Raw genomic sequence first — 57,671 nt, 5'->3', positions numbered from 1 at the left:
TGGTGCTCGAGGTATTCGTCCCTTCATATGGCCAGGATCGACCATTGGTAAAAAAGCTGGTGCATGGATTTTGGCGGGCGAACTTCAAGAGACCAATCGTATGTATGCCCGTACGATTGCCAAAATTGAGCCGCAATGGGTTGAGAAAGTTGCTGCACATCGCCTAATAAAGTCACTGAGTGACCCATTCTGGGATGCTCGGCAAGGTGAAGTGATGGCTTTTGAGCGCGGCACTCTATATGGGCTACCAATCTATCACGGACGACGAGTACGTTATGAGCCCCACAACCCCGCAGAAGCACGGGAATTATTTATTCGACAAGCACTCGTTCAAGAAGAGTTGTTTGGTCGCATGGATACGCCAGCATTGCAGAGAGAAACTGAGGCGGATGCGAAGAGAAAATACCCAGGGCTAGCTAAATTCTTTTGGAATAATCACCGCCTTATAAAAGAGATAGAGGCCTTAGAGCACCGTTCACGACGGCCAGATGTATTGGTAGATGATGAATTGTTATTTGCTTTTTATGATTCACGCATTCCTGATAATGTTTGCAATCGAGAAGACCTGCTGTCTTTGCTAAAAAAGAATCCTGAACTAGATTCACAGCTCGGTTTGCAAAAGTCAGACCTCATGCGTCACGAGGCGGCAGGCATTACTGTGGATCGATATCCAAAGACCATTAAGGTCGGCGGAGCTGAGCTGAACCTGACTTACCATTTTGAGCCTGGCAGTCCAAAGGATGGCGTGACCTTGGTAGTGCCGCTTGCTCAGTTAAATCAAGTGGATGGGCGTCGCTGTGAATGGTTAGTACCGGGGATGTGTGAAGAAAAGATTTTGCTCTTACTAAAAACATTGCCACAGAAGTTAAGACGCCATTGCGTTCCACTGCCTGACTATGCCAAGTCTTACTTGGAGCGAAAGATCAATGCCAATCAATTTGGCGTAGGTGACTTTCTGGACAGTTTGATTGAAGACATCCGCAAGGAGCGCGGCCTTGAAATTAAGCGTACGGATTTTCGGTTTGAAGCACTACCACCGCATTCTTCAATGAATTTTCGTTTGATTGATGAGCATGGTCGTCAACTAGAACTCGAGCGTAATTTATCGCGCTTGCGTGCTGAGTACGGCCAAACAGCGCGAGATGCTTTCCAGGCGGTAGCCCAAGAGGTGGCGCAAACAGAGTTGGGGGTCGAAGTAGGTCGCACAGTAAAAGGAAATCAAACCGAAGTAGCAAATGCTGCTCGCAAGGTAGAACAGGGCGGCTATCGTACGTGGGAGTTTGGTGAACTTCCTGAGACATTAGAAATTCAGAAGGGTGGCAAAACCTTGTTTGGTTACCCAGCATTAATTGATCGTGGCGATTACTGTGATTTAGAGGTATTTGATGATGTATTGGAGGCTCGCCAACAGCATTTAATGGGGCTGCGTCGCTTATTTGCACTGAGCAATAAAGATACGCTAAAGGCATTGCAGAAACAATTGCCAGGTATTCGTGAGTTAGGCTTGCTGTTTATCAATATTGGCTCAGTTGAAGGATTAATCGAGCAAATTCTCAATGTAGCCATCGAGCGTGCATTCATGGCAGAGCCATTGCCGAACAATGCTCCACAGTTTGCCGAACGCTTGCAAGCGGGTAAGCCTCGATTGGCATTAATTGCACAAGAAGTGGCACGCCACGCTTTAACTGCTTTGCAAATGTATGCTGATCTACAGAAGAAGATGGCCCAAGCAAAAGCAGCCTCTCCATCGGCCTATGCTGATATTCAAACACAGGTGCAAGGCTTAATTTCCCCAAAATTTGTTGCGCAGATTCCGTATGAGCAATTGGTGCATATCCCCAGGTACCTGAAAGCGATTGCTCTGCGAATTGACAAGATGCGCTCTAATCCTACGCGCGATATGCAGTGCCAAAAAGATTGGGAATCCGTTGCAAGGCCATGGCAAAAGCTATTTCAAGGCTCAAGAAGCGCCGAGTATGCAGCGAACCAAGACCAGGCTTTAGTCGATTTTCGCTGGCAATTGGAGGAATTAAGGGTGGCTTTATATGCTCAAGAGCTTAAAACCCCAACGCCAATGTCGCTCAAGCGCCTGGAAAAAGTTTTGGCTACTTTGCGCTAAGTCAAATCCACCGTCATTAAGTGGGTATAGGTTCTGTTGTATTGCTTACAATTGATCTATGCATATTTCTATCAAAATTAAAACTATTCCCAATCTTGTCAGTTTTGTTGCTTTTGCTTTGATCGGTACACAAGCAATCGCACAAGCACCTGCTACAGGAGTTGTCACACCAACTGCTGCTCAGCCCAAATTAGCGGTAGTGCTCAATTCTGGAGAGGCATCAGTGAGTTTGATTGACATGCCAACCAGAAAGGTGATCAAAACAGTTCCTGTTGGAAAAGAGCCGCATCACTTAATGATGACGCCGGATCAAAAGACTTTATTAATTGCCAATGCAGCGGGTAATGATGTTGTGTTGATGAATCCTACTACTGGTGAATTGACCGGTAAGATCCCCAATATTATTGATCCTTATCAAATTGGTTACTCTCCAAATTACAAATGGTTTGTTGCCAACGGCAATCGTTTGGATCGAGTGGATATCTATGCGGCTAATGGTGCAGATCTCAAGTTGGCTAAAACAATTAAATTAGCGAAAACGCCAAGCCATATTGCCTTTACCTCTGATAGCAAAATTGCTTTTATTACCTTACAAGACTCCAATCAGCTTGCCGCGATTGATCTAGATACCCAAAATGTGCTTTGGGTAATGCCAACAGGAAATGTTCCCGCTGGTTTATGGATGACTCCTGGAGACCAGTACCTATTGGTCGGTCTTACTGGAGAGGATAACGTACAGGTCATTGATTGGAAAAATCGCAAAGAAGTAAAACGGATATATACCGGTAAGGGTGCGCATAATTTCCGTCCCCTTGGCGACAAGAAACATGTCTTTGTCAGCAATCGAATCGCCTCGACTATTAGTCTGTTAAATATGCAGACCTTGGAAAAGGTGGGCGATATTACTGGTCTCCCATCGGGTCCAGATGATATGGAAATTACACCTGATGGCAAAACGATGTGGGTCACATTTCGATTTGCAAAAAAAGCGGGTGTTATTGACATCCCAACAATGAAACTGGCAACAGTCATTCCTGTAGGCAAATCTCCGCATGGCGTTTTCTTTTATCCGCGGGCCTCTTGGGAGTAAAAAGGATTCTGTGATGAAGCATCAACGCCTCATTTCAATTGCAGCCGCGCTCTTGCTCGGCTGTTTTTCATTGGGAACGACTGTCAATGCGTATGCGCAGGCGCCAAACTGTAATAAAACGGTATATCTCACTTTTGATACTGGCAACATGTCAGTTGCGCAAACTGTTGCTGACATACTCAAGCGTCAAAATGTCAAAGCCACATTCTTTTTAGCTAACGAGAAAACCTTCCGGGGCGATTTTTCATTGGAAGATTCTTGGAAGCCGTATTGGCAAGAGCTGGTGAAAGACGGGCACCACTTTGGTAGTCACACTTATGACCATACTTATTTTGTCAAAGACGGACCTAAGGGCGAGGTTTTTGAAAAGCCCCAATTTGGTCCCAAGGCTGGTATGACGATTCTGTACAACGAAGCGTTAATGTGTAAAGAAATTCGGAGAGTCGATGTACGCTTTCAGGAGTTAACAGGACAATCATTGCAACGTATTTGGCGAGCCCCTGGCGGGAAGACTTCACCGACACTCATTCGGATGGGTGATATGTGTGGATATCAGCATATTGGCTGGGCGCCTGCGGGTTTTTTGGGAGACGAGCTTAGCTCTGATAAGTATCCCAATCAAATTCTATTGGAAAAGGCCAGCCGTCAAATCCAGAATGGTGACATTACGATGGCGCATCTGGGAATCTGGTCCAGAAAGGATCCCTGGGCACCCGCTGTATTAGAGCCTTTGATTGTGAATTTAAAGCAGCGGGGTTTCTGTTTTGGTTTATTACCCACTGCACACAAAAATTTGGCAGATCAGTCAAAATAAAGCATGGATTTAAGTTCAATCATCACTGCGCTATCGGGTGCTTATGGCAGCCTCCAGGAATGGATTTTTTCAACCATTGGGGCGCCATTACTGTATCAATTTGATTTGATGTCTTGGGCTGAAGATGCGTTTGATGGGGTAGATTGGTTTTTGTTTGGTTGCATTCAAATTTTGCTCATCTTGACTGTGCTGCGCACCTGGGAGCGGTTTAACCCAGCAGAAAAGCAAGAGCGCTTTGCGCCATCAACCAAAGCAGATGTGTTCTATACCCTTTTTCATCGTCTTGGCATATTTCATGGCCTGATATTTATTGCGCTGTCGGGCTTCTTTTTTGAAATAGATTCGATCTTGCACGATTTTCGTTTTGATCGCTTCAATGTTGAGTCTTGGTGGCCTGGTGTTACCTCGATACCAGCCGTCAGCTTTTTGGTGTATTTGGTCCTTTTGGATTTTGTAGACTATCTATATCACCGCGCCTCCCATGCATTTAATTGGTGGTGGCAGTTACATGCATTGCATCATAGTCAAACCGTCATGACTGCATGGTCTGACAATCGCAATCATATGTTAGATGACATTATGCGTGCAGTAGTGATGTCATTTTTTGCGCTTCTATTCGGAGTCTCTCCTGGTCAATTTATTGCGCTTGTAGCGCTAAGCCAATTTATTCAAAGCTGGCAACATGCCAACATTAAGGTGGATTTAGGGCCAGCACGATTTCTTTTAATCTCACCCATGTATCACCGTATGCATCATGCAGTGGGCTATGGGCACGAGGCTATCGGCAAGCCAGGCGTGCTTGGAGGGTGCAACTTTGGGGTTTTATTTCCGTGGTGGGATATGATTTTTAAAACAGCAATATTTCCCAAGGCGGTATATCCCACTGGCGTGCGAAACTTCACTGTTTCACAAAATATCATTACGCAGCAATGGCAAGGTTTAGTGCACGCATGCAAAGAGTTGATGCCAAAGTAAACCTAACCAAGTCGTAACACAGGAGCTTATATGGTTGGCTTGCAACAGGTAGTGAAGTCGTTCGGAATGGCGCTTGTGGGCACGATGCATCCCCGTATGCTATGGCTCAGCTTGCGTCCCTTTTTGATTGTTTCTGTTTTGTGGGGCTTACTGATTTGGCTCACTTGGACTCCCGCTCTTGAGGCGTTGAGTATTTTTTTAACGACATCTGCATTTACTAGTTGGATTCAGGATGGGCTGGTTTGGGCGGGATTTGAAAATGCAAGGGCATGGATTGCGCCGCTCTTTTTTGTGATGCTCATTATTCCCTTAATCACGATTAGTTTATTGGTGTTTATCGCATTTTCAACTGTGCCTGCGATTGTGAATACAGTAACGCGTCAACCGGCATATCAGGGATTAGAGTGCAGGCGGGGAGGCGGTGTATTTGGTAGTTTGATTTACACCCTGTGGTCAGCATTTTTATGTTTGGTGTTGGTAATGTTGACTTTGCCAGTGTGGTGGGTGCCACCACTGGTTGCCATTTTGCCGCCATTGCTGTGGGGGTGGCTAACGATGCGATTGATGTCTTACGATGTTTTAGCAAAACATGCGAGCACACAAGAGCGTGATGCGCTTTTGGAAAAGTACCGTTGGCCATTACTGCTGATGGGAATTGTTTCTGGTATGTTGGGCGCTGTCCCCACATTTTTCTGGGCAACATCGGCCTTAGCCTTGGTGCTATTTCCGATAGTGAGTTTTGTGGCCTTGTGGGTGTATTCCATTATTTTTGTATTCGCTGCTCTTTGGTTCTCTTATTTCTTAATAGATGCATTGCAAAAAATGCGGCAAGAAGAATTAGATAAAGCGCTCACAGTGCCTGCGCGTGTGATTGACTTGGAGTTGCCGAACCATGGTTGACGCAATGAAAAAAGTAGAGGTTGATGCTCCGGCGTCTAGGCGTTTTGGCTTGATCGTGATTGGTGATGAAATTTTGTCGGGCCGTCGTCAAGACAAGCATCTAAGTAAATTGATTGAGCTTCTCAATGAACGTGGTTTAGGTCTATCTTGGGCAAGATATGTCGCAGACGATCCCGAGCAAATCACTGCAACTCTTAAACAGAGTTTTGCTAGTGGTGACGTTGTTTTTAGTACTGGTGGTATTGGCGCAACTCCAGACGATCACACACGACAATGTGCTGCTTTATCCTTGGGTACAAAATTAGAATTGCATCCAACAGCTCGCGAGTTAATTGCAGGGCGTATTCAGTCAATGGCTGAAGGTGATCCCATTAAGTCAGACCTTAACTCTCCAGAGAACCAGCAACGTTTCAAGATGGGTGAGTTTCCGATTGGCAGTGAAATCATTCCTAACCCATACAACCAGATTCCAGGTTTTCGTATTCAAGAACATCATTTTTTGCCTGGCTTCCCAGTAATGGCAGCGCCGATGATGGCGTGGTGCTTAGATACTCATTACAAAGATCTCTTTCATCAAGAGAATTGGGCGGAGCAAAGCTTTATTGTGCCCAAGGGGATTGAATCGACCTTAACCCCGCTCATGGAGCGAATTGAGGCTAATTTTCCCGGCGTAAAGGTCTTTAGCTTGCCGTCCGTAGGTGATGCCAGCAAGGGTGGGGTGTATGCCCAGCGTCACATTGAGCTAGGCATCAAAGGCAATGCGAATTTGCTCGAAAGTGCTTGGATTGCCCTCAGAACTGGTACCCAAGAGCTGGGGTATGAGATTGTCGACATTAGCTAGTTCTAAATGCACTAAATAGGTGCATATTAAGGAATTTGAGCCAAAATGCCCTCATATTGGGCACTTAATTAGTGCAATAATGAGTGTTCCCCGTTGTTTGCTTCAGTAAATTACATACATCCGTTAGGCATGTTGAATGCCTGGAATAAACAAGGGTGTATGCCTTACGTTTGAATTCCGAGTTTTAGTTTATAGAGGAGAGATGCATGACGAAGACCGTCGCTGATGTGATGAAGTTAGTTAAAGAGAAAGAATGTACTTTCGTTGATTTCCGATTTGTTGATACAAAGGGTAAAGAGCAACACACGACAGTTCCAATCTCTGCTTTTGACGAAGACAAATTTGAGAGCGGTCATGCATTTGACGGTTCTTCTATTGCTGGTTGGAAGGGCATTGAAGCTTCTGACATGTTGTTGATGCCAGATCCAACCGCTGCATACATTGACCCATTTTATGAAGAGCCAACATTGGTTCTGACCTGTGATGTGATCGAGCCATCTGATGGCAAAGGCTATGACCGCGATCCACGCTCTATTGCAAAACGTGCTGAAGCGTATTTGAAGAGCTCAGGTCTTGGCGACACAGCTTACTTTGGCCCAGAACCAGAATTCTTTATTTTTGACGGCGTTCGTTGGGGTGCCGATATGCAGGGCTGCTTCGTGAAGATTGATTCCGAAGAGGCTCCATGGTCATCAGGTGCAGAAATTGAAGGCGGTAACACTGGTCACCGTCCAGGTAAAAAGGGTGGTTATTTCCCAGTTGCTCCAGTAGATACCTTCCAAGATATGCGTTCAGAAATGTGCTTGATTCTCGAGTCATTGGGCATTCCTGTTGAAGTGCATCACCATGAAGTTGCTGGCCAAGGTCAAAACGAATTGGGTACTAAGTTCAGCACATTAGTACAGCGTGCTGACTGGACTATCTGGCAAAAGTATGTGATTCAAAACGTTGCTCATGCCTATGGCAAAACAGCAACCTTTATGCCTAAGCCAGTAGTTGGTGATAACGGTTCTGGTATGCACGTTCACCAATCTGTTTGGAAGAATGGTGAGAACCTATTTGCAGGCAATGGTTACGCTGGTTTGTCAGAGTTCGCGCTCTACTACATCGGCGGCATCATCAAGCATGCACGTGCATTGAATGCAATTACTAATCCAGGTACAAACTCATACAAGCGTTTGGTTCCAGGCTTTGAGGCGCCAGTGAAGTTGGCATACTCTGCACGTAACCGTTCTGCTTCTATTCGTATTCCACACGTTTCTAATCCAAAGGGTCGTCGTATCGAAACTCGCTTCCCAGATCCATTGGCTAACCCATACTTGGCATTCTCTGCCTTGTTAATGGCAGGTTTGGATGGTGTGCAGAACAAGATTCATCCAGGTGAAGCAGCGGATAAGAACTTGTATGACTTGCCACCAGAAGAGGATGCAAAGATCCCAACCGTTTGCCATAGCTTGGATCAAGCTTTGGAAGCCTTGGACAAAGATCGTGAGTTCTTGACTCGTGGCGGTGTATTTACAAATTCAATGCTCGATGCGTATATCGCACTGAAGAATGAGGATGTCACACGTTTCCGCATGACAACTCATCCAGTTGAATTTGATATGTACTACTCCCTGTAAGCGAAGGAGAGAACTTGAGCGCAGATTTGTTGCGCAATTCGTTCAAGGGAGCAGCTTCGGCTGCTCCTTTTTTTCCGACATTGCTCGATCAGATGCCGAATGCCATCGTGGTATTTGAGGCTGAGAACCAACATTTGGTTTATGTGAACCCGGCTGCCGAGTCAGCTTTAGATCTTTCACGTAAAGCACTTGAGGGTCAATCTGTGCAGGATTTATTTGGTGATAACGCTGCGTTAAGTGCCATGATTGCCGAGGTAAAAGGCGGCCATGTCTTGGCTCAGCGTCAAGAGATGGTATTGGATTCATTACCTGGGAGCATTCATCATGAATCCATTCCGGCTCATGTGGTCGTAGCGAGCCTTGAAGACCCGACACTCATCATGATGGAGTGGTTTCCCATTGATCAGCAATTGCGCAGTGAACGTGACGAACGTGTTACTCAGCAAGTCGAAGCAAATAAGCAACTGATGCGTAACTTGGCCCATGAAATCAAAAATCCCTTAGGCGGTATTCGTGGAGCAGCGCAGTTGTTGGAGTTTGAGTTATCTGAAAAAGGCTTGCGTGAATATACGCAAGTCATCATCAAAGAGTCTGATCGATTGCAGACCCTCGTGGATCGACTGTTAGCGCCACATCGCAAGGCGCATGTCATAGAATCCTTTAATGTACATGAAGCGCTCGAGCGCGTGCGCAGTTTAGTGTTGGCCGAGTTCCCCAAAGGATTACGCATTATCCGCAATTACGACACGAGCTTACCCGAGATCATGGGTGATCGCGAGCAATTGATTCAGGCAGTGCTCAATATTGTCCATAACGCTGCCCAAGCGCTATCTGAAGAAATTAGTCAGGGTAGCGCTCAAATTGAATTAAAAACCCGCGTTGCGAGATCAGTCACGATAGCCAAGAAGCGTTATAAGTTGGCAATGGATTTGCATGTCATTGACAATGGCCCTGGCATTCCAGAGGAGATGATAGACCGCATCTTTTTCCCTTTGGTCTCAGGGCGCGAGGGAGGTAGTGGTTTGGGTCTGACTTTGGCTCAAACTTTTGTTCAGCAGCATCGCGGCTTTATTGCTTGTGATAGTCGTCCTGGACGCACAGATTTTCATATACAAATACCATATCGTAGTCAGGAGAAAGCATCATGAAACCAATCTGGATCGTTGACGATGATCAATCTATACGTTGGGTTTTAGAGAAAGCCTTAGCGCGAGAGAACATCCCGCACAAGAGCTTTTCTAATCCAAATGATGTGTTGAATGCACTGGAAAAAGAGACTCCGCAAGTATTGATTTCAGATATTCGCATGCCCCGTGGCAACGGCTTAGATTTATTGCAGCATGTCAAAGTAAGTCATCCGCATCTACCCGTCATCATCATGACTGCTTTTTCAGATCTAGATTCAGCGGTCTCCTCATTTCAGGGGGGTGCATTTGAGTATCTAACCAAACCTTTTGATGTTGAAAAAGCAGTTGAACTGATTCATCGTGCAGTAGAGCAGGGTATTCGTAGTGAGTCTGGCAATAAGGAAGCGGCGGCTTGGAGACAAGAATCGACTGAGATTATTGGGCAGGCGCCTGCCATGCAAGAAATTTTTCGAGCCATTGGACGCCTTGCGCAATCCCATGCCACCGTTCTCATTACTGGAGAATCTGGTGCAGGAAAAGAGTTGGTGGCGCATGCCTTACACAAACATAGCCCCAGGGCAAAAGGTCCTTTTGTATCACTCAGTACTTCGGCTGTGCCAAAAGATTTGTTGGAATCCGAGTTATTTGGGCATGAACGCGGGGCTTTCCCTGGTGCGCAAACATTGCGACGGGGGCGTTTTGAGCAAGCTGATGGCGGTACCTTATTTTTGGGTGAGATAGGCGATTTGCCTTTTGATTTACAAACCCGCTTACTGCGCGTCTTAACCGATGGACATTTTTATCGAATGGGTGGTCAAGATCCCATTAAGGCAAACGTGCGCATCATCGCCTCAACCCATCAAAATCTTGAACAACGGGTTGCAGCGGGTACGTTTAGAGAAGATTTAATGCATCGACTTAATGTCATTCGTTTACGCATGCCATCATTGCGCGAAAGAAGTGAAGATATTCCAATCCTGGCAAGACATTTCATGCTCTCTTGCGCTAAATCTCTTGGTGTTGAGCCTAAAAAACTCTCAGATGAGGTGCTCAAAGAAATCAGTGCTATGCCATTTCCTGGAAACGTTCGTCAGTTAGAAAATCTATGTCATTGGTTAACTGTTATGACGCCTGCAAGCGTGATTGGTGTCGGTGATCTGCCCGCAGATATTGTCGCGCAAGCTAGTGAGCAACCTGTGGTGCTGCATGGCGAATCTTCTCCAACAAACCCTGTTCTAGCAAAGTCCACTGCAAGTGATTGGGAAAGTGGGTTAGGGCGCTTGGCAGTCAAGATGCTGCAAGACGGTGACAAAGAAGTCTACGATGCACTATGTTCTCGTTTTGAGAAAGCCGTATTGCAAGCAGCTCTAGAGGTCACTCGTGGTCGCCGTGTTGAGGCAGCTCAGCGTTTGGGTATAGGGCGCAACACGATTACTAGAAAACTGCAGGAATTGGGCATAGATGACTGATTCCATTCGCATTGCGGCATGGAATGTGAACTCTTTAAAGGTTCGTCTTCCACATGTTCTGCGCTGGTTAAAAGATCAGGAAAGTAAAGGTCAAGCAATTGACGGCCTTTGCTTGCAAGAACTGAAGCTGACCGATGATAAATATCCGCATGCTGAACTGGAGGCGGCTGGCTATTTAAGTCTTGCTGCAGGCCAAAAAACCTACAATGGAGTAGCTATCATTGCACGTAAGGCTGCTTTAGCGGCAATTGCAAGTGATGCAGCAACAACATTTCTCAAGCCTACTCGCAATATGCCTCATTTTGAAGATGAGCAGCAGCGCATTCTGGCCGCCACAATTCCCTTTGCTGGTATGCAACCGATTCGCTTGATCTCAGCTTATTTTCCCAATGGTCAATCGCCCGATAGTGAGAAATTTGCTTACAAACTCAACTGGCTCAAATCTTTGCAGTCTTGGTTAATAGAAGAACTTGAGCAGAATCCACGCTTAGCATTATTGGGGGATTTCAATATTGCGCCGGCAGATGATGATGTTCATGATCCCAAGGCCTGGGAAGGTCAAAATCTCGTTTCTCCTCAAGAGAGGGCGGCATTTCAAGCGTTGACCGATCTGGGTCTACGTGATTCATTTCGTATGTTTGAGCAAGCCCCCAAACTCTATAGTTGGTGGGACTATCGTATGATGGGTTTTCGCAGAAATGCGGGGTTACGAATTGATCACATCTTGCTGAGCAATGCCCTGCAAGAAAAATGTGAAGCGAGTGTAATAGACAAAGAACCAAGAACCTGGGAGCAGCCGTCCGATCATGCTCCTGTGATTGCTACGATTGCAAAATCGTAGACATACAGCGGTTGGTAGCGCAATCTATGATGCCCATTTTGTATTCGTATCGTAGATGTCCTTATGCCATGAGAGCACGCATGGCTCTGCATTACGCAGGCATTGTTGTGGAGCACCGTGAGATTTCTCTTCGCGAAAAACCGCAGTCCATGTTAAAGGTTTCTCCCAAAGGAACTGTACCCGTTCTTTGCTTGCATGATCGCATCATTGATCAAAGTATCGATATTATTCACTGGGCATTACAGCAGAATGATCCATATGATTGGATGCAGGCCGATCCCATGTTTGCTCGGGGATGGATGGAAAAAAATGATGGTCCATTCAAAAAAATACTGGACCAATATAAATATCCCAATCGCTTTCCTGAGCTCGATCAGCGGGAAGTGCTTCATCAGGCTCGCGTGGTCATGTTAGATCCCCTTGAGGCAGTATTACAAAATCATTCTTACATCATGGGCAGCAAAACCACATGGGTGGATATTGCTATATTTCCATTTATTAGGCAATTTTCCATGGTCAATATCGAGCAATTTTCTGCATTACCACTGCCCGCTACTCAGGCTTGGTTAACGGAGCAACTAGAATCCAAATTATTTCAGGCGGTTATGGTGAAGTATCCAACTTGGACGGATAGCATTAAATAAAAGCGGTTGCCTTTTTAGTATAGTAATAGCTATACGCATCCTCATCATTCACTGGAATTTATGAAAAGAAATTTTGTATACCTTGCTTGCACACTTGTTTTGGGATTATTTGCTAGTGCTGTACAAGCAGATCCCCCGGTGGCACCGTTTTATGAAGACGTGATCAAAATGAGTCCAAGCGGTAAGCTTGGGCAGGTAATGAAAAAGGAAAAGATTGGCACCTCCATCAAAGGTGCGCAGGCTTGGAAGATTGCATATGTTTCCTCTGACGTTGCGGGGCGAAAACATCTGGTAACGGGTTTGGTGGTTGCGCCATTAGGTGTCGCTCCAAAAGAGGGTAGGCCAATTATGGCTTGGGGGCATGGCACAACAGGTGCCGCGCAAAATTGTGGACCTTCTCAAGTTTTAAACCCCGCAGTGCCATTAAATGAATATTTTCTGATTGGCGGTAACTCATGGACGGATTACGGAATTCCCAGTATTGAGGAATTTATTAAAGAGGGTTACGTTGTCGTTGCTACAGACTATCAAGGCTTAGGCGGAGGGGGCGATCATCAGTATGCCCTTGCAGCAAGCAATGCGATGGATATGATTGATTCTGCAAGAGCTGCTAGCTCAATGAAAGAGACGGGCGCAGGAAATAAAACAATTGTCTATGGCTGGTCCCAGGGTGGTGGTGCCGTTCTAGCGGCAGCGAGCATGCCTGAGTATCTCAATAAAAAAGGCACTGTTGCCGATCATCTTGAGCTAGTTGGTGTGGTAGCTCTGGCCCCGCATGATATTGCCATCATGTTGCCTAATGCTACTACTAATGAAGACAATGCCAAAAAATCGTTAGATGGTCTTATCAAAATGTTCACTGGAAATGTGTTTGATTTTTCTCATATGGCAATGAGTATGTGGGGTGTTAGGGCCAGTGATCCTCGTCTGAATTTGACGGATATTTTCACGAACGATGGGGCAAAAGTACTTGATGAAGTGATTCGCAACAAGTGCATGCATGCTGTAGCTGATACGTTAAATTTTAATTTCAGCAATCAGTACAAAGCGCTTTTAAAAGATCAAATTACCAACCCTTTAAATTGGACTAAGGCAATGGTTAAGGGTAGTGTGAACCCAGTCAAGCCCGTTGCTCCCGTAGTGATTTATTGGGGCAATAAAGACACTACGAATCCTCCTATTATGGGTAAGCTTTATCAGGATCAAATGTGTCAAATGGGTGGCAATGTGAATCGTGTGCAATTGCCAGGAGATCAATCGCACTTCACCACGCCAGGATCTTCTGCGCCACTCTATCGCACTTGGATTAAAGAGCGTCTAGAAGGCAAGCCTGCATTGAATAATTGTCAGCAGGGATCAACACTACCCAGCTAATGAATAGTATTGATGCCCTAAGCCAGGCCACCATGTCTGAGTAGGGCGTCGATACTGGGCTCTCGGCCTCTAAACGCTTTAAAAGACTCAGCTGCAGGGCGACTGCCGCCAACTTCTAAGATTTCCTTACGATAGCGGGCACCCGTTTTTGGATCAAGGACGGAACCAGTGAGCTTTGCAGCTTCTTCAAAAGCTGAGTACACATCAGCTGACAGAACCTCTGCCCACTTATAGCTGTAGTAACCGGCGGCATAACCGCCCGCAAAGATATGGCTAAAAGTATTGATCCAGCGCGAGATCTCGGGCTGGGGAATGACGTTAAATTCAGCAGCAATCTTTCTAGAGAGCTCTAAAACTGCTTGACCTTGCGCGCTCGATGCACCAAAGCGAGAGTGCAATCTCCAGTCAGTTAAAGACATGACGATTTGACGTAAAGTCATTAAGCCATTCTGAAAATTTTTAGCCGCCAAGATTTTTTCAAATAACTCTCGTGGTAACGGTTTGCCAGTTTCTACATGAGCAGTCATTTTTTCTAGAACTTCCCATTCCCAACAAAAATTTTCCATAAATTGACTTGGTAGCTCTACAGCATCCCACTCGACACCATTTATGCCAGAAACTCCTAGTGCGCTCACTTGGGTGAGTAAATGATGAAGGCCGTGACCGCTCTCATGGAATAAGGTGATGACATCATCATGGGTAATTGTTGGCTGACGCAATACGCCATCTACCTTTACTGGTGGTGCGAAATTGCACACTAAATACGCGACTGGAGCTTGAATTTCTCCATTCGGAAGCTCTCTGCGCCCGCGTGCATCATCCATCCAGGCCCCACCACGCTTACCCGGACGCGCATAAGGGTCAAGGTAAAAGTAGGCGCGGGTCTCACCGGTTAAATCCTTTACTGCAAAGGACTGCACATCAGGATGCCATGTTGGTAAGTTTGCTGATTCAATGGTGACGCCAAATAGCGATTGAATAACGCCAAACAAGCCATCTAAAACTTTCGGTAGTGGAAAGTATTGCTTTAATTCATTTTCTGAAAAAGCATAACGTTGTTGCTTGAGACGTTCGGCAACAAAAGCACTATCCCATGGTAAAACTCCATCGGTAATGCCCAACTCCTCTCGCGCAAATTGAGTAAGTTCATCCCAGTCTCTTTGTGCGTAAGGCTTGGCTTTATGTGCAAAGTTGGTTAAAAAAAGATCCACTTCGTCTACGGTATTAGCCATTTTTGGGGCCAGGCTCAAGGCGGCAAAATTAGCAAAGCCAAGCATTCTTGCTTCTTCGTCTCTCAGTTTTAGCTGATCAAGCATGTTTTGGGAGTTATCCCAGGAAGCGTTACCTTGTGCGTACTTTGGCCCCAGTTCGGAGGCTCTTGTGACATAGGCTTCATACATCAAGCGCCGGAATGTACGATTCTCTGCGTATTGCATGACTGGGTAGTAGGATGGAAAGTGCAGTGTGAATGCCCAGCCTTGTAGATTTTTTTGACGAGCAGTGTCAGCTGCCGCAGCCCGAACATCTTCTGGTAGGCCTGCTAAATCTGCCTCATCTGTAATGAGATGAACAAATGCATCGGTAGCATCCAAGACATGGTCTGAAAATGCTTTGCCTAAAATCGCTTGTTCATCTTGAATTTGGGTAAAGCGAGGTTTATCAGCATCACTGAGCTCTGCGCCACCCAAACGAAAATCTCGCATAGAGTTTTCTATCACTTTTTTCTGGGCAGGATGAAGATTTGCAAAGTCCGGGCTCTTGCTAAGCTCCTTAAATCTTTGATAGAGGGCTAAGTTTTGACCAAGACTTGAAAAAAATGCAGTGACCTGCGGCAGCATTTCACCATAAGCCGCTCTTAGCTGGGGGGTGTCAGCTACGCTATTTAAATGAGAAATGACGCTCCATGATCTACCTAGCGCCTCAGTAGCATCTTCCAGGGGCTCCACCAAATCGTCCCAAGTGGGCGGTGTTTGTGGATTGGTTGCAGTATCTACCGCTAATTGAGCCTTTTTGAGTAAAAATTCAATGGCAGGATGTATATGCTCAGGTTTGACATCCGAATACGTGGCAATACCTCTGCCAAAAGTGAGCAAAGGATTGTTTTGTAATTCTGAGGGGAGGGCGTCTAAATGGGATGTATTCATCCCTCTAGCTTAATGGATCTAGAGTTTGGCTGCTTTTTCTGCGGCTTCTAAAGTATTCATTAATAGCATAGTGATGGTCATTGGACCAACGCCACCTGGTACTGGTGTAATCCAGCCGGCCACATATTTTGCTGTATCAAAATCGACGTCGCCACAGAGTTTTCCATCGGGCAGTCGGTTGATGCCTACATCAATGACAACCGCACCATTTTTCACCATGTCTCCTGCGATCATTTTTGGTTTACCGGTGGCAACCACCAAAATATCGGCATCTTTTGTATGGTGAGCTAAATCTCGAGTTTTGCTATTGCATATAGTCACGGTGGCGCCCGCTTGAAGTAACAGCATTGCCATGGGCTTACCTACAATGTTAGAGGCGCCAACAACGACAGCGCGAGCGCCGCGAATGGGGTAGTCAATACTCTCTAGTATCTTCATGCAGCCATAGGGTGTGCAGGGTTTAAATTCAGGTTGACCAACCATCAGAGCGCCAGCATTAGCAACATGAAAGCCATCCACATCTTTTTCTGGAGCAATAGCTTCTAACACTCTTTCAGACGCAATATGCTCGGGAAGAGGAAGTTGGACAAGGATGCCATGAATAGCCGGATCAGCATTGAGAGTGGCTATACGGGCGAGTAGCTCTTCTTCACCAAGCTCTGCCGAATAACGCTCTAGTACTGAATGAAAGCCAACATCCTCGCAAGCCTTTACCTTATTGCGAACATAGACCTGACTAGCAGGGTTGTCGCCTACGACGATGACGGCCAGTCCGGGGCGGACTCCTTTAGCGGTAACAATTGCTCCTCGAGCAGCAATTTCTGTGCGAAGCTTTTTAGAGAGGGCGTTTCCGTCAAGAAGTTGAGCAGGCATCAGTAACTAATAATCCTATTAGTTTGGTTGAGGGTCGGATAGGGCGAGGCGCAGAAGGTCTGCGACGGTATTGACGTTCAACTTTTCCATAATATTGGCGCGGTGCGCTTCAACAGTCTTAATGGAAATGCCTAGATCATCCGCAATTTGCTTGTTAAGGCGACCTGCAACAATTCGCTCCAGTACTTGACGCTCTCGGCCAGTAAGTTTGCTTAAGAGGCTTTGGGTAATCTTACGTTGACTTGCTTGTGAGTAATCTACACGTGCTTTAGCAAGCATGCGATCTACCAAACCACACAAGTCATTTTCTTTAAATGGTTTTTCGATGAAGTCTACTGCGCCACGCTTCATAGTAGAAACTGCCATTGAGACGTCACCGTGACCTGTAATAAAGGCAACAGGCATCGGTAAATTTTCACTAATTAAACGCTCTTGCAATTCTAGGCCAGACATTCCTGGCATGCGGACATCCAAGATGGCGCACGAGATAGTGGATTTATCGGTGCTTTGTAGTGATTGTAAAAATCGTTCTGCGCTCGCATGACAGCGAACAACATATCCATTGCTCTCGAGCAACCACGTTAGGGAATCGCGAACCGCTTCATCGTCATCTACTACATAAACCACTTCAGCCTGGTTCGGTTTGGTATTCACGCTTAAATTCATTTAGATCTCGCAAGATATTTCAAATAATGAAGCAATTAAATATTTTCCTTCGCCCCCATGGCTTCTGTGGCTTCAGGGGAAACTAGGGGTAGGAGTATTGTAAAGGTGCAGCCAGACAGCTTCGTCTGTTCTTGATCCATGCGATTGACTGCCCAAAGCCTGCCGTGGTGGGATTCGATAATAGACCGGCAAATATTGAGCCCCATACCCATACCATCGGATTTAGTGCTAAAAAAGGGCTCAAACATGCGTTCTGAGACGGATTCGGGGATGCCAGCACCCCCATCACTGACCTGAATTCTTAACATTGCAGGAAAAATACTGGTGTCCAGATCGGCGCTAATGGCTACTGGAGGGGCGGACCAGCGAGAGGAAAGAGGGTAAGCTTCCCGCGTGCTATCGAGCCCATTTTTTAAAAGATTGACCAATACTTGCAGAATGAGGACGGGATCAATATCTACAGTGGGTAGGTTATCGGCAATATTGCTTGTGATGGCGAGGCGATGCCGGTGCGCTTCGATTTCCACGAGCCCAACCGCATCATTAATGATTTCCGCAATCGTCGTGGATTTGCGTTGCGGTTCGCTACGTTTGACAAAGCCCCGAATGCGTTGAATGATGGTGCCAGCACGATGCGCCTGTTCAGAAGCTTTCTCAAGCGCTGGCAAGATCTCTTTTGTAACGGCGGGATCTGAATTTCCCTCTAAACGTTTTGCAACACCCATGCAGTAGTTGGAAATGGCTGATAGAGGTTGATTTAATTCGTGGGCAAGTGATGAAGCCATTTCACCCATGGTCGTTAAACGACTGGTAAATTGCATGCGCTCTTCTTGCTGACGAGACAACTCTTCAGCCTCCTTGCGAACGCTAATATCTGTTGCAATCAATAGCTGGGCAAGGCGTCCATCAACCCAAGGGATAAAACGATGGCGCACTTCATACCATTTATTGCTGCCATCGCTCAATTGAATTTCTTCAGATTCTGACTCTTGATATAAAAAGGAAGTTGGAATGCCAGGTGGAGAATCTTGCAGGTCCTCTGCCACATCATGTAGCGTTTGCAGATCATCGGCATTGCCTGCCAGCATAAAGTGACCTTTTGAGTCGTCGCCAAAATTTTCTCGATAAAAGCGATTGGCAAATAAAAGTTTGTCATTTTCAAGATCCACTACTGAAACAGCTGCATCAAGACCTTCAAGAACGGTAATAAAGCGTTCTTGTGAGGCTGCTAACTCTTCTCGAATCTTTTTAGGCTCAGAAATATCAATCAAAGAGGTAACCCAACCTGTTTGCTTGCCTTTTTCATTAATCAAAGGGGCGATAAACGTTCGCGTCTGAATCATGGTGCCATCGCGTCGCATGATAGAGCCCTCAATACCGTTTTTTAAATCAATTTCAGACCTTAGGACACGATTCATCTTTTCCACCAGCTCGTCACGCTTAGAATCTGGCCAAAAGGGGAAGGGTGGGGTTAAGCCAATCAGCTCTTTAGCGGTCCAGCCAGTCATTTCGCAGAAGGCGCGATTGACATAGGTAATGCGTTTTTGCATATCATGGGCGCGGATGCCCACGGGAGTAGAGTTTTCCATGGCGTTACGAAAGCTGGTTTCAGTACGCAAATTAGCTTCAGCCTCTTGACGAACTTGCATCTGTTTTAAAACAGACCAAAGGCTCCAGATCACAAAAACAGAGAGACCCAATACAACACCAATCAGCATTCTAAAAGTTAAATCCGTCGGTGGTGGATAAGTATCAATTCGTAAAACAATATTTGGGCTTAGTACTCCAATGTCTAAACTGGTCTGATTGCTAAAGGCCCGTTTGGGCGTGTTGCGATCCGAGGAGATGGCTAGAACTCTGTCGTTATCCGAGAGAAGGGTGAATCGATAGTGCGCTTTGAGTTCCGCTGGAATGACATCTAAGATGCCTTGGGTGGTATACAAAGCAGCCAGAAAGCCGATGGCCTGACCCCCGACAATATTTGGCGCTACTTGCCAAAAGACGGTTCTACGATCTTTTGCAACAGGCTGTGATCCTGCAAAATCGAGCGAAATGAATTGACTAAATGAAGTTCTGTTAGTGACGCGACTAAGTTCAATTGCACTAGAAAGTGCTTCGTTGATGGCTTGATCATTTTGATGTTTCCCAATCCAGTCTGACTTTGGATTGCTTATAGGTACGGACCAGACTCGTGAACTATCCGCATCAAGCCAGATAATTTTGACTATTTCCTGGTTGTTTTGTACTAAATCATTGGACTGCTCTCGCACTAGTTGCTTAAGCTTCATATCATCGCTACTAGCAGCGATTTCGCGATTAATCGTGTTGAGTGATTCGGTATTGTTTGAAAAGCGCAGTTGAATTCTCTGCTTAGCAAAGGAAAGCTCTCTAAATAGCGCAGCCTCTTGTTGTCCTTTGTCCTGTAGTTGCAATGTCCCCAAAATAATGCCCATCACCAAAGTGAATAGAACGATGGCAAGTAATGGGGTGTATACGAGCTTTAGCCCCCGAATTTTTCGGAGCCAGTTAAAGGGCTTTAAAACTAGATTGGTTAAAACAGAAGATTTCATACGATTAAGATGATTTTGCCTTATGGATAACCATCTAATCCCTTTTTAACTTCTTGATCCTTTGATTTGCAGTGCAATATAATTTCATATAGTGAGAAATATTCCCATTATGTGGAAAATTTCTTGTATACACCGATTTACCTTCCTAGAATGTTGTCTATAGAGTGAATGTCGTACGGGCATAAGGCCAACAATTGAAATAACTATTGGAGACAAGTTATGGCAGCGGTTCCAGAACAATTTCTAGGTAAACAGAATCAACAGGATGCCGATCCTGTTGAAACACAAGAGTGGTTGCAAGCCTTAGATGGCGTCATTCATAACGAAGGACCTCAGCGCGCTGCCTACTTAATTGATCAGCAGATTTCTCATGCGCGAGTCAATGGCGTAGTGCAACCATTTCATGCGGAGACGCCGTACATCAATACGATACCTGTAGAAAATCAGGCTCGTTTACCTGGCGATCAAAATATTGAACATCGCATTCGTTCGTACACTCGTTGGAATGCAATGGCAATGGTATTGCGAGCCAATAAAGATACCAATGTGGGCGGCCATATTTCTTCATTTCAATCTGCTGCCACTTTGTACGATGTAGGTTACAACCATTTTTGGCATGCTCCTTCGGCAGAGCATGGTGGTGATCTTATCTTTGTTCAGGGACATTCTGCGCCTGGTGTTTATGCACGCGCATATATGTTGGGTCGCTTGACTGATGATCAGCTTAATAATTTCCGCCAAGAGGTTGGTGGCAAGGGCATTTCAAGCTATCCACACCCATGGCTAATGCCAGATTTCTGGCAGTTCCCAACAGTATCGATGGGTCTTGGTCCAATCATGGCCATTTATCAAGCGCGCTTTATGAAGTACTTAAGAGATCGTGGCTTCATTCAGGAACAAGGCCGTAAGGTTTGGGCGTTTTTGGGTGATGGAGAAACCGATGAGCCAGAATCTCTTGGTGCAATTGGAATGGCTGGTCGCGAAAAATTAGACAACCTGATTTTTGTTATTAATTGCAATTTGCAACGCCTTGACGGACCAGTAAGGGGTAACGGCAAAATTATTCAAGAGCTAGAAAGTGAGTTCCGTGGTTCTGGCTGGAATGTCATCAAGGTGGTTTGGGGTGGCCATTGGGACGCTTTATTTGCTCGTGATAAAAAGGGCATCTTGATGCAACGCCTTGGTGAGATTGTGGATGGTCAATACCAAACCATGAAGGCCAAGAATGGCGCTTATGTGCGTGAAACCGTCTTCAATACTCCTGAGCTCAAAGCGTTGGTGGCGGATTGGAGCGATGATGAGATTTGGCAATTAAATCGTGGCGGTCATGATCCTCACAAGGTGTATGCAGCATTTCATGCGGCTGTAAACCATAAAGATCAGCCGACAGTGATATTGGCTCACACTATTAAGGGCTACGGTATGGGTGGCTCTGGTGAAGCAATGAATATTGCGCACCAAGCCAAGAAAATGAACGACGATGATGTTCGTCGCTTTAGAGATCGCTTTGAGATTCCAGTAAAAGACGAGCAGTTAGCAGAGATGCCATTGGTGAAATTTGCGGAGGGCAGTCCAGAGCTTGAGTATATGAAAGCGCGACGTCAAGAATTGGGTGGTTACTTACCGCAACGTCGCACTAAAGCAGAGAGCTTGCCTGTGCCCTCCTTGGATGCATTTGCACCATTGCTTGAGGCAACAACCGAAGGGCGTGAGATCTCCACAACGATGGCATTTGTTCGCATGCTGAACACCATTGTGCGCGATAAAACCATCGGCAAGCGGGTCGTTCCGATCGTGCCCGATGAGTCTCGCACCTTTGGTATGGAAGGCATGTTCCGACAATTAGGTATTTGGAATCAATTAGGCCAACTGTATACGCCTGAAGATCATGATCAGTTGATGTTCTACAAAGAAGATAAAACTGGCCAAATTCTGCAAGAGGGTATTAATGAGGCAGGCGGGATGTGCGATTGGATAGCGGCTGCTACTTCGTACTCCACCCATGGTGTGCCGATGTTACCGTTCTATATTTTCTATTCCATGTTTGGTTTCCAACGCATTGGGGATCTTGCATGGGCAGCAGGCGATATGCGAAGCCGCGGCTTCCTGCTTGGCGGAACTGCAGGAAGAACAACACTCAATGGAGAAGGGTTGCAGCATGAGGACGGTCATAGTCACTTGTGGAGTGCTGCCGTACCCAATTGCATTAGTTATGACCCCACTTTTGCCTTCGAATTAGCAGTAGTCATTCAGGATGGCATGCGTCGCATGTTAGAGGTACAAGAAGACGTGTATTACTACGTCACATTAATGAATGAAAACTACGCGCATCCAGCAATGCCAAAAGGTGCAGAACAAGACATCATTAAGGGGATGTATAAATTAAAGTCTGTGGGCGATAACAATGCTAAGTTGCGCGTACAACTTTTAGGTTCAGGCACCATCTTCCGAGAGGTGATTGAAGCAGCAGAGATGCTGCATAAAGACTGGGGTGTTGCCTCTGATTTGTGGGGATGCCCAAGTTTTACTGAGCTTGGTCGTGATTGGAATGCAGTTCACCGGGCAAATTTATTAAACCCAACAGCTGCACCAAAACTTTCACATGTAGAGCAGTGCTTAAAAGATACTGCCGGTCCTATAGTTGCAGCTACGGATTATGTGCGTTTATTTGCAGAGCAAATTCGTCCTGCACTTCAGCATATGGGTCGTCGTTACGAGGTATTAGGAACGGATGGCTTTGGAAGATCGGATACCCGGGAAAAATTGCGAGACTTCTTTGAAGTGGATCGTCGTTGGGTTGTGGTGACCGCTTTGCGTTCATTAGTTGATGCGGGTCAGTTAGATCGCCAAAAACTCGCCGATGCTATTCAGAAATACGGCATCGATATTTCTAAACCTAATCCAATGACCGTTTAACGCGAGATCAATTCATGAGCCAAATTATTGAAATTAAAGTCCCGGATATTGGCGACTATAAGGATGTTCCCGTTATAGAGGTATTGCTAAAGGCGGGCGACAACATCGAAATCGAGCAATCTATTGTTGTTCTGGAGTCTGACAAAGCAACCATGGATGTTCCTTCATCTCATGCGGGCGTAGTAAAAGATGTCAAAGTAAAAGTGGGTGACACCCTATCTGAGGGCTCGGTAGTGATTACGCTTGAAGAGGGTGCCGCGGCCCCAGCATCTCCAACCCAAGCTGCTGTGCCTCCAGCCTCGCCAACGAATTCAGGCGGCGCTCTGATAGAAGTTAAGGTCCCAGACATTGGTGACTATAAAGATGTACCAGTAATTGAAGTGCTTGTGAAAGCTGGTGACAAGGTTGAGAAAGAGCAGTCTATTGTGGTGCTCGAGTCAGACAAAGCCACAATGGATGTTCCCTCTACTCATGCCGGGATTGTTAAAGAGGTCAAGGTAAAGGTTGGCGACAATCTTTCTGAAGGATCGGTAGTTATTATTTTAGAAAGTGGTGCAGGCTCTGCTACAACTCCTGTTGCTATTCCAGCTTCATCGCCAGCACCAGCTGCAAAAGTTGTGGAACCGCCAATACCTAGGGCACCAGCACCGCCACCATTGAGCAATCCAGCACCGCAGGTTGATGTTGCATATAGTCATGCAAGTCCTTCTGTGCGCAAGTTTGCAAGAGAGCTTGGTGTGACGATTGCTCAAGTCAAAGGGTCTGGTCCAAAAGGGCGCATTACACAAGAAGACGTTCAAGCATTTGTGAAGGCGGCGATGAGCGGTGGTGCAGGCAGTCCTGCAGCTGCTTCTGCTGGAGGTAGTTTAGGCGGCCTCAATTTAATTCCTTGGCCAAAAGTTGACTTTACTAAGTTTGGTGAAATCGATCGTCAACCGCTCAATCGCATTAAAAAATTGACAGCAGCCAACCTAGGCCGTAATTGGGTAATGATTCCGGCGGTAACGTATCACGAGGATGCTGATATCACTGATCTTGAAGCTTTCCGTGTGCTGACGAACAAAGAAAATGAGAAGAAGGGCGTCAAAATTACGATGCTTGCCTTCTTGATGAAGGCAGCTGTAGCTGCGTTGAAAAAATATCCTGAGTTCAATAGCTCATTAGATGGCGATGATTTGATTTTGAAGAAGTACTTCAACATCGGTTTTGCCGCTGACACTCCAACCGGTTTAGTGGTACCAGTCATTAAAAATGCCGATAAGAAAGGGATTTTTGAGATTGCGCAAGAAACATCGGAACTTGCAGGGCTTGCACGTGAAGGTAAATTAAAGCCCGATCAAATGCAGGGAGCCAGCTTTACCATCTCTTCACTGGGCGGCATCGGTGGAACCTATTTCTCACCAATTGTGAATGCTCCAGAAGTGGCTATTTTGGGTGTGAGCAAGGCGGCCATGAAGCCTGTATGGGATGGTAAGCAATTTGTCCCACGCTTAATCTGTCCTTTATCGCTGTCTGCAGACCATCGTGTCATTGATGGTGCATTAGCGACTCGCTTTAATCTTTACATCGCTCAACTCTTAGCCGACTTCCGTCGCGCCACTCTGTAAGGAAGATTCATGGCTAGGCAAACTATCCTCGTACCAGATATTGGTGATTATGCAGATGTGCCTGTGATTGAGGTACTCGTTAAAGTAGGTGATGTAGTTGAAAAAGAGCAGCCACTATTAGTGCTTGAATCGGACAAGGCAACTATGGAAGTTCCGGCTGACGTTGCTGGGACGATTACCAGCATCTCTGTTAAATTAGGCGATAAAATGAGCAAGGGTTCTGCCATTGCAGAAATTGATACTAGCGAAGCAACCCCTGCAGCAAAGCCAGTGGTGGCCCCAGCCCCAGCCCCTGCGCCTGCTGCTAACCCTCCGACTCAGGCCATCGCTCCAAAAGCAGGTCAATACAACGGTAAGGTTGATCACGAATGCGAAATATTGGTCCTCGGTGCTGGACCTGGTGGCTATAGCGCTGCTTTTCGTAGTGCCGACTTAGGAATGAACACGATCTTGGTTGAGCGATACGCTACTTTGGGTGGCGTGTGCTTGAATGTTGGCTGTATTCCATCAAAAGCGTTGTTGCACACCACTGCAGTCATGGATGAGGTGAAAACGATGGCCAAACATGGCATCACCTTTGGCGCGCCGAAGATCGAAATTGATCAGTTGCGTGGCTATAAGGAATCTGTCATTGCAAAATTGACAGGTGGCTTAGCTGGAATGGCTAAGGCACGCAAAGTAAAAGTGGTCCGCGGTATCGGGCGCTTTCTGGATGCCAATCATGTTGAAGTCAATCTTACGAGTGGCACGGGTCAAGATGTTACTGACCAGAAAGAAGTCATTCGTTTTCAGAAGGCGATTATTGCTGCCGGAAGTCAACCGGTGAAATTGCCATTCCTGCCGGAAGATCCGCGTATTGTTGATAGTACAGGCGCTTTACTACTCAAGAGTATCCCAAAGCGCATGCTAGTAATTGGCGGTGGCATCATTGGATTGGAAATGGCTACCGTCTATAGCACTCTGGGCTCTCGTATTGATATCGCTGAGATGATGGATGGTCTGATGGCTGGCGCAGATCGAGATTTGGAAAGGGTCTGGGAGAAGTTCAATGCCGGACGTTTTGAAAATATCATGCTCAAGACGCGAGCAGCCAAGGCAGAAGTGAAGTCCGATGGTATTGAGGTGACATTTGAAGGTGAGAATGCGCCTGCGCAGCCACAGACCTATGACTTGGTATTGGTTGCAGTAGGACGTACACCGAATGGTAAAAAAATCGATGCTGACAAAGCCGGTGTACAAGTCGATGAGCGTGGCTTTATTGCAGTTGATAAACAAATGCGCACTAATGTTCCGCATATATTTGCGATTGGCGATATTGTGGGTCAACCCATGTTAGCGCATAAAGCGGTACACGAAGGGCATGTAGCGGCAGAAGCTGCCCATGGAGAAAAGTCTTACTTTGATGCGAAGCAAATTCCATCCGTTGCTTACACTGATCCAGAAGTTGCATGGGCTGGATTGACTGAGGAGCAATGTAAGGCGCAAGGCATTGCCTATGAAAAAGGTTTATTTCCTTGGGCTGCAAGTGGGCGTGCAATCGCCAATGGTCGTGATGAGGGCTTCACCAAGCTTATTTTTGATGCAAAATCACATCGTATTATTGGAGGCGGTATCGTAGGTACGCATGCTGGCGACTTAATTGGTGAAGTATGCTTGGCCATTGAAATGGGGGCGGATGCGGTAGATATTGGTAAGACAATTCATCCTCATCCAACATTAGGTGAGTCTGTTGGTCTTGCTGCAGAAGCGGCCCATGGTCATTGCACAGATTTGCCACCAGTCAAAAAGAAGTCTTAACGTTGATGTTTAAGTAGAAGAAAAGCCCCGAGAGATCGGGGCTTTTGCATTACAGTAGCAGCACTCTTTGTAAAGAGCGTACGCTAAATGTTTTATTTTTTCTTCGCCGCTTTATTTGTCGCGCTAGCACCTTTGGCTACGGCATCAGCTGCGGTATTGATGTTGGTTTGAGCAACCTCTACTGCATGCTTGACCGCTTTTTGGCTTGTTTCATAAACATTGTTGGCTGAGGCAATAGCTTGTTTGAGGGCTTGTACTGCAGCATCAGAGCCTGGGGGTGCATGCTTAGTCCACTCTTCTACAAGGGCATTCATCTTCTTTTGTCCCTCAGCAAATTCTTTTTCTGCGGACTTGGTAAAGCTATCTTGAGTTTCATGGGCTAACTCATACAAATGACGACTATAGGAAATAATTTTTTCTGCAATCGGTTGCACTGTTTCTGCTTGATGCGCGAGAAGTTGCTGGATATCTTTTACTTCCAAGGCTTTCTTTGCGTTATTAACACTATCGCTCAAACTTTGTTTGGCTATAGCAAGATTCAGTTCAACGAGTTTTTCAATGCTTTGCAAAGCTTGGCTAGTCAAGCCACTCAAGGTTTCTAAATTGGCTTTTTGCGCTGCTGCGATTTGTTCTGGCGTTAAGTTCATTTCAATCCCTTTCTTTGGGTCTGCCGTATTTACTATGACTCCGCTGATTCTGCGGGTCAACTAATACCTTCATTATATTGCTCAAATATTGCATTGCACAATAACTGCACACCCCTTCCAGCAGGGGATTCCTAAGTGATACCCCATCAAAAAGCCTAAAATCTACAGTTCACTAATCCCCTCAATTTTCATCACCTATTTATGAAGTTTGGCCTTGAGAGCGCAATTGCACCCATATTCGTATTAATTTGGAGTACAGGGTTTGTGATTGCGCGTTTGGCGATGCCTTATGTAGAGCCAGCAACCTTTCTATTTTGGCGATTTGCAGGCGTTATTGCAGCAATGGCAGCGTTGAGTTTGGTTTGGCGGATGACATGGCCAAGTTGGTCTCAAATAAAACATATTGCCGTGGCAGGCATGTTGCTGCAATTTGGCTATCTCTTAGGCGTTTGGTTTGCTGTGCGCCTAGGCATGACTGCTGGCTTGGTCGCGATTATTGTAGGTCTGCAACCAATTTTGACCGCATGGTTTGCTGCCTGGATTTCTGAAAAGGTAACGCCACGGCAATGGATTGGATTATGTTTTGGTTTTGCCGGAGTCGCTTTAGTGGTGGCTGAAAAAATTGGCTTTGCACATATTCCTATTGCTAGCTATTTATTGGCATTCATTGCGCTACTCTCGATCACTTTTGGCACGCTTTATCAGAAGAAATTCTGTCCTGTATTTGATTTGCGCGCTGGATCTTCGATTCAGTTTGGCGTTTCTGCTGTGCTGTGCTTTTTCTGCATGTATTTTTTCGAAAGCGGTGTCATGGTTTGGAATGCTTCAGTAATTGGTGCGTTGCTTTGGGCCATATTTCCACTTTCGATTGGTTCGATTAGCTTGTTGTTCATGATGATTCGTAAGGGCGCCGCCACGAAAGTCACCAGTTTGCTGTATTTAACACCCCCAACAACAGCAATAATGGCATGGCTACTATTTGATGAGCCTTTTACCCTCATGATGGCTTTAGGCCTTTGTTTAACGATGACTGGGGTGGTGCTGGTCAATGCTCGACAGACTAATACGGTTGCCACGATAGCCGAGTAAAGGGCGCCAATCCAAGGTGGGGCATAGAAATCGGTTTTTGGCCTAGAAATTAATTATCATCTCGTATGTTGAAAGTTTTGGAAGGTAAGTTGGGGATGCGTTTGAATCGGTATAGTCTGCTCGTTTTGGCTGGGATTTTTGCTTGCGGCGCTCTTTTTCATGTGCCTGTCCAAGCGGCTGGCAAAGACAAAGATAAACAAACTAAAACTACTAAGGTAGTTGTTAAGGCTCCAAAAAAACCTAAAACAGTTCGAGTAACCGTGACTCGTTCGGCGGCACCGGTTGTAGCAGCACCTCCATCATTAGCTACTGCATTGGGATTGCGTGGCCAACATGATGATCTCAATTTGAAGTCCAGCGTGGCGATGGTTGTCAATCAAGACACGAAAGAGGTCTATTTCGAGAAAAATCCCGGCGTCAGTTTGCCCATTGCTTCCATTACTAAGTTGATGACAGCGATGGTGGTGCTAGATTCAAAATTACCGCTTGATGATGTCTTAACGATTAATGCGGAAGACGTTCGAATTTACCGTAGCTCACGTCTAGCCGGCGGAACCGAGTTGACTCGCCAGGAGGCGTTATTGTTAGCTTTAATGTCCTCTGAAAACCGTGCAGCTTATACCCTTGGCAGAAATTACCCAGGCGGTATACCAGCCTTTATTGATGCCATGAATCGTAAGGCGAAAGAGCTTGGCATGGATCACTCGCATTTTGCAGATCCTACTGGTTTGCTTAGCGAGAATGTAGCGACAGCAGAAGATTTAGCTCGTATGCTTAATGCGGCTTACCAATATAAATTGATTCGTGAGTATTCCACCTGGCCGGATCTGACGATGGTGATTGCAAAGCGCCCACAAAAATTTTTGAATACCAATCGATTGGTACGATCTGGTGATATGGATATCGGTCTGCAAAAAACTGGCTTCATTAATGCAGCAGGTAAGTGCTTAGTAATGCAAGCCCGTGTCAACAATACACCGCTATTACTTGTGTTCTTAGACTCCGTCGGCACACAATCCCGTTTTGCAGATGCTGTACGGGTGCGCGATTGGTATGAGCGTATGCCTTCTGGCGCACAGCCCATACGCCGCTTAATGTAAAAGGTGATAGAGCGCTAGGCTTAAGCGCCGGGCTCGCTAGATTTGGGCTTATAGCCCATCCCTTTAGAAATTTGCAAGGCAGTGTCTTGTAGGGAGCGCAACCAGTCTGCTTGAATGCGGTCAGTTGGAGCGCTGAGCGATAAACCTGCTACTAATTTGCCAGTGTCATCCAGAATGGCGGCCGCAAGACAGCTTACCCCCAGCTCTAATTCTTCATCATCCCTTGCGCTGCCTACTTTGCGAACGCGGTTGAGTTCAGTTTCTAGCTTTGCTAAATCGGTAATGCTATTGCGAGTATGACCAGATAGGCCGGTGCGGGTGACATAAGCACGAACTTGATTTGCATCGTCACTTGCCAAAAAGAGTTTGCCTACCGATGTCAGGTGCAGAGGTGCTCGACCACCAATCGCACGGACGACTTGCATGCCGGATCGTTCGCTATATGCTCGATCAATATAGACAATTTCATCGCCTTGACGCACTGAAAGGTTGACGGTCTCACCGGTTAATTTATGTAGGGTGCGCATTGGCGCTTGAGCAGCCTCTCGTACCGAGAGGCGAGCTTTTACCAAATTGCCCAACTCCAAGAGTTTTAGGCCTAATCGATACGTTCCACCATCACCACGTTCAACTAATCGACAGGCAACCATGTCGTTTAATATGCGATGCGCGGTCGAGGGGTGTAACCCTGTCTCCTCGGCAAGGGCCTTCAGGCTACAACTTTCCTCATGCAAGGCAAGGGCGTCTAATAAGTTCATCATGCGATCGACTACTTGGATCGCGGTTTTTGCGACTTCCCCGGTGTTTTTTGAGGTTTTAGTGGTGCTCATAGGTTCTATTGTAGCGATTTCATGACATATTGCATATTATGAAATGCAATTTTATGGACCTATTTGGCTTATTCACCAAATCAGGGCGCGCTGAAAAGAGCGGCTTCAATCTCGAGGCATTACGACAGCTTTAGGGTTGCCTCAGGGCTTTTGCACACTCATTCACCAAATCAGGGCCTCGGTAAATCAGTCCGCTGTAGAGTTGGACTAAGCTTGCGCCCGCCATGATTTTTTCTCTGGCATCTGCGCCACTTATAATGCCGCCTACCCCGATGATGGGCAATTGATCTTGCAATCTTGCTTTGAGTGATCTTATGACTTTGTTGGAAGCGGCGCGGACTGGTGCGCCAGATAAGCCGCCAGTTTCATTGCCGTGTTCCATGCCCTGAACACTCTCACGAGCAACGGTAGTGTTGGTGGCAATGACGGCATCGATGCCATATTCGATGAGCAAATCAGCTATCAAATGGATAACTTCTTGATCTAAGTCAGGCGCAATCTTTAAGAAGAGTGGTTTGAGCACGCCATGGCGATCGCTTAAACGCTTGCGAGCATCATCAAGCTTGCGAAGTAATCCGCGCAGCATTTCTTCGCCTTGTAGAGCGCGAAGATTTTGTGTATTCGGGGAAGAGATATTGACGGTTATATAAGTAGCGATTTCATACACTGCATCCATTGCAAGTACATAATCGCTGGCTGCATCTTCTATGGGTGTACTGGCATTTTTACCAATATTCAGACCTAGGACGCCACCGTTTTGCCAAAAAGTAGAGCGCCGCACTCGAGCGACACAAGCATCAACGCCATCGTTGTTAAAGCCCATGCGATTGATGATGGCCTGTGCTTGTGGCAGGCGAAACATTCGGGGCTTAGCATTGCCAGGTTGTGGGCGTGGCGTTACGGTACCAATCTCTAAAAAACCAAAACCAAGGGCGGCAAGTGAGTCAATATGTTTGCCGTCTTTATCTAAACCAGCAGCCAAGCCAACAGGATTTTGAAAAGTAATGCCGCAGAGTGTCTGGGGATCGGCAATAGGCTTGGTAATCAATTTGTCGAGTAAGCCCCAGCGCTGCGCGCGGTCTAGATTACTCAGCGTGAGATTGTGGGCTTGTTCAGGATCAAGACAAAAGAGCCAGGGACGTAAAAGTGAGTAACGATCGATCATGGATGGATATTATGAACCAGTCAGCGATTGCCAATGGTCGTCAATCAATCCTTCCATAGGTTGGTACTTGACCTTGTATGCCATTTTCTCGCTCTCTTTAATGTAATAACCAAGATACAGATAGGGGAGTTTGAGTACTCGCGCTTGCTCGATTTGCCACAAAATACTGTAGCTACCAAAGCTGGCAGAGGGATCAGAAGTATCGTAGAAGGTATACACCGAAGAAATGCCCTGATCAAGAATATCAATCATGCTCACCATCCGCAAACGGCCAGGATGTGGGTCGTGGGCGCCATCTCTAAACTCCACAATGCGCGAATTTACTCGGCTTTGCAATAAAAACTGCATGTATTGGTCTTGGTCATCGTTATCCATATCGCCGCCTGCATGTCGCTGGTTTTGATAGCGTTGATACAGTTGATAGTGCTCTTCTTGATAGCCCAAATTCAAAACAAATGCTTCAAGACCCTGATGTTTTTTCCAGGCGCGACGTTGGCTGCGTGTAGGAGTGAATTGATCAACGAGTATGCGTGTAGCAATGCACGCTTTACAGTGATCGCAATAAGGGCGATAGGTATAAAGACCACTGCGACGAAAGCCAGCATTGAGTAATTCGTTATAGACATCGGCGTGAATGAGATGTGAAGGTGTTGCAACTTGTGAGCGTGCCGTTTGATGGGGTAAATAACTACATGGATAAGGGGCAGTTGCATAGAACTGAAGGGCGGTTAAAGGAAGTTCTTTGAGCCGAGTCATAGCCAGTAAGTCAGGATATTTTTATCAAAAGTCCAAGGTAACTCAATATTAGAGGGATTTAAGGAGATTTGCAGTTGCCGTAAAAATTCTTCTCTTGAGATAGGTGCGGCACCGAGGGAGCGTAGGTGAGCAGTCTCCTGTTGGCAATCAATCATAGCCACCTGATTTTGAATACACCATGCACTTAAAGCAGCCAATGCGATTTTGGAAGCGTTTGGTTTATAGCTAAACATGGATTCACCGAAAACCATTCTCCCCAAGGCGACACAATATAGACCGCCAATGAGTTCACCATGTTCTTTAAGGGCAATGCTATGTGCATGACCTTGTTCATGAAACGTAGTGTAGGCATCCATGATTTCATGGGTAATCCAAGTGCCATCTTGATCTTTGCGCGAGCTCGTCGCGCAGGCCCGAATCACAGCACCAAAATCATCATCTACGGAAATTTCACATTGAGGGTCTTGGCAAAATTGTCGAATCTTTTTGCGCAGGGATTCGCTACATTTAAAGTTCTTGGGAACTAACACCATGCGTGGGTCAGGAGACCACCACAACACCGGTTGATTATCGGAGTACCAAGGAAAAATCCCCTTTTGATAGGCTTGCAGTAATTGGCCAGGATATATGCGATCGCTAACAGCAATTAATCCAGGGACATTGGCGTCTGGGTCTGTATTGTGCGAAGGTGTTGGAAAGGGGTCTTGGGGTCCTAGCCAAGTAATTTGACTCATTTACAACCATTAAATTCGTTCAGAGGGCAATATATCGCGACTTCGCACATGAAACTGACCGTCCAGTGTGCCATTTGCACGATCGGCAAAGAACCACTCAAGGGTTTGTTTAACAGTAGGGAAAGCCAATTCTGCCCATGGGATTTCATTTTCATGAAATAGTGCAACTTCCAGACTTTCCTCCCCAGCAGAGAAGGTTGGGGCATGCATTGTCGCAAGATAAAACAGATGTACTTGCTCAGCATGAGGCACATTGAGTAATGAGTACAGCGGCCCGATGTCTACTATCGCGCCGGCCTCTTCCAGTGTTTCTCTGGCGGCACCATGGGCGGTGCTTTCACCTAATTCCATAAAGCCTGCGGGTAGCGTCCAATAACCATAACGTGGTTCAATCGCACGACGGCACAATAAAACTTGCTCTTTGTAGACCGGAATGCTGCCTACTACATTACGAGGGTTTTGATAATGAATGCTTCCACACGATTCACATACATAACGTTCACGAGAATCGTCAGCAGGAATCTTCATCACTAAGGTGGCAGCGCAATGGGAGCAATACTTCATGTAAGCTTTCTAGAAATGGGCTTTAATAGTGCCTCGTAAGGCATTACATAGAATAATCTCATCCGCCATTGAAACATCCTCAATAGTCAGGTTAGCTTCACGGGCATTCCATTGGGGGCTCTTTAGTAGTTCAGCACGCATGACGCCGGGCAGTAAACCTGCGGTGATAGGCGGGGTAAGCCACTGAGAATCTGTCTTAGATTTAATAAAAATGCTAGTTCTACCACCTTCAGTCACATAGCCTTGTTCATTCACAAACAATGCATCAAAACCCCCTTGTTGCACTGCTGTTTGCCAGGCGGCATCGTATAAGGCGCGCTGACTAACTTTATGGGTAAGCAAAGGATCGCCAGAATATATCGTGCAGTCTTCTGAAAGAAGATCGCTTGCCCAGAAAATTTTGACCACTTCAGGTAGTGGGTCGAGTACTCCAGTGGAAACGTTGAGCTCTCCATTGACAGAAAGATCGAGACGCAACCGATAGGGGAGTTCAGAACTCAGCTTTGAGCATGTATTCATCACTAAGGTTTTTGCCGTCAATCGATCAAAGGGAATTCGTAAGGCAGAGGCGGATGCCTGTATGCGATCTAAATGATGCTTTAATCGTTGTGGGTTTTTTTGAATAATGGCGATTGTCTCGAATAGCCCAGTTGCGCTTGGTAAATTGAGTAAAAAATCGGACTTAATTTGGCATTCTTGCCATTCTTGTTTGGCATCAGAGTCAATCGTAATACCTGCTCCAACACCCATGGTAAATACAGCAGCGTGGGATGACTCCTCTTTTTGAAGTTCTATGGTTCTGATGGGAACGCTAAAGGCAAAATCTCCATTGGGGTCCAGCCATCCTAAGGCGCCACAATAATAGCCACGACTACTAGACTCTATCTCTTGAATAATTTCCATACTGCGTTTTTTGGGGGCGCCAGTGACCGAGCCACAAGGAAAGACTGCAGTAAAGATATCCATCAAAGTGGTATGAGGTCTAGCCTGTCCTTGCACGGTAGAGGTCATTTGCAAAACATCTCCATGTCTTGCAACAGAAAATAAGTGAGGAACAGTAACTGTGTTTGGCAAAGAGATGCGACTCAGATCGTTGCGCAATAAATCTACAATCATGACATTCTCTGCCTGATTTTTTGGATCCTCCGATAGTGCTGAAGATGAATCTGATAGTGCGCTAGCAGTGCCTTTCATAGGCATTGCCTTAAAGGTTTCTCCCTTGCGTTCAATAAAGAGTTCGGGTGATTGCGATAGTAGGTAGCGTGATTGGTGTTGAATGTAAGCGCCATATCTTCCAGGCTGACGTTCTCGTAATCTTTTATAGAGCGCAAGAGGGGCACCATAAGCCTGCCCATCAATACGATACGTGTGATTAATCTGATAGGTATCACCACTGCGGATGTATTCCTGGATCTTCATAAGATCTTCAACAAATTGCGTCTCACCGATTGATTTTTTTACATTCAGTACTCCCGCAATTTGTTCGGGTGCAGATAGTGTATTGATCTGCGCTTGAATATGCCGATCAAGAGACTCCTTTGAGTGTTTTTCAAAGCCATCAAATGACCATGCCTCAATTAAGGGGTGAGCAGTATTATTTTTTCTTATTGCGGGAATCTGGTGAATGATCCTTCCCATTTCATAGGCAAAAGCAGCAACTACATACTTGCCTTTACTTAATATTTCGGAAATTTCACGAAGGCAGGATTGGATAGCGGCAACATCAGCGGCATCATCACCGCTTGGCAGAATTTGCCAATACCTAGAAGGGTTTGTATATAGCCTGCTAGTGGGATTGGCCGCCGTACTTTGCGCATCATCAAGCAAAATCATGGCGGCTTACCAAGTTAAATAGGGTTACTTGAGAATCGTTGCAGATTCAATCGTGACTGTTTTGCTTGGAACATCTGCCATTCTGCCCATACGGGGAGCAGACGCGATCATGGTAGGCACCTTACGGATAGCGTCGATTGTTTGTGTACCAGAAATGACTTTCCCAAAGACGGTGTAACCATTACCCATGGCATTGGGGTAGTTTAGGCTTTCATTATCTTTAACGTTGATAAAAAACTGAGAGGTGGCTGAATCTGGATCGGATGTGCGAGCCATAGCAATGGTGTAAGTATTGTTTTTGAGGCCATTATTGGCCTCGGAAACGACGGGCGCATCCGTTGGTTTTTGTACTAGATCCGGTGTAAAGCCACCACCTTGAATCATGAAGCCGTCAATGACTCGATGAAAAATTGTGCCATTATAAAAACCACTTTTTACATAGTTCAAAAAATTGGCCGATGTTTTAGGTGCTTTAGCGTCATCCAGTTCTACGACAAAATTGCCCATTGTTGTTTTGAACTCAACCTTAGGCCCTGCAATAGCGGCTTGGGTAAAAACAGCGCTGATAACGAAAACTAGGCTTGCAACAAAATAACGCATGATGACTCCTGTATTGATCTGTATTGCCCATTGTATTGCCCAATCTGACATTGGAGCAGGGCTTTATTTAGGGTGTTAAACCATTGGGAACATTTGCGGCATAAGCATATTGCTCTTCTTCAAACATGCTTGGTCTTGCAAGATAATCGAGAACCCAATCGATTGTATCCACCCCCCAAAAGCAATGGCCATGAACAACCAGTGCGGGAACACCAAATGCACCAGCATCTTTTGCTTGGTTGGTGTTATTGATGAGTTTTGCTTTTACATCTGGTTGATCGGGTTTGGCAGTATTCGCTGGTAGGCCGATATAAACACAAAAATCTGACCAAGATTGATTGGGATCTTTGCCTTCCACCCAGACATAATCAAATGCCCGATCAACCATAGCCCAGTTCGCATTTTGTCCAACGAGTAAACGTTGCGGCGCTATGGTCATAAAAGGATGGTGTGCAGGAAAGCGAAATGGAATACCCAACTTTTCAGCTTGCCAAACACAGAACTGATAGGTGTGAGGGCGTTTTGCCGCAATTTCTCCAGGCCCCTTATTTTCTGCTGCCCTTAATAAACCACCCAATAAGATGGGCACAGGAGTGATATCCAATAAGGCTTCCAAACGCTGCCGTTGTTTGATATACAAATACGCAAATGGAGAAACAATATCGTAGTAAAAGGTGGCGGGTATTTTGTGAGTCATCGTTTTAGTCCACCTTCTTTTTATACTGGGCATCTAACTGACGAAGAAATGCCATTTTCTCTTTAATCTGAGTTTCTAAACCCCGCTCAACGGGTTCATACCAATGGGGCTTTGCCATACCCTCAGGCAGGTAGTTTTCGCCAGCAGCATAGCCATGCGGTTCATCATGCGCATAACGATACTCTTTACCATGGCCAAGCTCTTTCATCAGTTTTGTGGGTGCGTTGCGCAGGTGCTGTGGTACAGGCTGAGATTGATCCTGAGCAACATAAGCGCGCGCAGCATTAAATGCTTTGTAGCTAGCATTACTTTTGGAAGCAACAGCCAAATACACCACTGCTTGACCCAAAGCCAACTCACCCTCTGGTGAGCCAAGCCTTTCGTAAGTCAGTGCTGCATCATTAGCTAATTGCATTGCCCGGGGGTCTGCCAATCCCACATCTTCCCATGCCATGCGAATAATGCGACGCGCTAAGTAACGTGGGTCAGCGCCGCCATCAAGCATGCGACAGAACCAATATAGCGCTGCATCAGGATCGGAGCCTCTGACAGATTTATGTAGTGCAGAAATTTGATCGTAAAACTGGTCGCCACCCTTATCAAAACGACGCGCTTGAACGGTGAGGGCATTATTGATAAAGGTTTGATCAACCTTTTTGACATGAGAGTTCGGTGTTTGAACTGCATTGCGTACTTGCTCAAGAAGGTTGAGTAGTCGTCGTGCGTCCCCATCGGCATGACCAATTAATGCCTCTATTGCGCTACTTTCAAACTCAATCTCAGGCATGGCATATTGATGAGCACGCTCAAATAAGGTCTTTAGCTCTGCTGGGGTGAATGATTTCAGAACATAGACTTGTGCGCGTGAGAGTAATGCCGAGTTCACCTCAAACGAAGGGTTTTCTGTAGTGGCGCCAATAAAAGTAAATAGACCTGACTCTACATGCGGCAGAAGGGCATCTTGTTGACTCTTATTAAAACGATGAATCTCATCAACAAATAAAATTGTTTGTTTGCTGTATTGCGCCATATTCTGCTGGGCTAATTCAATAGCTTCACGAATTTCCTTGACTCCAGCAAGCACTGCTGAGATGGCGATGAATTCTCGGTCAAATGCTTTGGCAGAAAGGCGCGCTAAGGTGGTTTTACCAACCCCAGGTGGCCCCCATAAAATCATGGAATGCGGTTTACCGGACGCAAAAGCAAGTTGGAGGGGTTTGCCAGGCGCTAGAAGATGGGTCTGCCCAATAACATCCTCAATGACATTTGGGCGCAGCGCCTCCGCTAATGGAGGCGGAGGGGTGCTATCAAAAAGACCGCTCATGTATCAAACTTGGATAAAAAGAATCACCACTGCTGCCCAGGTTAAGCATGCAGCAGCAATATATGTCAAACGATTACGCATCACCATAAAGGCCTCACGTGCATCATCATTTGAAAAATAATAGCGATAGGTGTTTTGATCTAAATTGCGTTGAATAATTAAGGTCGATGCCATGATGAGCAAACCCACTGGTATGTAAATATGCAGCGCAACCCAAGCGACTAATGCGGGTATCACGCCCCAAATCCAGGCATTTCGATCCACCCAACGATCTCCACTGGGCGCATTGCCTAAGGTGTGCAGGCTTGCACCCCAATGTAATGCACCCATGAATGAAGTGATAACCGCTCCATATCCAGCCAATGACTCTGCGCTCAGGTAATTTAATGGGGTTGGCGCTAGCTGAACTAACAAGGCAAGACCCACAAATGGAATGAGGCCTGCATAGCCAAGTTTCAATACAAGATTTGGAATGGGGTGAGTGCTCGTGTTCACGATGTTGTATGCATTAATGATTTAAATATTTCAATGGGAATTTTATTGATCGTAGGTATAAACACCGCGTCCAGTTTTTCGACCTAAGTAACCTGCTGCCACCATTTCACGCAGAAGAGGGCATGGGCGATATTTCGAATCACTAAAGTTTTCAAAATAGACTTCCATCACCGCTAAGCATGTATCTAAGCCAATGAGATCTGCTAACGCGAGTGGACCAATCGGTTGATTGCAACCGAGTTTCATGCCTGCATCGATATCTTCTGGACTAGCTAAACCTTCCGACAATACGAAAAATGCTTCATTAATCATGGGCAACAAGATGCGATTGACTACAAAGCCTGGTGAATTTTTTACCGTAATAGGTTCTTTGCCAACCCGTTTTGCCATCTCAATAATGGCTGCGTGAGTTGCATCGCTAGTTTGCAAGCCGCGAATGACCTCTACCAAAGCCATCAAGGGAGGCGGGTTGAAAAAGTGCATACCAATAAATCGACTGGGATTGGAGTCCAGAGCGGCAAGCTTGGTAATAGAGAGGGAAGATGTATTGGTAGCAATAATGGTGTCTTTGCTAACAATCTCATCGACTTGTTTCAGAATTTTTTCTTTAAGGGCTTGATTTTCAGTAGCTGCTTCGATGACAACATCAAGGCCTTTGAAGTCGGCATAAGCAGTGCTGCCTTTAATGCGCCCAAGTGCAGCGGCTTTCGCTTCTGGAGTCAACGTTTCTTTTTTTACGAGTCGATCAAGGCTTTTACTGATTTGATCAAGACCTCTTTGAACGGCAGCATCATTAATATCCACCATCACAACATTTAATCCCGCAACTGCACAAACTTGTGCAATGCCATTGCCCATGGTGCCTGCACCAATTACACCAACTGACTGAATCATCATCCTATTTCCTTCGTTGATACTGCTTTGTTCCAAATAATTGTTCTCTGGCCTTGTCATCATGCAAAGGCTTACGTAATGCCGTTAATACTTCACATCCTCGAATCACTGCAGGACGCTTACCAATCTTTTCAAACCAGCGTTTGAAATTGGGAAACTCATTGATATCAATTCCCTGGTTTTTCCAATTTCGTGTCCATGGATAAATCGCTATATCGGCGATGGTGTATTCCTTGCCGCTGATATAAGGATTATCTTTCAATTGAGTATCTAGCACCCCGTAAAGGCGCTTGGCCTCATTTGTGTAGCGATTGATCGCGTATTCAATTTTCTCGGGCGCATATATCCGAAAGTGATGGTTTTGCCCAAGCATGGGGCCTAAGCCACCCATTTGAAACATTAACCATTGCAACACTTCATATTTACCCCGCGTGGATTTGGGTAAAAATTTGCCAGTTTTGGCGGCCAGGTAAAGCAATATCGCACCCGACTCAAAGATGCTGATGGGTTTGCCATCAGGTCCATTGGGGTCCACCAGGGCAGGAATTTTATTGTTTGGGCTAATTTTTAAGAAAGCTTTTTTAAACTGATCGCCTGCGCCAATATCAATTGGATGCGCGATCCAGTCTTTGCCTAGCTGATAACCACATTCTTCGAGCATGATGTGGACTTTATGACCGTTCGGTGTTGGCCAGCTGTAGACATCAATCACCTTTTTGTTATCTTTGTTTTGCTTCATATATATGGGCCTCCTGTACTTTGAGTCTAGCGTGTTAATGTTTGTAAGCGTTGCAGGGCCGCTGAGAGCGTCTGCTCTTGTTTTGCAAAACAAAATCGTATGACCCCAGACTCTGTTGGTTTATCGTAAAACGCAGATACTGGAATAGCGGCTACCCCCACATTGGTAGTAAGCCATTGACAAAAATCGGCTTCACTCAATTTAGCTTCGGGAATGTCTAATCCAGAATAGTCAACACACTGAAAATAAGTCCCAGGTGTGGGAAGCAGTTTAAATGGAGTGTGCTCCAAACCTGCTTTAAAAAAGTCTCGCTTTGCTTGGTAAAAAGCCGGAAGGTTTTCATAATGAGACGGGTCAGCAAGATAAGCGGCTAAGCCAAACTGCATCGGAGTATTCACTGTAAATACATTAAATTGATGAATCTTACGAAACTCAGCAGTCATTGCTGCAGGCGCGGCAACATAGCCTACCTTCCAGCCGGTGACGTGATATGTTTTACCAAAGCTCGAAATTAAAAAACTTCGCGCAGCCAATTGGGGGTGTGAAGCAACGCTGTGATGTTGAGCGCCATCATAGACCATGTGCTCATACACTTCATCACTTAAGATAAGTGCGGATGTGCCCTCAACCAAAGTGGCTAAACGGTCGAGATCCGTTTTTTGCCATACCATTCCGGTGGGGTTATGTGGAGTATTGATGATGACTAGGCGTGTCTTAGCATGAATCGCCTTTTCTAAATCATCCCAAGGAATGGCATATGAGGCTGCATGCCCACTTGGATCACGCAGTACTTGCAGAGAAACAGCAATCGTTTTACCACCAGCCAATTCAATAGCAGGTCTGTAGCTGTCATAGGCAGGTTCAATGATGACAACTTCATCACCTGGGCTGACACACGCCAAAATGGCAGTCAGTATTCCTTGTGTGCCGCCGGCAGTAATAGTGATTTCAGAGTCAGGATCGTATTGATGGTTGTATAAATCCTGTATTTTTTTGGCAATACCATTTCTTAGGCTTGGAATGCCAATCATCGGGGGGTATTGATTGTGATCAGCCAGCATCGCCTCATTCACTTTGGCAATTAAAGCGCGATCACATGGGAAGTCTGGAAAACCTTGCCCTAAATTAATCGCTTGGTGTTTGGCAGCCAATGCAGACATTACGGTAAAGATAGTTGTGCCGACATGGGGAAGTCGACTCGGGAACGAAGGGGTGTATTGGCTGGTCATAAAACCTAAATCGGCGGATAAATTCAGTAGTCGCTAGAATGGTAAAAACTCATATAAAGACCTCTTTTCAAATTGTGCCATGTTGATCGTACTTTCTCCCGCTAAATCTCTGGACTACAAGACCCCAGTAAAGGTGGAGTCGCCCACTTTGCCTGAGTTTGTCTCTGAGTCTGCCAAGTTGATCGCTGATCTTAAGAAAATGGCCCCTCAAGATGTGGCGAAGTTGATGGGTTTGTCGGATCAGTTGGCGGTATTGAATGTGGGGCGCTATCGCGATTGGTCCAAAAAATTCACAGATGAAAACAGCAAGCCTGCCATTTATGCTTTTGATGGCGATGTTTATGATGGTTTTGATGTAAAAACCTTAAACGCCAAGGCAATTGAGTTTGCTCAGAATCACGTGCGGATTTTGTCAGGGCTATATGGTGCGTTAAGGCCGCTCGATTTAATGCAACCGTATCGACTAGAGATGGGTACTGCAATGAAAAATGCGCGAGGCAAAGATCTTTACGCATTTTGGGGGAGCAGGGTCACCGAATCACTAAAAAAAGTATTAGATGCGCAAAAGAAGCCCGTGCTACTGAACTTGGCTTCCGAAGAATATTTCAAGGTATTGCAACCTAAAGAATTAGGTTGTCCCGTGATTTCTCCTGTATTTCAAGACGCCAAAGATGGTAAATATAAGATCATCTCTTTTTACGCAAAGCGCGCCCGTGGTCTCATGGCAAGATATGTTGTTGAGAATCGCATTTCTGATCCTGCCGACTTAAAGGGATTTAATTTGGATGGGTATAAATATTACGCGGCCGAATCGAAGGTAGATAAACCCGTTTTTAGAAGAGCGGAGAAGAAATAATGGCGGTACATCGCACGAAACCCTCACAACGTAGCTCTCCTGAAGTGGAAAAATTGGTTGCAGATGCCATTTCTTTGGCCGCCTCAGGCAGCCAAGTGGAAGATCGATTTTGGGAGGAGCGTTTAAATGTGCGCCTCATGCGCTTGCTGAAAAGTCAGAATCAAAATGTCATTGATGCAGCGCTCGATCAAACCTTTCGTATTAATACCGTTGCTTTTGAGGTACTTGCAGATATTGCTGAAACCTTGGCAGAGTCTTTAAAAATGGAGCATGAAGGGCAAGAGTGGGATGCATTGTTATTGGCTTTGCCGATAGTTGCACATACTCGCTATCAAATTCCTTCGGGACCATTGCCAGCTAGCGCAATAGAGGCAACTGCGACTGCTTTACATAGTGCTATAGCTGCAACCGATACGCGTATAGCGATTGTGCCCTGGCTCTACAGCATTGATCAGATGCCACATTCTCACTGCCAGACACGCGTTCTTACTGAGGCATTAGCCACTGCTGCGATCTCAGGCAAAGAGGTTAAATTGGAATTGCGCGATATGTCAGAGACAATCGCGGTACTAGCTGATCCCCGCTTCATTATTGCTGTATTAAGTGCATCAAGCGGTTCTCCTATTTTTAAGTGGCAAGAAGAGTCGCCCGCAAGACAAGAGCGCGGTGTGAGTTTAATTGGCTGGCAAAATGCAATGCAAGATTCTGTTGCCTCTTTGCTACCTGGTTGTGAATTCGAGTTGTTATTGCCCGAAGCGTATTTCACTAACTGTCGATTAGCCGACAAACATGTTCGGCCATTGAGTATTCGTGCAGCGGTGAATTTTCTCGAAAGCGCTTTGGGAATACTGCCTGCCGGGCTATCTTGCGTAGTCGGTGCATTTGGCGAAGAGCAGGCCGATGAATACCGGATTTCATTTAGCGCAAAGGGCTCATCAGAGGTTATGTACGGTGTGATTTGGCCGTTATACGACCGTGAAAGTGTTGCCAATGATGCATTGAACGACTTATCTGATGATGAAAGTCCTATCAAGAAGATTTGTGATGCGCTGCACGATGCTGGGGTAGAGGATGTTTTCCGTCATGCCATGCTATTTGATCCAGAATTATGTGACGATTGTGGTGCACCTTTATTTCCAGATCGGTCAGGCGAGGCAGTTCATGCAGAAATGCCAGAAGATACGCCTACACAGCAACCGTTATTTCATTAGCAAAGAAAAAAGCCGAGGAACCCTCGGCTTTTTTGTTTCATCAAATAGATTACTTAGTTTTGAACAAAGGGTTCAGCATTAGCAAATAAATGAGGTAACTTACCCGCTTTCATTTCTGCCGTTTGGCAGAAGTCTGCAAGGCGATTGCCTGATTTGATGTTGAACAACATTGCTTTATTGCCTAGCACTACTAAATCATGACCTGTGTCAGTATTTTTATAGCGCAAACTACCGGGCAAAGAGGTTTGCTTGGATAAGTCGTAGGTCTTGGATTCCCAAGTCAAGCGAATTTTCTCAAGCGTGCCTGTTGTTCTGAATTGCTTACTTTCACTGCAAGTCCAAGTTGTCACTTCTTCATTAGCACTTGCATTAGAAGCGCCAGCAAAGATTGCAGCAACGAGACTTAGAGATAAAAAAGTTTTGTTCATTAAATAATGCTCCGAGGTAATTATGGCAACAGGTGCTTAACGCCAGCTTGCTCTTCAAGCAACTCATTCAAAGTGTGAGTCATGCGCTCGCGTGAGAACTCATCGATCTCTAAGCCTTCAACCATTTTGTACTCACCGTTTTCACAAGTGACTGGGAAGCCATAAATAACTTCAGCAGGAATACCGTATTCGCCTTTGGATGGAATACCCATGGTGACCCATTTGCCATTCGTTCCAAGCACCCAATCGTGAATGTGATCGATTGCAGCATTTGCAGCAGAAGCTGCAGAAGAAAGGCCGCGTGCATCAATAATGGCCGCACCACGTTTGCCAACGGTTGGAATGAAAACATCTTTATTCCAAGCAGCATCATTGATTTCATCTTTTACAGATTTGCCGTCGATCGTTGCAAAGCGATAGTCTGGGTACATTGTTGGGCTATGGTTACCCCAAACAACCAATTTCTCAATACCTGCAACAGGCTTGTTCAATTTTGTTGCCAATTGAGAGAGCGCGCGGTTGTGATCGAGACGCAACATTGCAGTGAAGTTTTTCGCAGGAATATCTGGTGCAGACTTCATTGCAATATATGCATTGGTGTTTGCTGGGTTGCCAACGACCAAAACTTTGACGGTCTTTTTCGCAACAGCATTTAATGCCTTGCCTTGTGCTGTGAAGATCTGAGCATTTGCAGACAACAAGTCTTTACGCTCCATGCCAGGACCACGTGGACGAGCGCCAACTAAGAGAGCAACGTCGATGTCCTTAAATGCGGTTAATGGATCGGAGTGCGCTGTTACACCAGCCAATAATGGAAAAGCACAGTCCTCAAGCTCCATGATCACGCCAGCAAGTGCTTTTTGCGCTTTTTCATCTGGAATTTCAAGTAATTGAAGAATCACGGGCTGATCCTTGCCCAAAAGGTCGCCATTGGCGATGCGGAATAGAAGGGAATATCCGATTTGACCGGCTGCACCGGTGACGGCGACACGCATTGGGGCTTTTGCCATTACTAATAACTCCAGAGGAAGGTTAAGAGGGTTAAAAAATAAAAACTTTTCTATTATCCATTCAAGTGTAGGGACTTTAGCTTTACACTGTCAATTATGTCTTATATAAGACTAGAATTGCACTAAATTTTATCCAACTGCACTGCGCTGGAGTTCATTTGTCAGAAGTCAATCTGCCTGTTGCCTCATTTAGCCCTCTGTATGAGCAGATAAAGGCAATGATTTTGGCTAGCCTGCAAGCCTCTGAATGGCTTCCTGGCGAAGCTATCCCCAGCGAAATGGAGCTCGCTAGCCGTTATGCCGTGAGCCAAGGAACGGTTCGTAAGGCAATTGATGAGCTGGCGGCCCAAAATCTTCTGGTACGCAGGCAGGGTAAGGGCACTTTTGTGGCTACCCACACTGAAGATGATTGGCAGTATCGTTTTCTTCGTTTAGCGCCTGATTCTGGTGAAAAATTTCATCTAACGAACCGCTTCTTGGTTTGTCAAAACACAAAGGCTACGCCTTACGTTGCAAATTTGCTTAAATTAAAGGCAGGTGACCCTGTCATCTACATTGATCGTGTGCAGAGCTTTGCCGGCCAACCCGTTGTTTTTGAAGAGATTTGGCTACCAGGGGCTCGATTTAAAGGCTTAGATCTAGAGACCTTAAATGAGTGGCATGGTCCCGTCTATGCTCTTTATGAGAGTCAGTACGCCACCCACATGGTGAGGGCAGAGGAAAAAATCAAAGCGGTTTTGGCTGATGAGTCCTTGGCACAGCATCTTCAGTTGCCAGTGGGAGCCCCATTGTTGTCGGTCGAGCGGGTAGCATTCACCTACGGGAATAAACCAGTAGAAATTCGACACGCAAGATACGACACTTCTGAGCAGCATTATGAAAACAAACTGAACTAGTTTTTTGAGCAAGATTGAGCCCTATAACCCCCTTTAAACCCCTATAAACCCTTAAAAACCCACTAACCACCCAAGGTTTCTAATAGAATATGTTGCGTCACAACAAAGTCATACTGAACCTCCACCGAAAGATAGAGATTACCCATGGTTGAAGCACAGCAAAGCGTTAAAAAAGATAGACCGGTATATCGCAATATTGGTCTTGCCCAGTTGATTAAATACCGCCTTCCTTGGGCCGGTAAAGTTTCCATTCTTCATCGCATCAGCGGAGCAGTATTGTTCCTCTTGCTGCCATTTATTTTGTATCTCTTGGATCAGAGCTTAGCTTCTGAATTGAGCTACCAAAAATTCCAAGCTATTACTGGCAACATCTTGGTAAAACTCATTTGCCTCGGTTTGATCTGGTGTTTCTTGCACCACTTCTGTGCTGGTATCCGCTACCTCTTGCTCGATCTAGAAATCGGCGTAGAGAAGTCTGAGTCCAATCGTTCCGCGATCATTGTTTTGGTTGTTGGCATTGCTCTGACTGCAGTAGTTGGTCTCAAAATGTTCGGCTTGTACTAAGCGTTTCTTCATTAAGGAAATTTCATGCCTATTTATCAAATTGGACCAAAGCGTTTAGTAGTAGGCGCTCATTACGGTCTTAAAGAATGGATCATTCAACGCGTTACCGCGATTGTGATGGTGGTATTTACGATTGTGTTGTTAGTGGACTATTGCGTTACTGGTAGCGCTACATACGAAGGCTGGTCTGGCTTATTTAGCAACCAGCTCATGAAGCTATTGACCCTTTTGGCCTTGTTTAGCTTGTTCTATCACGCATGGATTGGTGTGCGCGATATTTGGATGGATTACATCAAACCTGTCAGCGTTCGTTTAACACTTCAAGTGTTGACCGTTTTGTATCTCGTAGCCTGTGCGGCCTATGCCGTACAAATTTTGTGGAAAGTGTAATTCGATGACTGCGATTCAAAAATCATTACCACGCCGCCGTTTTGATGCGGTGATTGTTGGTGCGGGTGGTTCAGGTATGCGTGCTTCATTGCAGTTAGCAGAAGCCGGTCTTAATGTTGCTGTATTAACGAAAGTTTTCCCAACACGTTCACATACAGTTGCGGCGCAAGGTGGTATTGGCGCATCACTTGGCAACATGAACGAAGATAATTGGCACTATCACTTTTATGACACGATCAAAGGGTCTGACTGGTTAGGTGACCAAGACGTGATTGAGTTCATGTGTCGTGAAGCTCCAAAAGTGGTTTATGAGCTAGAGCATTTCGGCATGCCATTTGACCGTAACCCAGACGGCACGATTTATCAGCGTCCATTTGGTGGTCACACAGCAAACTATGGTGAAAAGCCTGTACAACGTGCTTGTGCTGCTGCTGACCGTACTGGTCATGCCATGTTGCATACCTTGTATCAACGTAACGTACGCGCAAAAACCAACTTCTTTGTGGAATGGTTAGCGCTGGACTTGATTCGTGATGACGAGGGTGATGTGGTTGGTGTAACCGCTCTCGAAATGGAAACTGGTCAAGTCTATATTTTGGAAGCCAAAGTAGTGCTCTTGGCTACTGGTGGTGCAGGCCGTATTTGGGATGCATCGACTAATGCATTTATTAATACAGGCGATGGCATGGGCTTAGCTGCTCGTGCAGGCATTCCATTGGAAGACATGGAATTCTGGCAGTTCCACCCAACTGGCGTTGCTGGTGCAGGCGTGTTGCTGACGGAAGGTTGTCGCGGTGAAGGCGGTATTTTGCGCAACAAAGACGGTGAACGTTTTATGGAGCGTTATGCACCAACATTGAAAGATTTGGCGCCACGCGATTTCGTTTCACGTTCAATGGACCAAGAGATTAAAGAAGGGCGCGGTTGTGGCCCGAATGGTGACTATGTAGTGCTCGATCTGACACACATTGGTGCCGATACCATCATGAAGCGTTTGCCTTCTGTATATGAGATTGGTATTAACTTTGCTAACGTAGACGTCACCAAAGAGCCAATTCCAGTGGTGCCAACGATTCACTACCAGATGGGTGGCATTCCAACCAATATCAATGGTCAAGTAGTTGTACCAGCGAACGGTAAACACAATGAAATCATCAATGGCTTGTATGCGATCGGTGAGTGCTCTTGCGTATCTGTGCACGGTGCAAATCGCTTGGGTACAAACTCCTTGCTCGACTTGCTAGTGTTTGGTCGCGCAGCCGGTAACCACATTGTTGGTTTGAACTTGAAGAATCGTGAATTCAAACCACTGCCAAAGAATGCTGGTCAACAAACCTTAGAGCGCATTGCGAAGTTGGATAACTCCACTTCTGGTGAGTACGCACAAGATGTTGCGAACGATATTCGTAAGTGCATGCAGAAATACGCTGGTGTGTTCCGCAACCAAGAGTTGATGGACGAAGGCGTGCGCCAAATGGCCAAGCTGACTGAACGTGCTAAGCACTTGTGGGTTAAAGATAAGTCAGAGATTTTCAATACCGCACGTATCGAAGCTTTGGAAGTGGCCAACTTGGTTGAGACCGCTAACGCAACGATGACTTCTGCAGCGGCTCGTAAAGAAAGTCGTGGCGCTCACTCACATGATGACCATCCTCATCGTGATGATGACAACTGGATGAAACACACGCTTTGGTATAGCGAAGGCAATCGTTTGGACTACAAGCCAGTCCAATTGAAACCATTGACTGTTGATTCAGTTCCTCCAAAAGAACGTACTTTCTAAGCAAGAGAGATAGAGAATGAGTGATATCCGTATATTTGAAATTTATCGTTACGACCCAGATGTCGATGCAGCACCACGTATGCAGCGCTATGAGCTTGAGCTCAAAGGTGAGCGTATGTTGTTGGACGCACTGATCTCATTAAAGAAACAAGACGAAACGATTTCTTATCGCCGCTCTTGTCGTGAAGGCGTGTGTGGTTCCGATGCGATGAACATCAATGGTAAAAATGGTTTGGCCTGTTTGACCAATATGTTGACTTTGCCAAAAGTAATTACCTTGCGCCCATTACCTGGCTTGCCAGTAGTGCGTGATTTGATCGTTGACATGACATTGTTCTTTAAGCAGTACTTGTCTATCAAGCCATATTTGGTCAATGACAATCCACCTCCAGAAAAAGAGCGTTTACAAAGCCCTGAAGAGCGTGAAGAGTTAAATGGTTTGTACGAGTGCATCTTGTGCGCTTCTTGCTCCACTTCATGCCCATCATTCTGGTGGAATCCAGATAAGTTTGTTGGTCCTGCAGGCTTGTTGCAAGCGTATCGCTTTATTGCAGATAGCCGTGATGAAGAAACTGCACGTCGCTTGGATAACCTTGAAGATCCATACCGCTTGTTCCGTTGCCACACGATTATGAATTGCGTGGATGTATGTCCTAAGCATTTGAATCCAACCAAGGCAATTGGCAAGATCAAGGAGTTGATGGTTCGTAGGGCAGTATGACCCTCGGAAATGCAGAGTTATATCGTTTAAAGAGTGATGCTCGCAGGGGCTTGCTGGAAAACGATCTGATTCTGCAGCGTTTCTTTGAGCGCTATGGTGCTCAGCTAAGCGTAGAAGAAGGAAAGGTATTGAGTCAACTATTGGCTTTAGACGATAACGATCTCATGGATTTATTGATCGGTCGAAAAGACGCAATAGTTGGGCTGGAAAAGGAAATGCAATCGGATTCCTTCAAGGCGGTATTACAAAAGCTGAGAGAGAAGTAATTCAGCATTTTGGTGCATTAGCAGTGTAGGCGTGTGAACGAATAGTGTATTAATCATAATTTTGAATGACTAAGGATTAGAAATGATTGAATCGGACATCAAAGCAAAACTCTCGTTTTCGGATGGCACACCAGATATTGATCTGCCAATTTACAAAGGGACTGTCGGTCCTGATGTAATCGATATTCGTAAGCTCTATGGTCAGACTGGTAAGTTCACTTACGATTCCGGCTTCCTTTCTACTGCGTCATGCAATAGCAAAATTACTTACATTGATGGCGATAAGGGTGAGTTGCTCTATCGCGGTTATCCCATTGAGGATCTAGCTGGTAATTGCGACTTCTTGGAAGTTTGCTACCTCTTGATCAATGGCGAATTACCAAATGCTAAAGAGAAGAAGGATTTTGAAAATATGGTCATGCACCACACCATGGTTCATGAGCAGATGCAATTCTTCTTGCGTGGATTCCGTCGCGATGCCCATCCTATGTCTGTGTTGACCGGTTTGGTAGGCGCTATGGCTGCGTTCTACCATGACGAAATTGATTACAGCGACGCTTATGCTCGCGAAGTGGCGCAAATTCGTTTGATTGCGAAGATGCCTACATTGGTTGCGATGGCTTATAAGTATTCTGTTGGACAACCATTTATCTATCCAGATAATTCCTTGTCATACACCGCAAACTTCATGCGCATGATGTTTGCAACACCATGTGAAGAATACAAAGTCAATCCAGTATTAGTTCGTGCATTGGATCGTATTTTTACATTGCATGCTGATCATGAGCAAAACGCCTCTACATCAACAGTACGTTTGTGCGGCTCTTCAGGCACCAATCCGTTTGCTGCCATTTCCGCTGGTATTGCTTGCCTCTGGGGTCCTGCTCACGGCGGCGCCAACGAAGCTTGCCTGCAGATGTTGAATGAAATCCAGGCACAAGGTGGTGTTGAGAAGATCCATGAATTTATCGCGCAAGTAAAAGATAAGAATTCTGGCGTACGTTTGATGGGCTTCGGTCACCGTGTGTATAAAAACTTCGATCCACGCGCTAAATTAATGCGTGAGACATGTTATGAAGTGTTGAATGAGCTTGGTCTTCAAGATGATCCATTGTTCAAGCTCGCCATGACGCTCGAGAAGATTGCATTGGAAGACGATTACTTTGTAAGCCGTAAGTTGTATCCAAACGTTGACTTCTATTCAGGCATCGTCCAACGTGCTTTGGGCATCCCAACAGAAATGTTTACCTGTATCTTTGCATTAGCTAGAACAGTTGGCTGGATTGCTCAGTGGGAAGAAATGATTACTGATCCAGAGTACAAGATTGGACGTCCACGTCAGTTGTACGTTGGTGAAACTTCGCGCAAGGTTCCCAATATTTCTGTTCGTAAGTAAAGGTTTTAAGGTCTCTCATGTCTCGTACGCTTTATGACAAATTGTGGGATGACCACGTTGTTTACTCAGAAGAGGATGGCACAGCCACGATCTATATCGATCGTCAATTGCTGCATGAGGTAACTAGCCCTCAAGCATTTGAAGGATTAAATCTGGCTGGCCGTCCAGTTTGGCGTATTTCCGCCAATTTGGCGGTTTCTGATCACAATGTTCCAACGACGGATCGCTCGCAAGGCATTGCCGACCCCATTTCCAAATTGCAGGTCGACACTCTTGATCAAAATTGCGATGCCTTTGGGATTACTCAATACAAAATGAACGATGCCCGCCAGGGTATTGTCCATGTGATTGGGCCAGAGCAGGGCGCAACTTTGCCTGGAATGACTGTGGTGTGTGGCGATTCTCATACCAGCACACACGGTGCGTTTGGCGCATTGGCATTTGGAATAGGTACCTCTGAAGTAGAGCATGTATTGGCCACACAAACTTTGCTCATGAAAAAAAGCAAAAATATGTTGGTGCGTGTAGATGGTCGCTTACAGCCAGGTGCATCAGCCAAAGATATTGTGTTGGCAGTGATTGGCAAAATAGGCACTGCAGGTGGTACTGGTTACACCATTGAGTTTGCGGGCGAAGCGATTCGCAATCTCTCTATGGAGGGTCGCATGACCCTTTGTAACATGGCAATTGAAGCGGGTGCACGCTCTGGTTTGGTTGCTGTTGATGAAACCACTATCGAATATGTTCAAGGTCGCCCATACGCCCCTAAGGGCCCAGCACTTCTTCAGGCACTGCAGTATTGGAGAACATTGCACTCTGATCCTGATGCCAAATTTGATTCTGTTGTTGAATTGCGCGCAGAAGAAATTGCGCCACAGGTAACTTGGGGTACTTCTCCTGAGATGGTGTTATCGATTGATGGTCGAGTACCGGATCCAGAGAAAGAGCGCGATCCCAATAAGCGAAATGCCATTGAGCGTGCTTTGGAGTACATGAATCTTGTTCCCAATACACCACTGAGCAGTATTACTGTTGATAAAGTATTTATCGGTTCATGCACTAACAGTCGTATTGAAGATATTCGCGCTGCCGCCAAAGTGGTTGATCGTATTGGTAAAAAGGTTGCCCCAAATGTCAAATTGGCGATGGTGGTTCCGGGATCTGGTTTGGTGAAGGCGCAAGCAGAGCGTGAAGGCTTGGATCGTATTTTCAAGGCCGCAGGTTTTGAGTGGCGCGAGCCCGGTTGCTCTATGTGCTTAGCCATGAATGCCGATCGTTTAGAGCCGGGCGAACGTTGCGCATCAACTTCTAATCGTAATTTTGAGGGTCGCCAAGGTAATGGCGGTCGCACTCATCTCGTTAGTCCTGCTATGGCTGCAGCAGCAGCTATTGAAGGTCATTTTGTTGATGTTCGTAAGATTTCATAAGGGAAAGAACATGAAATTTTCATCAATCTCATTGATTACTCGATTAGCTTTGGTTGGAGTTACTGGTGTAGTCATTTCTGCTTGTAGCAGCACGATGGAAGGCGTTGGAAAAGACTTGCAAAAGATGGGTACATCGATGGGTGGATCAGGGTCCTCTCAGAACCAATCTCAAACCAAGGGTAAGGATGTTGTCGTTACTCCTGTGAAATAAATACAACTCAAGAAACAAAGTCAGCATCATGGAAAAATTTACGGTATACAAAGGTGTAGTAGCCCCGCTTAATCGCGAGAACGTGGATACCGATGCCATCATTCCAAAACAGTTTCTAAAGTCGATTAAGAAAACTGGATTTGGTCAAAACCTATTTGATGAATGGCGTTATCTAGATCATGGTGAGCCAGGTCAAGATTGCAGCACTCGACCCATCAATCCCGACTTTGTTCTCAATCAGCCTCGCTACAAAGGCGCAGGGATTTTGTTGGCACGCAAAAATTTTGGTTGCGGTAGCTCACGTGAACATGCTCCCTGGGCCTTAGATCAGTTTGGCTTTAGAGCGGTGATTGCCCCTAGTTTTGCGGACATCTTTTTCAATAACTGCTATAAAAATGGCCTTTTGCCGATTGTTTTAACTGAAATCCAGGTTGATCACCTATTTAACGAAACCCAAGCGTTTAATGGCTATCAATTGACTATCGATCTTGAGGCGCAACAAGTTATCACCCCTGATGGCACAGCCTATAGCTTCGACATTACCCCATTTAGGAAGTATTGCCTCCTTAATGGCCTTGACGATATTGGCTTAACCCTCCGCCATGCAGATAAAATTAAGGCTTATGAAGCAGAGCGCATCCTCAAGATGCCTTGGCTTGCAACTCAATTGCCGTAATTTTGTAGATTTAAGGGTTTTTCATGAAAATTGCAGTTCTCCCGGGCGATGGGATCGGCCCGGAAATCGTTGTTCAAGCTGTTCGTGTGCTCAAGGCGCTCGGACTCAATCTTGATTTAGAAGAGGCGCCTGTTGGTGGGGCTGCGTATGATGTTGCTGGTCATCCCTTACCCCCAGCAACTCTTGAGCTGGCAAAAAAAGCGGATGCCATTTTATTTGGTGCAGTTGGCGACTGGAAATATGACACACTGGCCCGTGAACTTCGCCCAGAGCAAGCAATTTTAGGATTACGCAAACACTTGGAGTTGTTTGCGAACTTTAGGCCTGCTATTTGTTATCCAGAACTCACTGCAGCTTCTAGCCTAAAGCCAGAAATTATTGGTGGTCTAGATATTTTGATTGTGCGTGAACTCAATGGAGATATCTATTTTGGTCAACCACGCGGAATTCGTACTTCAGAGCTGGCGCTTTTTAAAGGAGCGCGTGAAGGTTTTGACACTATGCATTACAGCGAGCCTGAAGTGGAACGTATTGGACGCGTCGCATTTGAGGCAGCTCGCAAGCGCGGCAAAAAGGTTTGTAGCGTTGATAAGGCGAATGTTCTTGAGACTTCTCAACTCTGGCGCGAAGTCATGATTCGAGTGGCAAAAGACTACCCAGACGTTGAGTTATCTCACATGTATGTGGATAACGCCGCTATGCAGTTGGTGAAAGCTCCTAAGGCATTTGACGTGGTGGTGACAGGGAATCTTTTTGGCGATATTCTGTCTGATGAAGCGGCGATGTTGACGGGCTCCATTGGTATGCTGCCTTCGGCTTCGCTCGATAAAAACAACAAGGGCTTGTATGAGCCAAGCCATGGTTCAGCACCAGACATTGCTGGCAAAGGAATTGCTAATCCTTTGGCAACGATTTTGTCTGCTGCCATGATGTTGCGGTATTCATTAGGAATGCCAGCAGAAGCGGAGCGTATTGAAAAAGCAGTACAAAAGGTATTGGCGCAGGGGTTACGTACTGCGGATATTTTTACAGAAGGCACTCAAAAGGTCAGCACTGTACAAATGGGTGATGCAGTTGTAGCAGCTCTCGCATAAGCATTGGGCGATTAATAACAGCGATAGTAATAAAACTTTTTATAGATAGTGAAATCATGGCAAATTCAAATACACCATTAGTAGGTTTGGTTGGCTGGCGCGGTATGGTCGGTAGCGTTTTGATGGAACGCATGCTTGCTGAAAAAGATTTTGATCTAATTGAGCCAGTTTTCTTTAGCACGAGCCAAGCTGGCGGAGAAGTGCCTTTGCTCAATGGCAAAAAAGTCAGCAAAGGTGAAAGCAAGCTTCAGGATGCTAATGACATCAATGCATTGTCACGCTGCGACATTATTTTGACTTGCCAGGGTGGCGACTATACCAATGAAATCTTCCCAAAATTACGCGCTGCGGGTTGGAATGGTCATTGGATTGATGCCGCAAGCGCATTACGCATGAAAGATGACGCAGTTTTGATTCTGGATCCAGTCAATCGCACTGTCATCGATAAGGCATTAGCAGCTGGTGGCAAAAACTGGATTGGCGCAAACTGCACAGTGAGCTTGATGATGATGGCTATGGGTGGATTGGTAAAGGCTGATTTGGTGGAGTGGATCAGTGCCATGACTTACCAGGCTGCATCTGGAGCTGGCGCACAAAATATGCGTGAACTCCTTTTGCAAATGGGTGCGTTGCGCGATAGCGTTGCTGCTGAGTTAGCCGACCCATCCTCCTGGATTTTAGATATCGATCGCAAGGTGACAGAGACGCTGCGCTCTGCTGACTTTCCGAAAAAGAATTTCCGTAATACTGCTCTAGCAGGTAGCTTGATTCCATGGATTGATGTTCCTGTCGAAAATGGTCAGACCAAAGAAGAGTGGAAGGGCGGAGCTGAATTTAATAAGATCTTAGGACGTCCTGCATTCCGTACGCCAGGTAGCATTCCGATTGATGGTTTATGTGTTCGTGTTGGTGCGATGCGCTGTCACTCACAGGGTTTGACAGTCAAACTCAAAAAAGATATTCCACTCAAGGAGATCGAAACGATTTTGGCTAACGATAATCAGTGGGTAAAAGTCGTGCCTAATGATCGCGAAACAACTGAACGAGATTTATCTCCAGCCGCTATTAGTGGTACTTTGACCGTGCCTATTGGCCGCTTGCATAAATTAGCTATGGGTCCTGAGTATCTGGGTGCGTTCACGGTCGGCGACCAATTGTTATGGGGAGCTGCTGAGCCATTACGTCGCATGCTTCGCATCCTGCTCGAGAAATAATTCTCTTTTATTGTTCTGATGTTACCTACGCCCCAACTTCGCAAGCTCAAAGCGCTATGCTTTGTTTTGCTAAGTTGGGCTTGTACAACTTGGGCGGTAACCCTTGGATCTCCGCAACTCCAGTCTCGTCCTGGCGAACCTTTGCGTGTCGAAATTCCTATTCGGGTTGCAGAGGATGAGAAGGGGACATTAGATTCGCTCAAGGTTGCTTTGCCCACTAAATCATCTTACGAACGTTTAGGTATCTCACAAAAGGTTTTAGATCTCAATCCTCAGGCGATGGTGTACCGTAATCGCGCCGAAGCGTTGATGGTACTGGTGGAAACCGTCAACCCAGTTCCTGTCACAGATGATCCATTTTTAGATGTAGTAGTTAACCTCAGCTGGTCTAGTGGCAGCATTACTAAAACATTTACATTGTTAGTTGGCGACACCCAGAAAATTGTTGTTAAGCCTGGTCAAACCTTATCTGAAATTGCGTTACTCATGGCCCCTCAATTAGAAGGTGCCTCATTGGATCAAGCCATTATGGCTTTATACAAAGCGAATCCAGATGCGTTTGCTAGTGGTAGCATTAATCGCTTGGCAGCTGGCGCAGAGCTCAGCAAACCCAGTCAAGCACTCGTGCGCTCAATTAGTCCAGCAGAGGCTTATCAGTTTGTGGCTGATGCAAATGAACAATGGCGCGCAGAACAAAGCTCTAAAGATGGCAATAGTGGTGAGACAAAAGCCAGCCCATCTCAAGATGTTCCTGCTGGTAAGGATCGTTTAAAGATTGGCTCCAGTGCCCAAGGCAATGAACAAGAGCGGCGCTTTACAGAAAACTTGGTAGCACAAGAGAAAGAGTTGGAGCAAGCAAAAGCACGCGTTGCAGAGCTTGAAAAAAACATTGCTGACTTACAGCGTATGTTAGAGAAATCCAAAGCCAATAAATCTGCCGAGAACAACTTTGGATTAGGTGGATTTGGCCCGGCTGTCTTAGGCATTGGGCTGATTGCTTTCACTGGCTTGCTTTTGTGGGTGTTGGCACGCAATGCACGTCGTTCAGATACACCTTCGTTTGAGGCAAAAAACACAGCGATTCATAAACCACTCGTACCTCCTACCATGGGAGCAGCGTTTGAAATGCCAGAACGCGCTAAGGCGCTATTTGCTGGGATTGATCTTGACCTTTCTAAGCCTGCAAAAGAGGTGCCTAAAGAAGTGGCACCTTTTGTAAATCCCCCAGCCAATAATCCTTTAGCAGATACTCTGCGCGTAAAACTGAACTTAGCGCGCGCCTATATCACTATTGAAGACTTTGCATCTGCCAAGAAATCGCTGGAGGAAGTGTTGGTGATGAGTAATTCAGTGGATCCTTCAATCACTATTGAAGCGCAGGGTCTATTGTCAGAGCTCTCTCATCGTCAAGCTTAATCTGAGGTAGCTGACGATGCGTATTGCACTCGGACTTCAGTATGACGGCAGTCCTTATGCGGGCTGGCAGCTTCAGCCAAACCAAACTACAGTACAAGGTGAGTTAGAAAAGGCGCTTGCTGCTTTTGTAGGCGCAGAAGGAACTCATGCTAGCTCCATAAACACGATTACTGCTGGTAGAACAGATGCAGGGGTGCACGCATTGGGGCAGGTCATTCACTTTGATACTCATGTAGAGCGCGAAGAATTTTCATGGGTGCGAGGTGTCAATTCCTATTTGCCAAATTCCATTGTGGTGAATTGGGCCAAAGTTGTTCCGGAAGAATTTAGCGCTCGTTTTTCAGCATATGAGCGGACTTATATTTACGCCTTACATGCAGGTCCTTGCCGTTCACCAATGATGAATCAACGAGCAGGGTATGTAATGTTGCCACCAAATATTTGGTTCGATGTTGAGGCAATGAGAGAAGCGGCTCAATATCTCATTGGTGAGCACGACTTTAGCGCTTTTCGATCGTCAGAATGTCAAAGCAATACACCAGTGAAAACGATGTACTCCATAGAAATTATTTCGGAGAAGCCGTGGCTGTATTTTCGAATTCGCGGTAATGCCTTTTTGCACCACATGGTCCGAAACCTGGTCGGGAGTTTTTTGCAAATTGGACGAGGTAGACAAAAACCTGAATGGATGGGGCAATTATTGGAAGGTAAAAATCGCCAATTAGCAGCCCCGACATTTATGCCTGATGGACTATATTTGAGCAAAATTGCCTACCCAGAAGAATTTGCTATTCCAAGCCCGTGGCTGGAAAACTCTTGGTTACCAGCCGCGGTGGTGGGAAGATAGGCCTTATCATTCTGTTATGGGCTTATTGACATATTCCCCGGGCCGAACCCGGATCAAAATCTGCGGTTTAAGGACCTCGGAGGCGGTGGATTCCGCGGTTTCTGCTGGGGTAGATGCTGTTGGCTTTGTTTTTTACCCTCCTAGCGTACGGTCTGTCAGTCCCAATATCGCTGCCCAGCT

The 57,671-nt window shown here is 45.9% G+C and carries 53 protein-coding genes and 1 pseudogene (1 of these 54 running past the window's edge); 34 read left to right on the top strand and 20 right to left on the bottom strand.

What is annotated here, in order from left to right; all coding sequences use genetic code 11:
• From hrpA to KIH43_RS03700, 12 genes are all read left to right on the top strand, one after another.
• Positions 1–2,119: the 3' portion of an ATP-dependent RNA helicase HrpA gene (gene hrpA, locus KIH43_RS03755; RefSeq protein WP_297717870.1), read on the top strand. It extends 1,898 nt beyond the left edge of the window; only the last 2,119 of its 4,017 coding nucleotides appear in the window; its start codon lies off the left edge, out of view; it ends in the stop codon at positions 2,117–2,119.
• Positions 2,120–2,177: 58 nt separating this feature from the next.
• Positions 2,178–3,209: a cytochrome D1 domain-containing protein gene (locus KIH43_RS03750; RefSeq protein WP_297717868.1), complete on the top strand. Its 1,032-nt coding sequence runs from the start codon at positions 2,178–2,180 to the stop codon at positions 3,207–3,209.
• Between the two features lie 13 nt (positions 3,210–3,222).
• Positions 3,223–4,023, top strand: a complete 801-nt coding sequence (locus KIH43_RS03745; protein WP_297717865.1) for a polysaccharide deacetylase family protein — start codon at positions 3,223–3,225, stop codon at positions 4,021–4,023.
• A gap of 3 nt (positions 4,024–4,026) precedes the next feature.
• Positions 4,027–4,998, top strand: a complete 972-nt coding sequence (locus KIH43_RS03740) for a sterol desaturase family protein (RefSeq protein ID WP_297717862.1) — start codon at positions 4,027–4,029, stop codon at positions 4,996–4,998.
• A gap of 30 nt (positions 4,999–5,028) precedes the next feature.
• Entirely contained in the window at positions 5,029–5,898 is an 870-nt protein-coding gene (locus tag KIH43_RS03735) for an EI24 domain-containing protein (RefSeq protein WP_297717860.1), read from the top strand.
• Entirely contained in the window at positions 5,891–6,739 is an 849-nt protein-coding gene (locus KIH43_RS03730) for a molybdopterin-binding protein (RefSeq protein WP_296968835.1), read from the top strand. Before KIH43_RS03735 ends, KIH43_RS03730 begins: the two co-directional genes overlap by 8 nt.
• A 206-nt stretch (positions 6,740–6,945) precedes the next feature.
• Positions 6,946–8,361, top strand: coding sequence for a type I glutamate--ammonia ligase (glnA, locus tag KIH43_RS03725; RefSeq protein WP_297717857.1), 1,416 nt, complete (start codon positions 6,946–6,948; stop codon positions 8,359–8,361).
• Positions 8,362–8,441: 80 nt separating this feature from the next.
• Complete coding sequence (gene glnL, locus KIH43_RS03720) at positions 8,442–9,509, top strand: nitrogen regulation protein NR(II) (RefSeq protein WP_297717896.1); 1,068 nt, start codon at positions 8,442–8,444, stop codon at positions 9,507–9,509.
• Positions 9,506–10,957, top strand: coding sequence for a nitrogen regulation protein NR(I) (gene ntrC / locus KIH43_RS03715; protein ID WP_297717853.1), 1,452 nt, complete (start codon positions 9,506–9,508; stop codon positions 10,955–10,957). Before glnL ends, ntrC begins: the two co-directional genes overlap by 4 nt.
• The gene (gene xth, locus KIH43_RS03710) at positions 10,950–11,798 is read left to right on the top strand and encodes an exodeoxyribonuclease III (RefSeq protein ID WP_296968829.1); all 849 of its coding nucleotides are present in this window, start codon (positions 10,950–10,952) and stop codon (positions 11,796–11,798) included. Before ntrC ends, xth begins: the two co-directional genes overlap by 8 nt.
• Before the next feature lie 26 nt (positions 11,799–11,824).
• On the top strand, positions 11,825–12,442 hold the full coding sequence (locus tag KIH43_RS03705; RefSeq protein ID WP_297717850.1) for a glutathione S-transferase: 618 nt from the start codon (positions 11,825–11,827) through the stop codon (positions 12,440–12,442).
• Positions 12,443–12,502: 60 nt separating this feature from the next.
• Positions 12,503–13,816 carry a lipase family protein gene (locus KIH43_RS03700; RefSeq protein WP_297717847.1) on the top strand — a complete coding sequence of 438 codons (1,314 nt, stop codon included), beginning with the start codon at positions 12,503–12,505 and terminating at the stop codon, positions 13,814–13,816.
• A 17-nt stretch (positions 13,817–13,833) separates the two neighbouring features.
• Here KIH43_RS03700 and KIH43_RS03695 read toward each other — a convergent pair whose 3' ends face one another.
• From KIH43_RS03695 to KIH43_RS03680, 4 genes are read right to left on the bottom strand one after another with little or no spacing between them, the layout of a single operon-like run.
• Entirely contained in the window at positions 13,834–15,960 is a 2,127-nt protein-coding gene (locus tag KIH43_RS03695) for a M3 family metallopeptidase (RefSeq protein ID WP_297717844.1), read from the bottom strand.
• A gap of 18 nt (positions 15,961–15,978) precedes the next feature.
• A complete protein-coding gene (folD, locus tag KIH43_RS03690; RefSeq protein ID WP_296968821.1) occupies positions 15,979–16,833 on the bottom strand; it encodes a bifunctional methylenetetrahydrofolate dehydrogenase/methenyltetrahydrofolate cyclohydrolase FolD in 855 nt (284 codons plus the stop codon).
• 18 nt (positions 16,834–16,851) lie between these two features.
• Positions 16,852–17,499: a response regulator transcription factor gene (locus tag KIH43_RS03685; RefSeq protein WP_297717841.1), complete on the bottom strand. Its 648-nt coding sequence runs from the start codon at positions 17,497–17,499 to the stop codon at positions 16,852–16,854.
• 35 nt (positions 17,500–17,534) lie between these two features.
• Positions 17,535–20,069: a PAS domain-containing sensor histidine kinase gene (locus KIH43_RS03680; RefSeq protein ID WP_297717838.1), complete on the bottom strand. Its 2,535-nt coding sequence runs from the start codon at positions 20,067–20,069 to the stop codon at positions 17,535–17,537.
• A 219-nt stretch (positions 20,070–20,288) separates the two neighbouring features.
• Here KIH43_RS03680 and aceE point away from each other — a divergent pair, with 219 nt between their 5' ends.
• From aceE to lpdA, 3 genes are read left to right on the top strand one after another with little or no spacing between them, the layout of a single operon-like run.
• Positions 20,289–22,985 (top strand): pyruvate dehydrogenase (acetyl-transferring), homodimeric type, encoded by a 2,697-nt coding sequence (gene aceE / locus KIH43_RS03675; RefSeq protein WP_297717835.1) that lies wholly within the window; start codon positions 20,289–20,291, stop codon positions 22,983–22,985.
• Between the two features lie 14 nt (positions 22,986–22,999).
• A complete protein-coding gene (aceF, locus tag KIH43_RS03670) occupies positions 23,000–24,592 on the top strand; it encodes a dihydrolipoyllysine-residue acetyltransferase (RefSeq protein WP_297717832.1) in 1,593 nt (530 codons plus the stop codon).
• A 9-nt stretch (positions 24,593–24,601) separates the two neighbouring features.
• Complete coding sequence (lpdA, locus tag KIH43_RS03665; protein ID WP_297717829.1) at positions 24,602–26,389, top strand: dihydrolipoyl dehydrogenase; 1,788 nt, start codon at positions 24,602–24,604, stop codon at positions 26,387–26,389.
• 92 nt (positions 26,390–26,481) lie between these two features.
• Here the strand turns inward: lpdA and KIH43_RS03660 are convergent, their stop codons facing one another.
• Positions 26,482–27,036: a phasin family protein gene (locus KIH43_RS03660; protein ID WP_296969494.1), complete on the bottom strand. Its 555-nt coding sequence runs from the start codon at positions 27,034–27,036 to the stop codon at positions 26,482–26,484.
• A gap of 201 nt (positions 27,037–27,237) precedes the next feature.
• Between KIH43_RS03660 and KIH43_RS03655 the strand changes: the two genes are divergently transcribed.
• Positions 27,238–28,125, top strand: a complete 888-nt coding sequence (locus KIH43_RS03655) for a DMT family transporter (RefSeq protein WP_296969489.1) — start codon at positions 27,238–27,240, stop codon at positions 28,123–28,125.
• A gap of 65 nt (positions 28,126–28,190) precedes the next feature.
• A complete protein-coding gene (locus tag KIH43_RS03650; RefSeq protein WP_366069219.1) occupies positions 28,191–29,225 on the top strand; it encodes a serine hydrolase in 1,035 nt (344 codons plus the stop codon).
• 20 nt (positions 29,226–29,245) lie between these two features.
• Here KIH43_RS03650 and KIH43_RS03645 read toward each other — a convergent pair whose 3' ends face one another.
• The 13 genes from KIH43_RS03645 to KIH43_RS03585 all read right to left on the bottom strand — a co-directional run bounded on the left by KIH43_RS03645 (position 29,246) and on the right by KIH43_RS03585 (position 41,085).
• Positions 29,246–30,055 (bottom strand): IclR family transcriptional regulator, encoded by an 810-nt coding sequence (locus KIH43_RS03645; RefSeq protein ID WP_297717825.1) that lies wholly within the window; start codon positions 30,053–30,055, stop codon positions 29,246–29,248.
• Positions 30,056–30,185: 130 nt separating this feature from the next.
• Positions 30,186–31,220: a quinone-dependent dihydroorotate dehydrogenase gene (locus tag KIH43_RS03640; RefSeq protein ID WP_297717822.1), complete on the bottom strand. Its 1,035-nt coding sequence runs from the start codon at positions 31,218–31,220 to the stop codon at positions 30,186–30,188.
• 9 nt (positions 31,221–31,229) lie between these two features.
• Positions 31,230–31,976, bottom strand: a complete 747-nt coding sequence (locus KIH43_RS03635) for an arginyltransferase (protein WP_297717818.1) — start codon at positions 31,974–31,976, stop codon at positions 31,230–31,232.
• On the bottom strand, positions 31,973–32,710 hold the full coding sequence (aat, locus tag KIH43_RS03630; RefSeq protein ID WP_297717815.1) for a leucyl/phenylalanyl-tRNA--protein transferase: 738 nt from the start codon (positions 32,708–32,710) through the stop codon (positions 31,973–31,975). The genes KIH43_RS03635 and aat overlap by 4 nt, the downstream gene beginning before the upstream one ends.
• A 9-nt stretch (positions 32,711–32,719) precedes the next feature.
• On the bottom strand, positions 32,720–33,274 hold the full coding sequence (locus KIH43_RS03625; protein WP_296969459.1) for an NUDIX hydrolase: 555 nt from the start codon (positions 33,272–33,274) through the stop codon (positions 32,720–32,722).
• Positions 33,275–33,283: 9 nt separating this feature from the next.
• On the bottom strand, positions 33,284–35,107 hold the full coding sequence (locus tag KIH43_RS03620) for a bifunctional chorismate-binding protein/class IV aminotransferase (protein WP_297717812.1): 1,824 nt from the start codon (positions 35,105–35,107) through the stop codon (positions 33,284–33,286).
• Positions 35,108–35,131: 24 nt separating this feature from the next.
• Positions 35,132–35,707, bottom strand: a complete 576-nt coding sequence (locus KIH43_RS03615; RefSeq protein ID WP_297717809.1) for a peptidylprolyl isomerase — start codon at positions 35,705–35,707, stop codon at positions 35,132–35,134.
• Positions 35,708–35,774: 67 nt separating this feature from the next.
• Positions 35,775–36,404: a DsbA family protein gene (locus tag KIH43_RS03610; protein WP_297717807.1), complete on the bottom strand. Its 630-nt coding sequence runs from the start codon at positions 36,402–36,404 to the stop codon at positions 35,775–35,777.
• 4 nt (positions 36,405–36,408) lie between these two features.
• Positions 36,409–37,728: a replication-associated recombination protein A gene (locus KIH43_RS03605; protein WP_297717804.1), complete on the bottom strand. Its 1,320-nt coding sequence runs from the start codon at positions 37,726–37,728 to the stop codon at positions 36,409–36,411.
• Between the two features lie 3 nt (positions 37,729–37,731).
• Positions 37,732–38,223 carry a DUF3429 domain-containing protein gene (locus tag KIH43_RS03600; protein WP_297717802.1) on the bottom strand — a complete coding sequence of 164 codons (492 nt, stop codon included), beginning with the start codon at positions 38,221–38,223 and terminating at the stop codon, positions 37,732–37,734.
• Between the two features lie 42 nt (positions 38,224–38,265).
• Positions 38,266–39,120 (bottom strand): 3-hydroxybutyryl-CoA dehydrogenase, encoded by an 855-nt coding sequence (locus KIH43_RS03595; RefSeq protein WP_297717799.1) that lies wholly within the window; start codon positions 39,118–39,120, stop codon positions 38,266–38,268.
• Position 39,121: 1 nt separating this feature from the next.
• The gene (locus KIH43_RS03590) at positions 39,122–39,829 is read right to left on the bottom strand and encodes a glutathione binding-like protein (protein WP_297717893.1); all 708 of its coding nucleotides are present in this window, start codon (positions 39,827–39,829) and stop codon (positions 39,122–39,124) included.
• Positions 39,830–39,882: 53 nt separating this feature from the next.
• The gene (locus tag KIH43_RS03585; RefSeq protein WP_297717796.1) at positions 39,883–41,085 is read right to left on the bottom strand and encodes a pyridoxal phosphate-dependent aminotransferase; all 1,203 of its coding nucleotides are present in this window, start codon (positions 41,083–41,085) and stop codon (positions 39,883–39,885) included.
• A 79-nt stretch (positions 41,086–41,164) separates the two neighbouring features.
• Between KIH43_RS03585 and yaaA the strand changes: the two genes are divergently transcribed.
• Both yaaA and KIH43_RS03575 read left to right on the top strand, forming a co-directional pair.
• Positions 41,165–41,941 (top strand): peroxide stress protein YaaA, encoded by a 777-nt coding sequence (yaaA, locus tag KIH43_RS03580; RefSeq protein ID WP_297717793.1) that lies wholly within the window; start codon positions 41,165–41,167, stop codon positions 41,939–41,941.
• Positions 41,941–43,152: a DUF2863 family protein gene (locus tag KIH43_RS03575; protein WP_297717790.1), complete on the top strand. Its 1,212-nt coding sequence runs from the start codon at positions 41,941–41,943 to the stop codon at positions 43,150–43,152. The genes yaaA and KIH43_RS03575 overlap by 1 nt, the downstream gene beginning before the upstream one ends.
• Positions 43,153–43,205: 53 nt before the next feature.
• On the opposite strand, the gene KIH43_RS03570 is transcribed toward KIH43_RS03575, so the two are convergent.
• Both KIH43_RS03570 and KIH43_RS03565 read right to left on the bottom strand, forming a co-directional pair.
• Positions 43,206–43,580, bottom strand: coding sequence for a hypothetical protein (locus KIH43_RS03570; protein WP_296969438.1), 375 nt, complete (start codon positions 43,578–43,580; stop codon positions 43,206–43,208).
• Between the two features lie 20 nt (positions 43,581–43,600).
• The gene (locus tag KIH43_RS03565) at positions 43,601–44,590 is read right to left on the bottom strand and encodes a malate dehydrogenase (protein WP_296969437.1); all 990 of its coding nucleotides are present in this window, start codon (positions 44,588–44,590) and stop codon (positions 43,601–43,603) included.
• Positions 44,591–44,748: 158 nt separating this feature from the next.
• On the opposite strand from KIH43_RS03565, the gene KIH43_RS03560 reads away from it, so the two are divergent.
• The 15 genes and pseudogenes from KIH43_RS03560 to KIH43_RS03490 form a co-directional block, all read left to right on the top strand.
• Positions 44,749–45,486, top strand: a complete 738-nt coding sequence (locus KIH43_RS03560; RefSeq protein ID WP_297717787.1) for a GntR family transcriptional regulator — start codon at positions 44,749–44,751, stop codon at positions 45,484–45,486.
• A 144-nt stretch (positions 45,487–45,630) separates the two neighbouring features.
• The gene (sdhC, locus tag KIH43_RS03555; RefSeq protein ID WP_297717784.1) at positions 45,631–46,050 is read left to right on the top strand and encodes a succinate dehydrogenase, cytochrome b556 subunit; all 420 of its coding nucleotides are present in this window, start codon (positions 45,631–45,633) and stop codon (positions 46,048–46,050) included.
• Between the two features lie 24 nt (positions 46,051–46,074).
• Positions 46,075–46,440: a succinate dehydrogenase, hydrophobic membrane anchor protein gene (gene sdhD, locus KIH43_RS03550; protein ID WP_296969428.1), complete on the top strand. Its 366-nt coding sequence runs from the start codon at positions 46,075–46,077 to the stop codon at positions 46,438–46,440.
• 4 nt (positions 46,441–46,444) lie between these two features.
• Positions 46,445–48,223, top strand: a complete 1,779-nt coding sequence (sdhA, locus tag KIH43_RS03545) for a succinate dehydrogenase flavoprotein subunit (protein WP_296969424.1) — start codon at positions 46,445–46,447, stop codon at positions 48,221–48,223.
• Positions 48,224–48,239: 16 nt separating this feature from the next.
• Positions 48,240–48,944: a succinate dehydrogenase iron-sulfur subunit gene (locus KIH43_RS03540; protein ID WP_296969421.1), complete on the top strand. Its 705-nt coding sequence runs from the start codon at positions 48,240–48,242 to the stop codon at positions 48,942–48,944.
• The gene (locus tag KIH43_RS03535; protein WP_296969418.1) at positions 48,941–49,210 is read left to right on the top strand and encodes a succinate dehydrogenase assembly factor 2; all 270 of its coding nucleotides are present in this window, start codon (positions 48,941–48,943) and stop codon (positions 49,208–49,210) included. Before KIH43_RS03540 ends, KIH43_RS03535 begins: the two co-directional genes overlap by 4 nt.
• Positions 49,211–49,292: 82 nt before the next feature.
• Positions 49,293–50,606, top strand: a complete 1,314-nt coding sequence (gene gltA / locus KIH43_RS03530; protein WP_296969416.1) for a citrate synthase — start codon at positions 49,293–49,295, stop codon at positions 50,604–50,606.
• Between the two features lie 17 nt (positions 50,607–50,623).
• Complete coding sequence (leuC, locus tag KIH43_RS03525) at positions 50,624–52,033, top strand: 3-isopropylmalate dehydratase large subunit (protein ID WP_297717779.1); 1,410 nt, start codon at positions 50,624–50,626, stop codon at positions 52,031–52,033.
• Between the two features lie 10 nt (positions 52,034–52,043).
• Positions 52,044–52,244 (top strand): hypothetical protein, encoded by a 201-nt coding sequence (locus KIH43_RS03520; protein ID WP_297717775.1) that lies wholly within the window; start codon positions 52,044–52,046, stop codon positions 52,242–52,244.
• 28 nt (positions 52,245–52,272) lie between these two features.
• Positions 52,273–52,920 carry a 3-isopropylmalate dehydratase small subunit gene (gene leuD / locus KIH43_RS03515; protein WP_297717772.1) on the top strand — a complete coding sequence of 216 codons (648 nt, stop codon included), beginning with the start codon at positions 52,273–52,275 and terminating at the stop codon, positions 52,918–52,920.
• A 23-nt stretch (positions 52,921–52,943) separates the two neighbouring features.
• On the top strand, positions 52,944–54,014 hold the full coding sequence (gene leuB / locus KIH43_RS03510) for a 3-isopropylmalate dehydrogenase (protein ID WP_297717769.1): 1,071 nt from the start codon (positions 52,944–52,946) through the stop codon (positions 54,012–54,014).
• 56 nt (positions 54,015–54,070) lie between these two features.
• A complete protein-coding gene (gene asd, locus KIH43_RS03505; RefSeq protein WP_297717766.1) occupies positions 54,071–55,228 on the top strand; it encodes an aspartate-semialdehyde dehydrogenase in 1,158 nt (385 codons plus the stop codon).
• A gap of 18 nt (positions 55,229–55,246) precedes the next feature.
• Positions 55,247–56,644 (top strand): FimV/HubP family polar landmark protein, encoded by a 1,398-nt coding sequence (locus KIH43_RS03500; protein ID WP_297717764.1) that lies wholly within the window; start codon positions 55,247–55,249, stop codon positions 56,642–56,644.
• A gap of 16 nt (positions 56,645–56,660) precedes the next feature.
• Positions 56,661–57,491 (top strand): tRNA pseudouridine(38-40) synthase TruA, encoded by an 831-nt coding sequence (truA, locus tag KIH43_RS03495; protein ID WP_297717761.1) that lies wholly within the window; start codon positions 56,661–56,663, stop codon positions 57,489–57,491.
• Between the two features lie 16 nt (positions 57,492–57,507).
• Positions 57,508–57,671: pseudogene (locus KIH43_RS03490) on the top strand (N-(5'-phosphoribosyl)anthranilate isomerase); the annotation flags it as partial.

The organism is Polynucleobacter sp. (assembly GCF_018500155.2).
Lineage (GTDB): Bacteria > Pseudomonadota > Gammaproteobacteria > Burkholderiales > Burkholderiaceae > Polynucleobacter.
Note: the sequence above shows the minus strand (reverse complement) of the source record. Positions and strands in the feature narration are given on the sequence as shown.

Bases quoted from the DNA above. Each gene is read 5' to 3' on its own strand.
- KIH43_RS03750 (WP_297717868.1), top strand. From the start codon at position 2,178: ATGCATATTTCTATCAAAATTAAAACTATTCCCAATCTTGTCAGTTTT.
- KIH43_RS03745 (WP_297717865.1), top strand. From the start codon at position 3,223: ATGAAGCATCAACGCCTCATTTCAATTGCAGCCGCGCTCTTGCTCGGC.
- KIH43_RS03740 (WP_297717862.1), top strand. From the start codon at position 4,027: ATGGATTTAAGTTCAATCATCACTGCGCTATCGGGTGCTTATGGCAGC.
- KIH43_RS03735 (WP_297717860.1), top strand. From the start codon at position 5,029: ATGGTTGGCTTGCAACAGGTAGTGAAGTCGTTCGGAATGGCGCTTGTG.
- KIH43_RS03730 (WP_296968835.1), top strand. From the start codon at position 5,891: ATGGTTGACGCAATGAAAAAAGTAGAGGTTGATGCTCCGGCGTCTAGG.
- glnA (WP_297717857.1), top strand. From the start codon at position 6,946: ATGACGAAGACCGTCGCTGATGTGATGAAGTTAGTTAAAGAGAAAGAA.
- ntrC (WP_297717853.1), top strand. From the start codon at position 9,506: ATGAAACCAATCTGGATCGTTGACGATGATCAATCTATACGTTGGGTT.
- xth (WP_296968829.1), top strand. From the start codon at position 10,950: ATGACTGATTCCATTCGCATTGCGGCATGGAATGTGAACTCTTTAAAG.
- KIH43_RS03705 (WP_297717850.1), top strand. From the start codon at position 11,825: ATGATGCCCATTTTGTATTCGTATCGTAGATGTCCTTATGCCATGAGA.
- KIH43_RS03700 (WP_297717847.1), top strand. From the start codon at position 12,503: ATGAAAAGAAATTTTGTATACCTTGCTTGCACACTTGTTTTGGGATTA.
- KIH43_RS03695 (WP_297717844.1), bottom strand. From the start codon at position 15,960: ATGAATACATCCCATTTAGACGCCCTCCCCTCAGAATTACAAAACAAT.
- folD (WP_296968821.1), bottom strand. From the start codon at position 16,833: ATGCCTGCTCAACTTCTTGACGGAAACGCCCTCTCTAAAAAGCTTCGC.
- KIH43_RS03685 (WP_297717841.1), bottom strand. From the start codon at position 17,499: ATGAATTTAAGCGTGAATACCAAACCGAACCAGGCTGAAGTGGTTTAT.
- KIH43_RS03680 (WP_297717838.1), bottom strand. From the start codon at position 20,069: ATGAAATCTTCTGTTTTAACCAATCTAGTTTTAAAGCCCTTTAACTGG.
- aceE (WP_297717835.1), top strand. From the start codon at position 20,289: ATGGCAGCGGTTCCAGAACAATTTCTAGGTAAACAGAATCAACAGGAT.
- aceF (WP_297717832.1), top strand. From the start codon at position 23,000: ATGAGCCAAATTATTGAAATTAAAGTCCCGGATATTGGCGACTATAAG.
- lpdA (WP_297717829.1), top strand. From the start codon at position 24,602: ATGGCTAGGCAAACTATCCTCGTACCAGATATTGGTGATTATGCAGAT.
- KIH43_RS03660 (WP_296969494.1), bottom strand. From the start codon at position 27,036: ATGAACTTAACGCCAGAACAAATCGCAGCAGCGCAAAAAGCCAATTTA.
- KIH43_RS03655 (WP_296969489.1), top strand. From the start codon at position 27,238: ATGAAGTTTGGCCTTGAGAGCGCAATTGCACCCATATTCGTATTAATT.
- KIH43_RS03650 (WP_366069219.1), top strand. From the start codon at position 28,191: ATGTTGAAAGTTTTGGAAGGTAAGTTGGGGATGCGTTTGAATCGGTAT.
- KIH43_RS03645 (WP_297717825.1), bottom strand. From the start codon at position 30,055: ATGAGCACCACTAAAACCTCAAAAAACACCGGGGAAGTCGCAAAAACC.
- KIH43_RS03640 (WP_297717822.1), bottom strand. From the start codon at position 31,220: ATGATCGATCGTTACTCACTTTTACGTCCCTGGCTCTTTTGTCTTGAT.
- KIH43_RS03635 (WP_297717818.1), bottom strand. From the start codon at position 31,976: ATGACTCGGCTCAAAGAACTTCCTTTAACCGCCCTTCAGTTCTATGCA.
- aat (WP_297717815.1), bottom strand. From the start codon at position 32,710: ATGAGTCAAATTACTTGGCTAGGACCCCAAGACCCCTTTCCAACACCT.
- KIH43_RS03625 (WP_296969459.1), bottom strand. From the start codon at position 33,274: ATGAAGTATTGCTCCCATTGCGCTGCCACCTTAGTGATGAAGATTCCT.
- KIH43_RS03620 (WP_297717812.1), bottom strand. From the start codon at position 35,107: ATGATTTTGCTTGATGATGCGCAAAGTACGGCGGCCAATCCCACTAGC.
- KIH43_RS03615 (WP_297717809.1), bottom strand. From the start codon at position 35,707: ATGCGTTATTTTGTTGCAAGCCTAGTTTTCGTTATCAGCGCTGTTTTT.
- KIH43_RS03610 (WP_297717807.1), bottom strand. From the start codon at position 36,404: ATGACTCACAAAATACCCGCCACCTTTTACTACGATATTGTTTCTCCA.
- KIH43_RS03605 (WP_297717804.1), bottom strand. From the start codon at position 37,728: ATGAGCGGTCTTTTTGATAGCACCCCTCCGCCTCCATTAGCGGAGGCG.
- KIH43_RS03595 (WP_297717799.1), bottom strand. From the start codon at position 39,120: ATGATGATTCAGTCAGTTGGTGTAATTGGTGCAGGCACCATGGGCAAT.
- KIH43_RS03585 (WP_297717796.1), bottom strand. From the start codon at position 41,085: ATGACCAGCCAATACACCCCTTCGTTCCCGAGTCGACTTCCCCATGTC.
- yaaA (WP_297717793.1), top strand. From the start codon at position 41,165: ATGTTGATCGTACTTTCTCCCGCTAAATCTCTGGACTACAAGACCCCA.
- KIH43_RS03575 (WP_297717790.1), top strand. From the start codon at position 41,941: ATGGCGGTACATCGCACGAAACCCTCACAACGTAGCTCTCCTGAAGTG.
- KIH43_RS03570 (WP_296969438.1), bottom strand. From the start codon at position 43,580: ATGAACAAAACTTTTTTATCTCTAAGTCTCGTTGCTGCAATCTTTGCT.
- KIH43_RS03565 (WP_296969437.1), bottom strand. From the start codon at position 44,590: ATGGCAAAAGCCCCAATGCGTGTCGCCGTCACCGGTGCAGCCGGTCAA.
- sdhC (WP_297717784.1), top strand. From the start codon at position 45,631: ATGGTTGAAGCACAGCAAAGCGTTAAAAAAGATAGACCGGTATATCGC.
- sdhD (WP_296969428.1), top strand. From the start codon at position 46,075: ATGCCTATTTATCAAATTGGACCAAAGCGTTTAGTAGTAGGCGCTCAT.
- sdhA (WP_296969424.1), top strand. From the start codon at position 46,445: ATGACTGCGATTCAAAAATCATTACCACGCCGCCGTTTTGATGCGGTG.
- KIH43_RS03540 (WP_296969421.1), top strand. From the start codon at position 48,240: ATGAGTGATATCCGTATATTTGAAATTTATCGTTACGACCCAGATGTC.
- KIH43_RS03535 (WP_296969418.1), top strand. From the start codon at position 48,941: ATGACCCTCGGAAATGCAGAGTTATATCGTTTAAAGAGTGATGCTCGC.
- gltA (WP_296969416.1), top strand. From the start codon at position 49,293: ATGATTGAATCGGACATCAAAGCAAAACTCTCGTTTTCGGATGGCACA.
- leuC (WP_297717779.1), top strand. From the start codon at position 50,624: ATGTCTCGTACGCTTTATGACAAATTGTGGGATGACCACGTTGTTTAC.
- KIH43_RS03520 (WP_297717775.1), top strand. From the start codon at position 52,044: ATGAAATTTTCATCAATCTCATTGATTACTCGATTAGCTTTGGTTGGA.
- leuD (WP_297717772.1), top strand. From the start codon at position 52,273: ATGGAAAAATTTACGGTATACAAAGGTGTAGTAGCCCCGCTTAATCGC.
- leuB (WP_297717769.1), top strand. From the start codon at position 52,944: ATGAAAATTGCAGTTCTCCCGGGCGATGGGATCGGCCCGGAAATCGTT.
- asd (WP_297717766.1), top strand. From the start codon at position 54,071: ATGGCAAATTCAAATACACCATTAGTAGGTTTGGTTGGCTGGCGCGGT.
- KIH43_RS03500 (WP_297717764.1), top strand. From the start codon at position 55,247: ATGTTACCTACGCCCCAACTTCGCAAGCTCAAAGCGCTATGCTTTGTT.
- truA (WP_297717761.1), top strand. From the start codon at position 56,661: ATGCGTATTGCACTCGGACTTCAGTATGACGGCAGTCCTTATGCGGGC.